Source organism: Vibrio sp. A2-1, assembly GCF_021728355.1.
GTDB classification, from domain to species: domain Bacteria; phylum Pseudomonadota; class Gammaproteobacteria; order Enterobacterales; family Vibrionaceae; genus Vibrio; species Vibrio splendidus_K.
Window position 1 is genome coordinate 85,162 of the sequence record NZ_JAKKCO010000008.1, and the last position, 57,671, is coordinate 142,832.

Annotated in this window: 49 protein-coding genes and 3 tRNA genes (1 of these 52 running past the window's edge); 33 read left to right on the top strand and 19 right to left on the bottom strand. The window is 44.8% G+C overall.

The window, feature by feature from the left end; all coding sequences use genetic code 11:
• The first annotated feature begins 160 nt into the window (after positions 1-160).
• The 12 genes from L3V33_RS19710 (at position 161) to luxS (ending at position 11,512) form a co-directional block, all read left to right on the top strand.
• A tRNA-Arg gene (locus L3V33_RS19710) sits at positions 161-237 on the top strand.
• A 101-nt stretch (positions 238-338) separates the two neighbouring features.
• Positions 339-415, top strand: a tRNA-Arg gene (locus L3V33_RS19715).
• Between the two features lie 101 nt (positions 416-516).
• Positions 517-593: transfer RNA gene (locus tag L3V33_RS19720), tRNA-Arg, on the top strand.
• Between the two features lie 375 nt (positions 594-968).
• Positions 969-1,226: an oxaloacetate decarboxylase subunit gamma gene (locus tag L3V33_RS19725; protein WP_010435831.1), complete on the top strand. Its 258-nt coding sequence runs from the start codon at positions 969-971 to the stop codon at positions 1,224-1,226.
• A 31-nt stretch (positions 1,227-1,257) separates the two neighbouring features.
• Positions 1,258-3,039, top strand: coding sequence for a sodium-extruding oxaloacetate decarboxylase subunit alpha (gene oadA / locus L3V33_RS19730; RefSeq protein ID WP_237291063.1), 1,782 nt, complete (start codon positions 1,258-1,260; stop codon positions 3,037-3,039).
• Between the two features lie 9 nt (positions 3,040-3,048).
• Positions 3,049-4,179, top strand: coding sequence for a sodium ion-translocating decarboxylase subunit beta (locus L3V33_RS19735; protein WP_237291064.1), 1,131 nt, complete (start codon positions 3,049-3,051; stop codon positions 4,177-4,179).
• A gap of 171 nt (positions 4,180-4,350) precedes the next feature.
• On the top strand, positions 4,351-5,304 hold the full coding sequence (locus L3V33_RS19740; RefSeq protein ID WP_237291065.1) for an NADP-dependent oxidoreductase: 954 nt from the start codon (positions 4,351-4,353) through the stop codon (positions 5,302-5,304).
• A gap of 6 nt (positions 5,305-5,310) precedes the next feature.
• A complete protein-coding gene (locus L3V33_RS19745) occupies positions 5,311-5,772 on the top strand; it encodes a YqaA family protein (RefSeq protein ID WP_004735497.1) in 462 nt (153 codons plus the stop codon).
• Between the two features lie 9 nt (positions 5,773-5,781).
• Positions 5,782-8,640, top strand: coding sequence for a pitrilysin family protein (locus tag L3V33_RS19750; RefSeq protein ID WP_237291066.1), 2,859 nt, complete (start codon positions 5,782-5,784; stop codon positions 8,638-8,640).
• A gap of 99 nt (positions 8,641-8,739) precedes the next feature.
• Positions 8,740-10,308 carry a glutamate--cysteine ligase gene (gene gshA, locus L3V33_RS19755; protein ID WP_237291067.1) on the top strand — a complete coding sequence of 523 codons (1,569 nt, stop codon included), beginning with the start codon at positions 8,740-8,742 and terminating at the stop codon, positions 10,306-10,308.
• A gap of 10 nt (positions 10,309-10,318) precedes the next feature.
• On the top strand, positions 10,319-10,969 hold the full coding sequence (locus L3V33_RS19760) for a hypothetical protein (RefSeq protein ID WP_237291068.1): 651 nt from the start codon (positions 10,319-10,321) through the stop codon (positions 10,967-10,969).
• Between the two features lie 24 nt (positions 10,970-10,993).
• On the top strand, positions 10,994-11,512 hold the full coding sequence (luxS, locus tag L3V33_RS19765; protein WP_017079953.1) for an S-ribosylhomocysteine lyase: 519 nt from the start codon (positions 10,994-10,996) through the stop codon (positions 11,510-11,512).
• Between the two features lie 203 nt (positions 11,513-11,715).
• Here the strand turns inward: luxS and L3V33_RS19770 are convergent, their stop codons facing one another.
• On the bottom strand, positions 11,716-12,987 hold the full coding sequence (locus tag L3V33_RS19770) for a CNNM domain-containing protein (RefSeq protein ID WP_004735502.1): 1,272 nt from the start codon (positions 12,985-12,987) through the stop codon (positions 11,716-11,718).
• A 127-nt stretch (positions 12,988-13,114) separates the two neighbouring features.
• The gene (locus tag L3V33_RS19775; protein ID WP_017079954.1) at positions 13,115-13,909 is read right to left on the bottom strand and encodes an inner membrane protein YpjD; all 795 of its coding nucleotides are present in this window, start codon (positions 13,907-13,909) and stop codon (positions 13,115-13,117) included.
• Positions 13,910-14,109: 200 nt separating this feature from the next.
• Between L3V33_RS19775 and ffh the strand changes: the two genes are divergently transcribed.
• From ffh to rplS, 5 genes are all read left to right on the top strand, one after another.
• Complete coding sequence (gene ffh / locus L3V33_RS19780) at positions 14,110-15,504, top strand: signal recognition particle protein (protein ID WP_004735506.1); 1,395 nt, start codon at positions 14,110-14,112, stop codon at positions 15,502-15,504.
• Positions 15,505-15,716: 212 nt separating this feature from the next.
• On the top strand, positions 15,717-15,965 hold the full coding sequence (gene rpsP / locus L3V33_RS19785) for a 30S ribosomal protein S16 (RefSeq protein WP_004735508.1): 249 nt from the start codon (positions 15,717-15,719) through the stop codon (positions 15,963-15,965).
• 24 nt (positions 15,966-15,989) lie between these two features.
• A complete protein-coding gene (gene rimM / locus L3V33_RS19790) occupies positions 15,990-16,544 on the top strand; it encodes a ribosome maturation factor RimM (protein ID WP_237291069.1) in 555 nt (184 codons plus the stop codon).
• Between the two features lie 26 nt (positions 16,545-16,570).
• Entirely contained in the window at positions 16,571-17,311 is a 741-nt protein-coding gene (gene trmD, locus L3V33_RS19795) for a tRNA (guanosine(37)-N1)-methyltransferase TrmD (RefSeq protein ID WP_086048771.1), read from the top strand.
• Between the two features lie 59 nt (positions 17,312-17,370).
• A complete protein-coding gene (rplS, locus tag L3V33_RS19800; protein ID WP_004735514.1) occupies positions 17,371-17,724 on the top strand; it encodes a 50S ribosomal protein L19 in 354 nt (117 codons plus the stop codon).
• A gap of 283 nt (positions 17,725-18,007) precedes the next feature.
• Here the strand turns inward: rplS and yacG are convergent, their stop codons facing one another.
• The 8 genes from yacG to nadC all read right to left on the bottom strand — a co-directional run bounded on the left by yacG (position 18,008) and on the right by nadC (position 25,124).
• Positions 18,008-18,205 (bottom strand): DNA gyrase inhibitor YacG, encoded by a 198-nt coding sequence (gene yacG / locus L3V33_RS19805; protein WP_004735515.1) that lies wholly within the window; start codon positions 18,203-18,205, stop codon positions 18,008-18,010.
• 81 nt (positions 18,206-18,286) lie between these two features.
• Positions 18,287-19,027, bottom strand: coding sequence for a cell division protein ZapD (gene zapD / locus L3V33_RS19810; protein ID WP_017087400.1), 741 nt, complete (start codon positions 19,025-19,027; stop codon positions 18,287-18,289).
• A gap of 26 nt (positions 19,028-19,053) precedes the next feature.
• Complete coding sequence (coaE, locus tag L3V33_RS19815) at positions 19,054-19,668, bottom strand: dephospho-CoA kinase (protein ID WP_171315089.1); 615 nt, start codon at positions 19,666-19,668, stop codon at positions 19,054-19,056.
• 2 nt (positions 19,669-19,670) lie between these two features.
• Positions 19,671-20,540 carry an A24 family peptidase gene (locus L3V33_RS19820; protein ID WP_004735439.1) on the bottom strand — a complete coding sequence of 290 codons (870 nt, stop codon included), beginning with the start codon at positions 20,538-20,540 and terminating at the stop codon, positions 19,671-19,673.
• Between the two features lie 67 nt (positions 20,541-20,607).
• The gene (locus tag L3V33_RS19825) at positions 20,608-21,837 is read right to left on the bottom strand and encodes a type II secretion system F family protein (protein ID WP_237291070.1); all 1,230 of its coding nucleotides are present in this window, start codon (positions 21,835-21,837) and stop codon (positions 20,608-20,610) included.
• Between the two features lie 14 nt (positions 21,838-21,851).
• Positions 21,852-23,537, bottom strand: a complete 1,686-nt coding sequence (gene pilB, locus L3V33_RS19830) for a type IV-A pilus assembly ATPase PilB (RefSeq protein ID WP_171330431.1) — start codon at positions 23,535-23,537, stop codon at positions 21,852-21,854.
• A complete protein-coding gene (locus L3V33_RS19835) occupies positions 23,538-23,978 on the bottom strand; it encodes a prepilin-type N-terminal cleavage/methylation domain-containing protein (RefSeq protein WP_171330433.1) in 441 nt (146 codons plus the stop codon).
• A 255-nt stretch (positions 23,979-24,233) separates the two neighbouring features.
• Positions 24,234-25,124, bottom strand: a complete 891-nt coding sequence (gene nadC / locus L3V33_RS19840; RefSeq protein WP_017079961.1) for a carboxylating nicotinate-nucleotide diphosphorylase — start codon at positions 25,122-25,124, stop codon at positions 24,234-24,236.
• 83 nt (positions 25,125-25,207) lie between these two features.
• Here nadC and ampD point away from each other — a divergent pair, with 83 nt between their 5' ends.
• The 5 genes from ampD to lpdA all read left to right on the top strand — a co-directional run bounded on the left by ampD (position 25,208) and on the right by lpdA (position 33,340).
• Positions 25,208-25,807 carry a 1,6-anhydro-N-acetylmuramyl-L-alanine amidase AmpD gene (gene ampD, locus L3V33_RS19845; protein ID WP_237291071.1) on the top strand — a complete coding sequence of 200 codons (600 nt, stop codon included), beginning with the start codon at positions 25,208-25,210 and terminating at the stop codon, positions 25,805-25,807.
• 480 nt (positions 25,808-26,287) lie between these two features.
• A complete protein-coding gene (gene pdhR, locus L3V33_RS19850) occupies positions 26,288-27,049 on the top strand; it encodes a pyruvate dehydrogenase complex transcriptional repressor PdhR (protein ID WP_004735446.1) in 762 nt (253 codons plus the stop codon).
• Between the two features lie 62 nt (positions 27,050-27,111).
• Positions 27,112-29,775 carry a pyruvate dehydrogenase (acetyl-transferring), homodimeric type gene (gene aceE / locus L3V33_RS19855; RefSeq protein ID WP_076678245.1) on the top strand — a complete coding sequence of 888 codons (2,664 nt, stop codon included), beginning with the start codon at positions 27,112-27,114 and terminating at the stop codon, positions 29,773-29,775.
• Between the two features lie 26 nt (positions 29,776-29,801).
• Positions 29,802-31,670 carry a pyruvate dehydrogenase complex dihydrolipoyllysine-residue acetyltransferase gene (aceF, locus tag L3V33_RS19860; protein ID WP_237291072.1) on the top strand — a complete coding sequence of 623 codons (1,869 nt, stop codon included), beginning with the start codon at positions 29,802-29,804 and terminating at the stop codon, positions 31,668-31,670.
• Between the two features lie 242 nt (positions 31,671-31,912).
• Positions 31,913-33,340: a dihydrolipoyl dehydrogenase gene (gene lpdA / locus L3V33_RS19865; protein WP_004735450.1), complete on the top strand. Its 1,428-nt coding sequence runs from the start codon at positions 31,913-31,915 to the stop codon at positions 33,338-33,340.
• A gap of 193 nt (positions 33,341-33,533) precedes the next feature.
• Here lpdA and L3V33_RS19870 read toward each other — a convergent pair whose 3' ends face one another.
• Positions 33,534-34,139: a LuxR/HapR/OpaR family quorum-sensing transcriptional regulator gene (locus L3V33_RS19870; protein WP_017079965.1), complete on the bottom strand. Its 606-nt coding sequence runs from the start codon at positions 34,137-34,139 to the stop codon at positions 33,534-33,536.
• Between the two features lie 337 nt (positions 34,140-34,476).
• On the opposite strand from L3V33_RS19870, the gene hpt reads away from it, so the two are divergent.
• Positions 34,477-35,007 carry a hypoxanthine phosphoribosyltransferase gene (hpt, locus tag L3V33_RS19875; RefSeq protein WP_004735452.1) on the top strand — a complete coding sequence of 177 codons (531 nt, stop codon included), beginning with the start codon at positions 34,477-34,479 and terminating at the stop codon, positions 35,005-35,007.
• A gap of 94 nt (positions 35,008-35,101) precedes the next feature.
• Here the strand turns inward: hpt and can are convergent, their stop codons facing one another.
• The gene (can, locus tag L3V33_RS19880) at positions 35,102-35,761 is read right to left on the bottom strand and encodes a carbonate dehydratase (RefSeq protein WP_004735453.1); all 660 of its coding nucleotides are present in this window, start codon (positions 35,759-35,761) and stop codon (positions 35,102-35,104) included.
• Positions 35,762-36,048: 287 nt separating this feature from the next.
• Here can and L3V33_RS19885 point away from each other — a divergent pair, with 287 nt between their 5' ends.
• The 3 genes from L3V33_RS19885 to L3V33_RS19895 all read left to right on the top strand — a co-directional run bounded on the left by L3V33_RS19885 (position 36,049) and on the right by L3V33_RS19895 (position 39,690).
• On the top strand, positions 36,049-37,680 hold the full coding sequence (locus L3V33_RS19885; RefSeq protein WP_029222729.1) for a SulP family inorganic anion transporter: 1,632 nt from the start codon (positions 36,049-36,051) through the stop codon (positions 37,678-37,680).
• A 320-nt stretch (positions 37,681-38,000) separates the two neighbouring features.
• Positions 38,001-38,918, top strand: coding sequence for an ABC transporter ATP-binding protein (locus L3V33_RS19890; protein WP_054547493.1), 918 nt, complete (start codon positions 38,001-38,003; stop codon positions 38,916-38,918).
• Position 38,919: 1 nt separating this feature from the next.
• Positions 38,920-39,690, top strand: coding sequence for an ABC transporter permease (locus tag L3V33_RS19895; protein ID WP_237291073.1), 771 nt, complete (start codon positions 38,920-38,922; stop codon positions 39,688-39,690).
• Positions 39,691-39,797: 107 nt separating this feature from the next.
• Here L3V33_RS19895 and panC read toward each other — a convergent pair whose 3' ends face one another.
• The 7 genes from panC to sfsA form a co-directional block, all read right to left on the bottom strand.
• A complete protein-coding gene (panC, locus tag L3V33_RS19900; protein ID WP_054547494.1) occupies positions 39,798-40,688 on the bottom strand; it encodes a pantoate--beta-alanine ligase in 891 nt (296 codons plus the stop codon).
• Positions 40,689-40,696: 8 nt separating this feature from the next.
• A complete protein-coding gene (panB, locus tag L3V33_RS19905; protein WP_054547495.1) occupies positions 40,697-41,491 on the bottom strand; it encodes a 3-methyl-2-oxobutanoate hydroxymethyltransferase in 795 nt (264 codons plus the stop codon).
• 22 nt (positions 41,492-41,513) lie between these two features.
• Positions 41,514-41,999 (bottom strand): 2-amino-4-hydroxy-6-hydroxymethyldihydropteridine diphosphokinase, encoded by a 486-nt coding sequence (folK, locus tag L3V33_RS19910; protein WP_054547496.1) that lies wholly within the window; start codon positions 41,997-41,999, stop codon positions 41,514-41,516.
• On the bottom strand, positions 41,996-43,351 hold the full coding sequence (gene pcnB / locus L3V33_RS19915) for a polynucleotide adenylyltransferase PcnB (protein ID WP_237291074.1): 1,356 nt from the start codon (positions 43,349-43,351) through the stop codon (positions 41,996-41,998). The genes folK and pcnB overlap by 4 nt, the downstream gene beginning before the upstream one ends.
• 183 nt (positions 43,352-43,534) lie before the next feature.
• Complete coding sequence (gene gluQRS / locus L3V33_RS19920; RefSeq protein WP_237291075.1) at positions 43,535-44,410, bottom strand: tRNA glutamyl-Q(34) synthetase GluQRS; 876 nt, start codon at positions 44,408-44,410, stop codon at positions 43,535-43,537.
• 198 nt (positions 44,411-44,608) lie between these two features.
• A complete protein-coding gene (dksA, locus tag L3V33_RS19925) occupies positions 44,609-45,055 on the bottom strand; it encodes an RNA polymerase-binding protein DksA (RefSeq protein WP_017073117.1) in 447 nt (148 codons plus the stop codon).
• Between the two features lie 135 nt (positions 45,056-45,190).
• On the bottom strand, positions 45,191-45,952 hold the full coding sequence (gene sfsA, locus L3V33_RS19930; RefSeq protein WP_237291076.1) for a DNA/RNA nuclease SfsA: 762 nt from the start codon (positions 45,950-45,952) through the stop codon (positions 45,191-45,193).
• 34 nt (positions 45,953-45,986) lie between these two features.
• Here sfsA and hrpB point away from each other — a divergent pair, with 34 nt between their 5' ends.
• The 7 genes from hrpB to L3V33_RS19965 all read left to right on the top strand — a co-directional run.
• Complete coding sequence (hrpB, locus tag L3V33_RS19935) at positions 45,987-48,491, top strand: ATP-dependent helicase HrpB (protein ID WP_267136887.1); 2,505 nt, start codon at positions 45,987-45,989, stop codon at positions 48,489-48,491.
• Positions 48,488-50,887 carry a penicillin-binding protein 1B gene (mrcB, locus tag L3V33_RS19940; protein WP_237291077.1) on the top strand — a complete coding sequence of 800 codons (2,400 nt, stop codon included), beginning with the start codon at positions 48,488-48,490 and terminating at the stop codon, positions 50,885-50,887. The genes hrpB and mrcB overlap by 4 nt, the downstream gene beginning before the upstream one ends.
• 38 nt (positions 50,888-50,925) lie before the next feature.
• On the top strand, positions 50,926-53,259 hold the full coding sequence (locus L3V33_RS19945) for a patatin-like phospholipase family protein (protein WP_114633992.1): 2,334 nt from the start codon (positions 50,926-50,928) through the stop codon (positions 53,257-53,259).
• Between the two features lie 272 nt (positions 53,260-53,531).
• Entirely contained in the window at positions 53,532-56,120 is a 2,589-nt protein-coding gene (gene acnB / locus L3V33_RS19950; RefSeq protein WP_114633991.1) for a bifunctional aconitate hydratase 2/2-methylisocitrate dehydratase, read from the top strand.
• 284 nt (positions 56,121-56,404) lie between these two features.
• Positions 56,405-56,773 (top strand): YacL family protein, encoded by a 369-nt coding sequence (locus tag L3V33_RS19955; protein WP_017088701.1) that lies wholly within the window; start codon positions 56,405-56,407, stop codon positions 56,771-56,773.
• Positions 56,774-57,032: 259 nt separating this feature from the next.
• Complete coding sequence (glnK, locus tag L3V33_RS19960) at positions 57,033-57,371, top strand: P-II family nitrogen regulator (RefSeq protein WP_004738200.1); 339 nt, start codon at positions 57,033-57,035, stop codon at positions 57,369-57,371.
• A 27-nt stretch (positions 57,372-57,398) separates the two neighbouring features.
• Positions 57,399-57,671 carry the 5' portion of an ammonium transporter gene (locus L3V33_RS19965; RefSeq protein ID WP_017088370.1) on the top strand. 957 nt of this gene lie beyond the right edge of the window, so the window shows 273 of its 1,230 coding nt (coding positions 1-273); it begins with the start codon at positions 57,399-57,401; its stop codon lies off the right edge, out of view.

Consider the following 57,671-nt stretch of genomic DNA (forward strand, 5'->3'; position numbering starts at 1 on the left):
CGCCCTTAGCTCAGCTGGATAGAGTACCTGGCTACGAACCAGGCGGTCGGAGGTTCGAATCCTCCAGGGCGCACCACTATTTAGGGTTTTCATTAATCCTGATGTTGAACGTTTAGTTTTGCTTTATTGCCTTAATTGAAAGCTTAATATCGAAACCGTTGCGCCCTTAGCTCAGCTGGATAGAGTACCTGGCTACGAACCAGGCGGTCGGAGGTTCGAATCCTCCAGGGCGCACCACTATTTAGGGTTTTCATTAATCCTGATGTTGAACGTTTAGTTTTGCTTTATAGTCTTAACTGCTTTATTGCCTTAACTAACAGCTTAATATCGAAATCGTTGCGCCCTTAGCTCAGCTGGATAGAGTACCTGGCTACGAACCAGGCGGTCGGAGGTTCGAATCCTCCAGGGCGCACCACTATTTAGGATTTTCACTAATCCTGATGTTGAACGTTTAGTTTTGCTTTATAGTCTTAACTGCTTTATTGCCTTAACTAACAATTTAATATCGAAACCGTTGCGCCCTTAGCTCAGCTGGATAGAGTACCTGGCTACGAACCAGGCGGTCGGAGGTTCGAATCCTCCAGGGCGCACCACCTTATTAAAGAAAGCCTCGTTTATACGAGGCTTTTTTTATGTCTGCTGCAAATTTGTTGCGATAATGTTAAATTTTGTCGTTATTTAACTTGTTGTATTTAAAGTAATTCTTGATTGCTTCTTTGTTATTCCACCTTTCTCATATCATTTCTAAGAAAAGCCCCGTTTAAGTCACAGTTTAAATATCTATAAATGACGTATTTGACAGATTTATGTGATCTGATAGGCGAATAATTAACCTTATGTGTGCGTTATCCGTAACAGAACCTTAAACAAAATTGACAAACTTTTACCAATCGAGATAATCCATGGGTCGGGATCACTATTCGCTGAAATCCTGCACGTATGTCAGGATGACGAAGAAAGGAAGCAACATGACTAATATTGGAAGCCTGCTAGGAGATGCGGCGACTCTAATGATAACGGGGATGTCCGTTGTCTTTATTTTCCTAACTATTCTAGTTTACCTCGTTCGGTTGATGTCAAAACTGGTACCAGAAGAAGTACCAGAGCCGATCGCAGCACCTAAAAAAATTAAAAAATCACAATCAAACCCTTCAGCTGTTAGTCCACAGGTAGTGGCAGCAATTTCGGCCGCGGTTCATCAATACCGTGCGTCTACTGCTAAGTAGCATTTAAAGGATTAAAAAGGAGTTTATGAGCATGTCTAAACCACTAGCTATCACAGATGTGGTACTTCGTGACGCGCACCAGTCACTATTTGCTACTCGTATGCGTATCGAAGATATGCTGCCAATTGCGGCAGAACTGGATAAAGTCGGTTACTGGTCTTTAGAGACTTGGGGCGGCGCAACGTTTGATTCGTGTATTCGTTTTCTAGGAGAAGATCCGTGGGAGCGTTTGCGTGAGCTGAAAAAAGCGATGCCAAACACACCAATGCAGATGCTACTGCGTGGTCAAAATTTATTGGGTTACCGTCACTACGCGGATGATGTAGTAGAGAAATTTGTTGAACGTGCCCATAAGAACGGCATGGACGTATTCCGTATTTTTGATGCGATGAATGACGTACGTAACTTTGAAACAGCAGTGAAAGCAACGATTGATGTTGGTGGTCACGCTCAAGGTACGTTGTCTTACACAACCAGTCCGGTTCACAACTCAGATACTTGGGTTGATTTGGCTAAACGCCTAGAGGATCTAGGTTGTCACTCACTATGTATCAAAGATATGTCAGGTTTATTAAAGCCGTATGAAGCGGAAGAGCTGATTACACGTATCAAAGCATCGTGTGACGTTCCTCTAGCGTTGCATAGCCACGCGACAACCGGTCTATCGACAGCAACAGCGGTTAAAGCCGTTGAAGCGGGTATCGATATTCTAGACACCGCTATTTCTTCAATGAGCTGTACTTACGGTCACACGCCAACCGAAACGGTTGTTGCGATGTTAGAAGGTACAGAGCGTGATACCAATCTTAAGCTTGATCAGATCGAACCCATCGCGGCTTACTTCCGTGATGTACGTAAAAAGTACGCGAAATGGGAAGGTCAGCTAAAAGGTGTTGATTCACGTATCTTGATTGCTCAGGTTCCTGGCGGCATGTTAACCAACATGGAAGGTCAGCTTAAAGAGCAAGGCGCAGCCGATCGTATGGACGAAGTGCTCGAAGAGATCCCTCGTGTACGCAAAGAGCTGGGTTACATTCCTTTGGTAACACCTACTTCTCAGATTGTTGGTACTCAAGCGGTTATCAACGTTCTAACGGGTGAGCGCTACAAGAGCATCACTAAAGAGACTGCTGGTCTACTGAAAGGTGAATATGGTCAAGCGCCTGCTGAGGTTGATGCTGAACTGCAAGCGAAAGTGTTAGATGGTGCAGAGCCAATCACGTGTCGTCCTGCTGATTTACTTAAGTCTGAAATGGATACGTTAACGACAGACCTTTTAGAAAAAGCGAAATCAGATGGCATTTCACTCGCTGAAGATACCGTTGATGATGTACTGACATACGCACTTTTCCCACAAGTCGGCCTTAAGTTCCTTAAGAACCGTCGTAACCCTGAAGCATTTGAACCTGCACCAACTGCAGAAACGGCAGCTCCTATTGCGGCACCACAGCCTGTTGCAGGCAGCATTGAAAGCTACAGCGTGAAGGTTGATGGTCAAGTTTATGATGTTGAAGTTGGCCCTCAAGGTGAACTGACATCGGTATCTCCATCAGCGAAACCAGCACAAGCGTCTCAAGTAGCACCAGCTGCGGCTTCTGATGCAGAAGCAGTTCCAGCTCCATTAGCAGGCAACATCTTCAAAGTTATCGTTCAGCCAGGTGTTGAAGTGGCTGAAGGCGATGTGCTACTGATCTTGGAAGCGATGAAGATGGAAACGGAAGTTCGTGCTGCTCGTGGTGGTATCGTTCAGGAATTGAATGTTAAAGAAGGCGATGCAGTTACTGTAGGCGCTCCACTACTAAGCTTAGCGTAAGGGAGTACCATGGAAGGATTGATGACCTTATGGTCTGAAACAGGGATTGCTAACTTTGAGTTCGGCCAGATTTGTATGATGCTGGTCGGTTGCTTATTGTTGTTTTTGGCAATTCGTAAAGGGTTTGAACCGTTACTTTTATTACCGATTGGTTTTGGTGCTGTATTAGCAAATATTCCAAATGCTGGGTTTACTGATCCCGGTGGTTTGCTTTACTACGTTTACTACATTGGTATTGAAACGGGTATTTTCCCACTGCTGATCTTTATGGGTGTTGGTGCAATGACGGACTTCGGTGCGTTGATTGCTAACCCTAAAACGTTATGGCTAGGGGCTGCGGCTCAGTTTGGTATCTTCGCAACGCTATTTGGTGCGATCTTGCTGAACTATGTTCCAGGAATGGAATTCTCAATGGCAGATGCTTCGTCAATTGCGATTATTGGTGGTGCCGATGGCCCAACCGCGATCTTCTTGGCGAGTAAGTTATCTCCTGACCTACTAGGTGCCATTGCAGTTGCAGCTTATAGCTACATGGCTTTAGTTCCTATTATTCAGCCACCTATCATGAAAGCGCTAACGACGCCGGAAGAACGCAAGATTAAGATGGCGCAGTTACGTCACGTTAGTAAAGCCGAGAAGATCCTTTTCCCGCTTGCTGTACTACTGATGACGATTCTGTTCCTACCTTCAGCAACACCTCTAGTAGGTATGTTCTGCTTGGGTAACTTAATGCGTGAAGCGGGTGTGGTTGATCGCCTTTCAAAAACAGCTCAAAACGAACTGATTAACGTCGTAACTATTTTCCTTGGTCTAGGTGTTGGCTCTAAGCTTCAAGCGGACACGTTCTTGAACTTAGAGACGCTGGGTATTTTAGGTTTAGGTGCGGTGGCGTTCAGTATTGGTACGGCGGGTGGCGTGTTAATGGCGAAGTTGCTTAATCGCTTCTCTAAAGAAGACATCAACCCATTGATTGGCGCGGCCGGTGTATCAGCGGTTCCGATGGCGGCTCGTGTTGTAAACAAGGTTGGTCTTGAGGCAAACCCTCAAAACTTCTTGTTGATGCATGCGATGGGCCCGAACGTGGCAGGTGTACTTGGTAGTGCGGTTGCGGCGGGTATTCTATTAGCTCTAGTGGGTTAGTAGGTTCCTAGGTCACGTATCGTTACGTTAATTGGTCGTCAATTTACGAATGAGCGGTTAACTTAGCCTTATTAAATGGTTTATAGTCAAAGGGATGCTTTCGCATCCCTTTCTTTTTATCAATTAGGGTGCTTGCTCATTAGGGCTTTTATCAATCAAGGAAATGTGGAAATGGAAAATAAACAGATAGCGATTACTCAATTCGGCGGTGTCGAAAACCTCAGTATTCAAACCCGTGCTATTCCTGAGCCTAAGGCTGGAGAAGTCGTGGTTAAAGTTTCCTTTTCGGGCATTAATCCGATTGATGTTAAAACCCGTGCAGGTCTAGGTTGGGCTGCAGCCCAGAATAAAGATAACCTGCCTTGGGTTCCAGGTTATGACATTTCAGGGCAAATTGTCACCCTAGGCGAACAGGCAGAGCGTTTTACTGTTGGTGATAACGTTGCCGGCTTTATTGGTTTCCCACTGCAAGGTGGTGGTTACAGCCAATATGTGTGTGTCCCAGAAGCGGCATTAAGCATGGTTCCTGATTCGGTGACTCTAGAAGCGGCCGCAGCATTGCCATTAGCCAGTCAAACAGCAGCCCAAGCGCTCAACAAAGCTGAAGTGAAAGAGGGCGATCGCGTACTTATCTTAGCGGGTGCCGGCGGCGTTGGTCATCTAGCGGTTCAAATCGCCGTGGCAGCGAAAGCCGAGGTTTACACAACTTGTAGTGAAGCGAATCTTGATTACTTAGCAACGTTAGGCGCTCATGCGATTAACTATAAATTTGCGCCAGCATCGGAAAGAGTCTCTGATGTCGATGTGCTGATTGATTTGGTTGGTGGCGATACCGCTCTCGATGCGTTGAAGTGCCTAAAAGATGACGCAAGAGTGGTGACAGTCCCAACTTTATCTGCTGAATTGATCTGCGAAAAAGCAACATTATTAGGCTTTACTGCATCAGGCATGCTGGTTGAACCAAACCCAGAGCAAATGGACACTATGTTGTACATGGTCAGTGTCGGATTGCTCAAAACAGAAATTCAAGGTATCTACCAGTTAGACGAAGCGCAGTCAGCTCATTTACAGGTTGAAACCGGACATACCAGAGGCAAGGTACTACTTAAAATGCAAGAAGGTTGATATGCAGTGCTAGAGTTTTTTAATTCTCTGTTTGAAAACATAGCGCTGTGGTTCTCTGACTCGGCGCTGTGGGTACTCTTTATTAGTGGCTTCTTGAGTGCCACGTTGCTGCCCGGCGGTTCAGAAGCAAGTCTGGTTGCGGCATTGAGCTTAGATCAGTTCTCAACATCATCGATCATTTTGCTGGCGACACTTGGTAATACCTTAGGTGGCCTGACCAACTATTGGATTGGTTTGTGGTTGCCTAATCGAACTCAATCTGAAAAGCATGGTCATAAGGCTATGGCTTGGCTGAGCCGTTATGGTTACTGGACATTGTTATTCAGTTGGTTACCCATCATTGGTGATCCTTTATGTCTGGCTGCGGGTTGGCTGAGAATGAAATTTATCCCTAGCGTTATTTTGATAGCGATTGGCAAAGCCGCTCGCTACAGCTTACTTGCTGCTATCTACTTCGGTTTTTTCTAAGGAGAACCTATGAAAAAGGTTTTACTTGGTACATTTTCTCTTATCGCCATTGCTGGCTGTTCTTACAATGTACCTAGCTCAACACCCTTCTTTTCCTCGTTACCGGAAGGCGTCACTCTGTTAGAAGAGGTTAAGCCTTCTAAAGATAAAGTCGTGATTCCTTATGCGAAGTATCAGCTTGAAAACGGCTTGACCGTTATTCTTTCTCCTGATGATTCTGATCCACTTGTTCATGTTGATGTGACCTATCATGTGGGTTCTGCTCGTGAACAGATTGGTAAATCAGGCTTTGCTCACTTCTTTGAACACATGATGTTCCAAGGCTCTGAGAACGTCGGTGATCAACAGCACTTCAAGATCATCACCGAAGCGGGTGGTTCGTTAAATGGCACCACCAACCGTGACCGCACTAACTACTTTGAAACCGTTCCTTCTAACCAACTTGAAAAAATGTTGTGGTTAGAATCAGACAGAATGGGTTTCTTGTTAGATGCGGTTTCTCAGAAGAAATTTGAAGTTCAAAGAGGTACGGTTAAGAACGAGCGAGCGCAAAGCTACGAAAACCGTCCTTATGGCTTAATGTGGGAACGCATGGGTGAAGCGCTTTACCCTGAAGGTCACCCGTACTCGTGGCAACCAATTGGTTATGTGGAAGACTTAGACCGTGTTGATGTGAATGATCTTAAGGCATTTTTCTTACGTTGGTATGGCCCAAACAATGCCGTGTTAACGATCGGTGGTGATATCGACGTTGATGACACGCTAGAGTGGGTTAACAAGTACTTTGGCCCTATCCCTCAAGGACCTGAAGTTAAGGCGGCAGAGAAGCAACCTGCAGTGCTGACTGAAGACAAGTACATCACCTTAAAAGATAATATTCGTCAGCCGATGGTGCTAGTTGGATGGCCAACAACGTATCGTGGTGAAGAGACGCAGGCTTCATTGAATGCACTGTCCAACGTGTTAGGTTCTGGCACCAACAGTTACCTGTATCAAAACCTCGTAAAAACGCAAAAAGCGGTGAGTGCAGGATCTTTCCATGATTGTGCTGAGCTTGCATGTACCATGTATGTGTATGCGATGGGTAATTCAGGTGAAAAAGGTGATTTGACGATTCTAAACAAAGAGCTGATGGATACCTTAGATCAATTCTCGAAAGAGGGCGTTGAACAAGCGCGTTTAGACCAGATCACTGGTATGGCAGAAGCGGATGCAGTTTTTGCACTGCAAAGTGTTAAAGGCAAGGTTTCGCAGCTCGCGTCTAACCAAACCTTCTATGGTCAGCCGGATCGCATTGAGTCACAACTCGATCAAATTCGAGCGGTTACTCCAGAAAGCGTAAGCAAGGCATACCAAGATTTCATCGAAGGCAAGCACAAGGTTACGTTGAGTGTGGTTCCTAAGAAAAAACTCGATTTAGCGGTTCGTGAGGCCACCTTTACCACACCTGTACGTACCCTTCCTGAATACAGCAAGGTGACGGAAGACCAACTGGATTTCAGAAAGGCGCCAAACACATTTGATCGCAGCGTGATGCCAGAAGTGAACTTTGGTGTTGAAGCGACCATGCCTGAGTTGTATCGCATGCACTTTGCGAACGGCACTGACTTGATTGGTACCGTGACCAGTGAAACGCCGACAGTACAGCTACAAATTCAACTGCCTGCAGGCGAACGCTATGTTCGTAAAGGGCAAGAAGGCTTAGCGAACCTAACGGCTTCGATGATGGAAGAGGGGTCGACTAAACGAACGGTTGAAGAACTACAGGCGACCTTAGATAAGCTTGGCAGTAGCGTTAGCATTGGCGCAGGTAGTTATACCACGGATATCTCGGTTTCAACGCTAGAGAAAAACCTGCCTCAAACCTTAGCGATCGTACAAGAGGTTTTGTTTGAGCCTAAGTTTGATGAGCAAGACTTCGAACGCGTGAAGAAGCAGATGCTTGAAGGTGTTGTTTATCAGCATCAACAACCAAGCTGGATGGCTTCTCAAGCCACACGTGAAGTTTTGTTTGGCAACAGCATCTTTGGTCGAGCGAGTGATGGTACTAAGGCCTCTTTAGAATCGTTAACCTTAGACGATGTAAAACTGTTTTACAGTCAGCACTATACTCCTGAGGGGGCTAATATTGTTATTGTAGGCGACATCTCGAAGAAAGAGGTCAGCAAGCAGCTTCAATTCTTCGAACAATGGCAAGGCGATGCGGCACCACTAACGCGTCCGCAGATCATCAAAGAGCTTTCAGGGCAACGTTTGTACCTAGTGGATAAGCCAGGAGCACCACAGAGCATCGTTCGTTTAGTGCGTAAAGGTTTACCTTTCGACGCGACTGGTGAGTTGTATTTGAGCCAGTTGGCTAACTTTAATTTAGCGGGTAACTTCAATAGCCGTATCAACCAGAATTTACGTGAAGATAAAGCCTACACTTACGGTGCGAGCGGTTACTTCGCCAGCACGCGTGAAACTGGTGCGGTAGTGTTTAGTGCTCAAGTGAGAGCTAATGCGACGGTTCCATCGATTCAAGAGTTTATCTCTGAGCTGAATGAATTTAGTCAGAGTGGATTAACTGACGAAGAGGTGAAATTTATGCGCCTTGCCGTCGGTCAACAAGATGCACTTAAATACGAAACGCCAAGTCAAAAGGCTGGATTGTTGAGTAATATTGTTGCATTGAGCCTTGATGAAGATTACCTACAACAGCGTAATCAGATAGTTGAAACGGTTTCAAAAGAGACCTTAAACGAGCTATCGAAGAAATGGTTTGACCCGAATGATTATCAAATAATTGTTGTTGGTGATGCGACTTCGCTTCGTCCTCAACTAGAAAAGTTAGATATTCCAATAGAAGAGCTTGAAATCATTCGTTAGAGTACACATTAAAGGGGGAGGGAAAAGACTCTATTTTTCTCCTCCAACCTAATTTATGATAGTTCTAATCAGAACGATATAAGATAAGTGAACTGAATTTTGACTGATTTTGCTGCGCGACTAAAGCAAGTTGCAACCAACCCTAAGACCTTCTCTCAATTTGGTCGTGGTGTTGAAAGGGAAACGTTACGCTACACGGAAGATGGGCATCTTGCTACTGGGCCGCACCCTAAGGCTTTGGGATCTGCGTTGATGAACGGATGGGTAACGACCGATTTTTCCGAGTCGCTACTGGAGTTTATTACGCCTGTTTCTAACGACGTCCCGACTCTTTTGAATCAGTTGTCTGATATCCATCACTTCACACAAACCAAGTTAGATGGCGAAAAGATGTGGCCGCTTTCTATGCCTTGTTACGTAGGCAGTGAAGATTACATTCAGCTAGCGCAATACGGCACCTCTAACAACGGCAAAATGAAGACGCTATATCGTGAAGGCCTAAAGCGCCGTTACGGTAGCCTGATGCAGATTATTTCTGGTGTTCACTTCAACTTCTCTTTCCCAGAAAGTTTTTGGGATAGCCTGTTTGGAGAGCAAACAGAAGAAGCGCGCTGTGAAGCTAAGTCAGATGCGTACTTTGGTTTGATTCGTAATTATTACCGTTTTGGTTGGTTAATCCCATATTTCTTCGGTGCTTCACCTGCACTATGTCCATCTTTCATCAAAGGAAGAGAGACAAAGTTACCTTTTGAGAAGGTTGGAGAGACACTGTATCTGCCAAAAGCAACGGCACTTCGCCTGAGTGATCTTGGCTACACCAATAGTGCTCAAAGCGTATTAAAGATTGGCTTCAACAGCCTAGACCAGTACCTTGAAGGTTTGAACCAAGCGATTCGCACGCCATCAGAAGAGTTTGCTGAGATTGGTACTAAGGTTGATGGCGAATACCGTCAGCTTAATACTAACGTTCTTCAAATCGAGAACGAACTTTATGCGCCAATTCGCCCTAAGCGCGTGGCGAAAAGTGGTGAAAAACCATCGGAAGCACTGGCTCGTGCTGGTGTTGAGTACATCGAGGTTCGTTCTTTGGACGTAAACCCATTCAGCTCAATTGGTATCAATGAGCAACAAGTTCGCTTCCTCGATCTATTCTTAACTTGGAGTGTTCTATCTGACTCTGCTGAGATGGATAACTGCGAACTTGAATGCTGGCGCGATAACTGGAACAAGGTGATCTTAGAAGGTCGTCAGGTTGGTTTAGAACTCAAGATTGGTTGTGATGGCGAGAGACTGTCTCTGCAAGATTGGGCTAAACGCGTATTCAAAGATCTTCGTGTTATCGCTGAGTTGATGGATGCTGAGCAAGGTGGTCGTGCATACCAAGAAACGTGCGATACGCTTGAAACTTGGATCGATAACCCAGAGCTGACCATTTCTGGCCAGTTGCTAGAAGAGACCAAAAAATTAGGTGGCTTGGGTAAAGTGGGTTGTGCGTTAGGAAAAACGTACGCTCAGCAACACAAAGCACACCAATATAAAGTTTACTCAGCTGAGTTGATGGAAGCGGAAGTTCAACGCTCTGTTATTGCTCAGCAACAAAGTGAAGAAGCAAGCACTCAAGATTTTGACAGCTTCTTAACGGATTACTTTTCGTATTTAAAAGCATAGCGAGACTTTGGTGGAAAGGAAGCAAGCCTTATTCGGCCAGCCTAAACGCGTAAGTGGAAAATGGTTGCCAGTAGTGACTGTTGGTGTTGTCTCTAGCCTATTGGTTGGATGTGCAACGCCACCGCCAAAGCAGCAAGATAACTTGTGTAGCATCTTCAGAGAACACCCGTCGTGGTATGAAGATGCTCTCGATATGCAAGAAGAGTGGGGCACGCCGATCAACGTAGCGATGGCTTTTGTGAAACAAGAGAGTAGCTATCGTCATGATGCACGCCCACCTAAAGATTACATTCTTGGCTTTATTCCGTGGGGACGCGTGAGCAGTGCCTACGGATATGCACAAGCTCAAGACCCTGCTTGGGAAGACTTCCAAAAGGCGACCAATAACGGTGGTTCAAGAACCAACTTTGATGATGCATTGATGTTCATCGGTTGGTACACCAGCGAGACGCGTCGTCAGTTAGGGGTTTCACTTTGGGACCCATATAACCAGTACTTGGCTTATCATGAAGGCCGTGGTGGTTATAAGCGCAAGTCATACAACAGCAAACCATCGTTGATTAAGGTGGCACGCAAAGTCGAACAGCAAGCAAAAGATTATGGATGGCAGCTTAAACAGTGTCGTAAAGAACTAGAAGACAATAGAAGTTGGTTTTTCTAAAGCCAACCGTCACGGAGAATAGCAATGCCTTTATTAGATAGTTTCACTGTTGATCACACGCGCATGAACGCACCTGCAGTTCGTGTAGCTAAAACAATGCAAACCCCAAAAGGGGATACCATCACTGTGTTTGACCTGCGTTTTACTGCGCCAAACAAAGACATTCTATCTGAGAAAGGTATCCATACTCTCGAGCACCTTTACGCAGGATTTATGCGTAATCAATTGAACGGTTCAGATGTAGAGATCATCGATATTTCACCTATGGGCTGTCGCACTGGTTTCTACATGAGCCTAATTGGTACGCCTTCAGAGCAGCAAGTGGCAGACGGTTGGTTGGCTGCAATGCAAGATGTGCTGAAAGTTGAGAATCAAAATAAGATCCCTGAGCTGAACGAGTATCAATGTGGTACTGCGGCAATGCACTCTTTGGATGAAGCGAAAGATATCGCCAACGCGATTATTGCTGCTGGTATCTCTGTAAACAAAAATGATGAACTGGCATTGCCTGAGTCTATGCTGCAAGAGCTTAAAATCGACTAATCACTTTTCTTCACTCTAGATGCTTTTCACTTTAGAAGCGCTTCACTCTAGATACATTTCACTCTAGAGACAGAGCGAGTTAGATACTAAAAGGCCCGGTTCAATGAACCGGGCCTTTTTCGTCAACGTATTTTAGAGCTAAGCAGTTGTCGCATGTGAGCTTGTGACTACTCATTTAGTTATCCCAGTCCAGCAAACCACTTTTATCCGTTAACGATCTGTGGGAACACGCGAACGAGCTTGATACGGTTCTCTTCGAGTTCAACAATTTCCATTGGATGACTCGCAACCTGAACACTCAGGTGACTCTCAGGAATGTCTTCAAGGTGTTCCAGTATTAAACCATTAAGTGTTCTTGGGCCATTTGTAGGTAGTGTCCACTGCAAGCCTTTGTTTATGTCACGGATATTGGCGCTGCCTTCAATCAAGAAGCTGCCATCGCTTTGCGGTGTGATCTCTTCAGATAAGCTTGGTGCAATTGAGGTCGTAAACTCACCAACGATTTCTTCTAGAATATCTTCAAGGGTAACCAAGCCGTTGATATCGCCATACTCATCCACAATCAAACCGATGCGTTGTTTATTGCGCTGAAACTTAAGTAGTTGAATATTGAGTGGTGTCGCTTCAGGAATAAAGTAGATCTCATCCGCAGCACGCAGCAGTGTCTCTTTATTGAATTCGTTCTTTTCAAGCATCAAGCGGTAAGCTTCTCGTAACCTAAGCATACCAACCACTTCATCTATCTGGTCACGATATAACACAATACGACCATGAGGCGAGTGAGTTAATTGGCGAACGATAGATTTCCAGTCATCATTGATGTCGATGCCAGTGATTTCATTTCGAGGCACCATGATGTCGTTCACGGTCACGTGTTCTAAATCTAAAATAGACACCAACATATCTTGGTGGCGCTGAGGTATCAGGCTTCCCGCTTCATTTACCACGGTTCTCAGCTCTTCAGAGCTTAAGTGGTCGGTCGCATCGTGGCGGGCTTTGACGCCTAAGATACGAATAAAACCGTTGGTAATGAAGTTCACCAATATCACCAATGGTGACAGTACCTTCATCAGTATCATCAAAAGGATACTACTGGCGTAAGAGACACGTTCTGGAAACAGAGAAGCGATGGTTTTTGGGGTTACTTCGGCAAACACGAGGATCACGAGAGTCAGGACACCGGTAGCAATCGCTACGCCGATATCCCCGTAGATGCGCATACCAAGAATAGTCGCGATCGCAGATGCAAGAATGTTGACGAGATTGTTGCCGATGAGAATAAGGCCGATCAATCTGTCTGGGCGGTTCAGAAGTTTTTCTACGCGTTTGGCACCTTTATGACCCGTATTGGCCAAATGCTTTAAACGGTAGCGGTTCAAGGACATCATGCCCGTTTCGGAACCAGAGAAATAACCAGAAATTACAATGAGACACGCGAGTAGCGCAAATAAGATACCCGTTGATATGTCGTCCAAAACTATTCTTTTCCTATTTGTGTATCTTGATTAATTTATGACCGAACATGGTCGAGATGTCAATTGAATCTAACGGACTCAATATTTTAAAGGCAAGGTGTGTGAGACCTTGCCTTCATATTACAGACTAATTCAGGATGATTTCCTGAACGAAGCGGCTACCGAAGTAGGCTAGTGTGAGCATGCTGGCACCGGCAAGTGCGAACCAAGTGACTTTTTGTCCACGCCAACCTTTCTGATAGTGACCCCATAGAAGGATGGAGTAGATAACCCAAGCAATAAAAGACAATACAGCCTTGTGTGCTTTTCCTTGAGCAAACATATCTTGTACGAAGATAAGGCCTGTCAATAAAGTACCTGTTAATAAGCCATTACCGATCAGAATGATCTTGAAAAGCTGTCTTTCCACCATCATTAAAGGAGGTAGGTTCGGGTTTATCACTAACGCTTTTTTCTTTTTAAGTTTGTGATCTAGCCACGCAAGTTGCAGGGCGTATAGCGCACCGATAGTCAACGTCGCGTATGAGAACAAAGCCAAAGAGATGTGCAGTAGCAGCTTTGGATCATTCTCTAGATGTTTAATGAACGTGCTTGAAAGAAAAGTGGCCGCCATTAGATTTAGAGCAGCGAAGCTATAAACAACCGGCAAGATGAACCACAAACGGGTTTTGAGCATCGCACCGCTCATGACCAAAGAGATGATTAAACTGATCAATGAAGCAACGTTCAAGATACTGAGGTTTTGGCCACTGGCATTAAAAATTAAATCGCCAAGCAACCAAGCATGGAAAGCTAAAGCAAGTAATGCGCTGATAAACACCGTTTTTACGCGGATTCCTGTTTGGTGCACGAGACCTGGAATGATCGTGGAAATCGCCATTGTATAAAGAAAGGCTGCTGCGATCGCAATAAGACTGTCCATGGTATCCATTTAAATGATTACTAATTGGCGAATTATACCTCGCATCGCTCTTTGGGGCTATGGTGAACCTCATTCAATTCCAAGTGAATAATGTCTCACATCACAAGCGTGGATGATTAACGCTCTACAACGGGTATGACTCTAATCCGCGCTAATGTATACTCACAGTAATAGTCGCAGTTTTGAGCGAAGAGAAAACTATGTTTGATAATTTAACGGATCGTCTATCCAAAACGCTGAAGAACATCAGCGGTAAAGGTCGTCTGACCGAAGACAATATAAAAGAGACGCTGCGTGAAGTACGTATGGCGCTACTTGAAGCCGACGTTGCACTGCCCGTTGTCCGCGATTTTGTTAAGCGCGTAAAAGAAGGCGCTGTGGGTGTTGAGGTTTCTAAATCTCTAACACCTGGTCAAGAATTCATTAAGATCGTTCAAGCTGAACTTGAAGCGGTGATGGGTGAGTCTAACGAGGCTCTTGACCTAGCAGCACAGCCGCCAGCCGTTATTTTAATGGCAGGTCTACAAGGTGCGGGTAAAACCACATCGGTAGGTAAGCTATCTAAGCTCCTGACTGAGCGTGACAAGAAGAAAGTTTTGGTTGTGTCTGCCGACGTTTACCGTCCAGCGGCGATCAAACAGCTTGAAACGTTAGCAAGCGATGTTGGCGTCGACTTCTTCCCATCTTCAGCTGATCAAAAGCCTCTTGATATTGCAAACGCTGCAATCGACCATGCGAAGAAGAAATTCTACGACGTGCTAATTGTCGATACTGCTGGTCGTTTGGCTATCGATGAAGAGATGATGGGCGAGATCAAAGAGCTTCATACTGCAATTAAACCAGTAGAGACTCTGTTCGTTGTTGATGCAATGACTGGTCAAGATGCTGCGAACACTGCAAAAGCTTTTGGTGATACGCTACCACTAACCGGTGTTATCTTGACGAAAGTTGATGGTGATGCTCGAGGTGGTGCTGCACTGTCTGTTCGTCATATCACTGGCAAGCCGATTAAATTCTTAGGTGTTGGTGAAAAGACTGACGCACTAGAACCATTCCACCCAGATCGTGTTGCTTCTCGTATCTTAGGTATGGGCGACGTACTGTCTCTTATTGAAGATCTACAGAAAAACGTTGATACCGAGAAAGCAGAGAAACTGGCTAAGAAGTTCAAAGAGAAGAAAGGCTTTGACCTTGAAGACTTCCGTGAGCAGCTTGGTCAGATGAAAAACATGGGCGGCATGATGGGCATGATGGATAAGCTTCCAGGTATGTCTCAGCTACCAGACAACGTTAAAGATAAAGTTGATGACAAGATGTTCAAGCAAATGGAAGCGATCATCAACTCTATGACAATGAAAGAACGCCAGCGTCCAGATCTAATCAAAGGCTCACGCAAAAAGCGTATTGCTGCAGGTTCTGGTACGCAGGTACAAGATGTAAACCGTATGCTTAAACAGTTCACTCAAATGCAGAAGATGATGAAGAAAATGCAGAAAGGTGGAATGAAAGGCATGATGCGCAACATGCAAGGCATGATGGGCGGCGGTGGAGGTATGGGCGGAATGGGTGGTGGTTTTAACCCGTTTGGTCGATAATCTACAAATGTAAGCTTTAGCTACGTTACTTTTCATAGTGTTAGCCGTGTCACAGAAAGTGTCCGGTTGCTATGTTGGTGAAAAAATAGCTAAAGCCCTTGCATTGCACCGGAATAAGAGTAAAATTCCGGGGCTTTAATTTGGCACGAGACCCCAAGCTATTTACTTATACTTGGGGTTAATTATTTTATTAAGAAAGCAAAGAGGACGACATGGTAACCATTCGTTTGGCACGTCACGGTGCAAAGAAGCGCCCATTTTATCAAATCGTAGTTGCGGATAGCCGTAACTCTGTAACTGGCCGTTTCATCGAGAAAGTAGGTTTCTTTAACCCTACTGCTCAAGGTCAAGAAGAAGGTCTACGTCTAGACCTAGATCGTGTTAACCACTGGGTTGGTCAAGGCGCATCTCTATCTGATCGTGTAGCTAAGCTAGTTAAAGACGCTCAAAAAGCGGCTTAATTCTTTTTTAAAGAGAAATAGCTTATGTCGATGAAGGGTAAAGAAACGATGAGCGAGCAAAATAATAGAATTGTCATGGGTAAACTTGGGTCTACCTATGGTATTCGTGGCTGGCTTAAAGTGTTCTCCTACACAGACAATGCTGAAAGCATATTTGATTACAGCCCTTGGTATTTAAACCAAAAGGGTAAGTGGGTTGAGTACAAAGTTGAGAGCTGGAAACGTCATGGCCAAGGTTATGTATGTAAGCTAGCGGGATTAGATGTTCGTGAAGACGCGCAACTGATGACTAACTTTGAAATTGCTATTGACCCTGCTTCGTTACCTGAATTGTCAGAAGATGAATTCTACTGGCGCGAATTGTTCGGTATGCAAGTTTTTACCACTAAAGGTTACGACCTTGGTGAGGTCTCTGACCTATTAGAAACTGGCTCGAACGATGTTCTAGTAATTAAAGCAAACCTTAAAGATGCTTTTGGCCAAAAGGAACGGTTAGTACCGTACCTTGAAGAGCAAGTGATCAAGAAAGTTGATCGCGAAGCTCGCCGGATCGAAGTTGACTGGGATCCTGGATTCTAACTCCAAATTACAGAGCGAGAGAACACATGTGGGTTGGCATTATTAGCCTGTTTCCTGAAATGTTCCGTTCTGTTACTGATTTTGGAGTAACAGGTCAAGCGGTTAAAAAAGGTCTTTTATCTATTGAGACATGGAATCCTCGCGATTTCACTCATGATAAACATCGCACTGTTGATGATAGACCTTACGGTGGTGGTCCTGGCATGTTAATGATGGTTCAGCCTTTGCGCGATGCTATCCAAACTGCCAAGCAAGCAGCACCGGGAAAGGCGAAAGTAATCTATCTTTCACCTCAAGGTCGTAAACTCGACCAGAAAGGTGTTGAAGAGTTGGCAACAAATGAGAACTTGCTTCTTATTTGTGGTCGCTATGAAGGGGTAGATGAGCGCATTATTCAATCTGAAGTCGACGAAGAATGGTCGATTGGCGATTTTGTGATGACGGGTGGCGAACTGCCAGCCATGACGTTGATTGATTCAGTTTCTCGGTTTGTTCCGGGTGTACTTGGAGATTTCGCTTCAGCAGAAGAAGATTCTTTTGCAAATGGTTTGCTAGATTGTCCCCATTATACGCGCCCTGAGGTGCTAGACGATAAAGATGTGCCATCGGTACTCAAGTCTGGAAACCATAAGGACATTCGTCGCTGGCGATTAAAACAATCGTTGGGCCGAACTTGGCTAAGAAGACCAGAGCTCCTGGAAAACCTAGCTCTGACTGACGAACAGGAACAATTACTGGCTGAATTCATTAAAGAGCAACGCTCTTAACGAAAAGCAAGCAGTAACCTATTAAATTTAGTATCAGTTTATTCTAGGAATTTATACAAATGAGCAACATCATCAAGGCTCTTGAAGAAGAGCAACTAAAATCAGACCTTCCTAAATTCGCACCAGGTGACACTGTTGTAGTTCAGGTTAAGGTAAAAGAAGGTGACCGTGAGCGTCTACAGGCTTTCGAAGGCGTTGTAATCGCTATTCGTAACCGTGGTCTACACTCTGCATTCACAGTTCGTAAGATTTCGAACGGTGAAGGCGTAGAGCGTGCGTTCCAAACTCACTCTCCAATGGTTGATAGCATCGAAGTTAAACGCCGTGGTGCAGTACGTCGTGCCAAGTTGTACTACCTACGTGAGCGTTCTGGTAAGTCAGCTCGTATTAAAGAGAAGCTTACTAAGAAGTAATTCTTTTTGCATTCTATCGATAAAAGCGGAGCCATTTGGCTCCGCTTTTTTGTGTCTGCTATTTAGATCTGAGTAGGTAAGAGAGCCTCAATTCGCTCGTTCCTCGCTCTTGGGGATGACGGACTAAAACAAAACTCACATTGAACCGTCATTCCCTAGACTGACGAAGGAAGGAGTAGGGAATCTCTATTAGTACCATGCTATATGCAATAAAAAAGGATTGACGTAAACGCCAACCCTTCAAAATTTACTCGCTACTCGCTACTCGCTACTCGCTACTCGCTTAGTGAGGATCTTCCGACCAACCATCGCTATCTGACATGTCTGGTGCGCCAGCGATGCTGTTCTCTTCGTCTGCCCATTCACCGAAATCAATCATCTGACATTGCTTACTGCAAAACGGGCGGTGTGGGCTTTGTTCGCCCCATTCAACGTCGGCATTACATTGAGGGCATTTAACGATGGTGATTTTTTTCGACATAGTGATTCTTAATTAGAGGGTATTGTAAGAAAGAGTTTAGGCTCGAGTGAGGGCTCAAGCCAAACTATAAAAGGAAATTAATTAGCTGCAGACAGCCAATTCAAACTCGATGTCTTGAGTACAGGCTTGTCCTGTTTCAAAGCTCATGAACTTAACGGCAAAACGGTTTTTATGCCCGGAGATCATTGGGTAGGCACCGTATTGCATTGGAATAGAAAGGCGAAGGATATTCGCTTCATCAGCATCGCTCTGGAAGAAGCCAGCGCGAGCAATTTGCTCTTTAAAGTGACCGGTCTCTCTAGTGAGCTTTAACCATAGTGTTAGCGCTTCATACAAAGGCTGTAGGCTATCCATCCAAGCTTTGGCATCTCGCATTCTCTTATCAAGAGGAAGATGCAGCCAATAATGCAGTGCGGGTAAATCAAAGCAGCATGAGCCACCTGGTAAATTAAAGCGTTGACGTATGGCACTCAAGAAGCGGTCTTCTTTAAGTGACTGCCCAAAACGCTCCGCCTGCATCAGTTCACGATAGATGTTACTAATATCGTTGAGTAGTGAAGTCAGCATCTCTTGATCGACACCTTCAACATCTAACCAACTTTTGTAGGTTACACGCTGCTTCTCAATATCTTTTGCGAGTTCACTCTTGAGTTGGATCTGTTCGAAGATTTCAATCAGATCAAAGATGGAACGGAAAAAGAGTTGATACTGTTGAGCATCGGAAAATGTAGAAGACAAGTGCAGCTGCCTCAAGAGTGATTCAACTCTTAAGTAGATGCGTGTTTTCTCATTTAGAGGATGTTCAAATTTGTGGGTGATCATCGAGCAAACCTTCATTCAACATTATTCTATTCTGACCCATCTACAGTACTGATTGCCAGATACTTTTGATGTAAATCTGTGATTTGAGGCAAAAGTTCTTGGTTTTTAGTATGGTTTTTAATCACGTCATCTGCAACTGCTAAGCGTTGTTCTCTTGAAGCCTGTGATTTTAAAATTGCTGTAACCTGTTCCCTAGAAACATTATCACGACTCATCGTACGCTCTATTTGCACTTCTATTGGCACATCAACGATTAATACGCGATCGGCCATGCTTTGCATTTGGTTTTCAACCAATAGCGGTGCGACTAATAAACCATAAGGGGATGTAACTTTAGACAGGTCACTGTCAATTTTGTTACGGATCATGGGATGAAGCAGGTCATTGAGCCATTGTTTCTCTGTGGGATCCGAGAAGATTAGCTCACGCAGCTTACTTCGGTTAAGTGATCCATCTTCAAGCAAGATCGTCTCACCAAAATGGTCGGTAATCTGCTTTAAGCCGTCACTGCCTACTGCGACGACTTCGCGTGCAACGATATCAGCATCGACAATATCAATATTAAAATGTTCATTGAAGAGGTTAGCAACCGTGGTTTTTCCACTGGCGATACCACCGCTTAATCCGATAATGATTGCCATGGTTAAATTCCTAGTACAGAAGTGAAATACCAGCCCATGATGTCGTTGCCCCACATCAAACTCACCCAACCCGCAATCGCAAGGTAAGGTCCAAATGGAAAGGCTTTATCTATACCTTGTTGTTTCAAGCGAAGTTGAATCAATCCGAAAACTAAGCCGACCAGTGAGGATAGAAGAATGATCATTGGGAGATGTTGCCAACCAAGCCAAGCGCCAAGCGCAGCCAGAAGTTTGAAGTCGCCGTAACCCATGCCTTCTTTGCCTGTTAACAGCTTGAACAGCCAATAGACCGACCAAAGTGCTAGGTAGCCTGCCATTGCGCCAATCACGGAATCTTGAAGCGATACAGGGCTGATATTAAACAGAGCTAACGCGATACCAGACCAAACTAAAGGCAAGGTAATTTGGTCAGGCAACAGCATAGTATCGAGATCGATAAAGGTTGCGGTAATCAATGCAAACGTGAAAAAAATCAAAGCAATGGCGTAGTAACTGAAACCAAAGTGGCTCGCGACTACGGTACAAAGTATCGCCGTAAGCAACTCGACCAATGGATAGCGAGCGCTAATTGGGTTAGCACAGCTATGGCACTTGCCTTTTAAGAACAGCCAACTTAATACTGGAATATTGTCGATGATTCTTAATTGGGTTTTACATTTCGGGCAGGTAGAACGAGGGATACTGAGATTGAACTTTCCCTCTGGCGCTGGAATTTTATATTGAGAGAAATACTCCGAGCACTCTTGTTGCCACTCTCGTTCCATCATTATCGGTAAACGGTGGATGACTACGTTGAGGAAGCTGCCGATAAGAAGGCTAAAAATGAAAGCTAATACGGGGAATAGCCAAGGATAGTAGTGAAATACTTCCATAGTGTCCTTTACCACTTAATCAAGGTGAGCAGAGGTTGGCTGCTCATGGGTGTTTAGTTGCTTTTAACTATCCTAACACACTCATAAGATTAAAGATCGGTAAGTACATCGCGACAACAAGTCCGCCAACTACGGTGCCTAAAAATACGATGATCAGTGGCTCTAGAATCTTACCTAGGTTATCGACGGTGTTGTCTACTTCGAACTCGTAAATGGAAGCGACTTTATTGAGCATATCATCAAGATTTCCGGACTCTTCACCAATCATCACCATCTGCAAAACCATCTCCGGGAAGGCATTGGTATTGCGCATTGCAATGTACATCGGCATGCCAGCAGCAGTCTCACGGTGAACCTCGATGATTGCCGATTCATAATGTAGATTACCCGCCGTTTTAGCCGTTGTTTTAAGGCTGGTTAAGATAGGAATCCCAGAACTAAAACTGGTTGATAGCGTTCGGCTGAACTTTGCAATTGATGCCTTAGTGATGACAGCACCCAAGATAGGGAAGCGTAAACCAAGACGACTGGTTGAAAGTCGAATCGAGTAAGATCGCTGACGCAGTTGCTGAAAAGACAGAATTAATAAAACAATACCGATCGCAGTATAGAAACTGTAGGCCTGCATCCAGTGGGAAAGATAAAGCACTTGCTGAGTGAACCAAGGTAAGTCTGCTCCGAAACCAGAAAACATCGATTCAAATTCCGGGATGACCATGGTTAGCATTAAGTAGGAAACGGTAAGGGCGACCGCTACAACCATTGCTGGGTAGATGAGAGCCTTTATAACCTTGGATTTTAGTTGCTCACTCTTTTCTCGATAGGTCGCCAAGCGTTCAAATACTTGTGCAAGGTTGCCGGAGAGTTCGCCTGTCGCGACCAAGTCGGTATAGAGATCATCAAAGTGGCGGCTTGCGGTTCGCATCGCTTTTGAGATTGGCGTGCCGGCTTCTACACCTTTGCAGATGTGCGATAAAATCGATTTCATTTCTGCTTTGCGGTGATTGTCTGACACTAACTTGATGGCTTGAACGATGGGCACACCAGTAGCCAACATGGTAGCCAGTTGGCGAGTCAAAATAGTGATATCTTTGGCTTTGACTCGATGGGTTAAACGAGTGATTGCTGAGATGCTTTTCTTTTTGATTTTCTTAATCTGAATATGCTGCTCTTTGAGCTTCTCTCGCACTTCTAATTCGGTGAGCGCTAAGCTCTGCCCTGATACTTTCTTGCCAGAACTATTGATTCCCTTCCAATGGTAGTTTTTTAGTTGTGATTGTTTGCTTTTACTACTCATTTTCGCTCCGTGAATTATAGGTATAGAACACGTTGTAGCTCTTGATAGCTGGTGGTGCCTTCAAGCAGTTTATCTAGTCCTGACTCTTGTAAAGTTCTCATGCCTTCCCGGCGCGCTAAGTTTTCAATGGCTAACGCGTTCGGTTTGTCAATCAGGCTGCTTTTTAGCTGCTCGCTAAACGGCATGACTTCATAAATACCGACTCGCCCTGAGTATCCCTGATTACACTCATTACACCCTTGTGAGTTGGCTTTGTAGATGATTTGGCTATTGGGAATAGAGTGGCGTAGAAATATATCAGGTGAGTCATCAGCGGCTTTACAGTGGTCGCACAATCGTCTTGCTAGTCGTTGGGCGATAATCAGGCTTAATGATGAAGCGAGGTTAAAAGGTTCTATCCCCATATGAGAGAGGCGAGTCACGGTTTCTGCTGCAGAATTGGTGTGCAGTGTCGAAAGCACTAAGTGGCCTGTTTGCGAGGCTTTGATCGCGATCTCTGCGGTTTCCAAATCACGGATCTCTCCGACCATCACCACATCAGGATCTTGTCGTAAAAATGATCGCAACGCTTCAGCGAAACCAAAGCCGATCTTAGGTGTCACTTGTACCTGATTGATGCCACACAGGTTAATTTCAACAGGATCTTCGGCTGTTGAGATGTTGCGTTCTGTAGTGTTAAGAACGCGAAGGCCAGTATAGAGAGAAACCGTTTTACCGCTGCCGGTTGGTCCGGTCATTAAGATCATCCCTTGTGGGCGTTTCAATGCATTAAGGTAGAGTGTTTTTTGATCCTCGCTGTAACCGAGCTTATCGATATCGAGATTGGCAGCGCTGCTATCTAAGAGACGCAGTACGATCTTTTCTCCCCATAATGTTGGCAGCGTCGATACACGCATATCAATCGCCAGTTCGTCGTTTAAACGTAATTTAATACGACCATCTTGAGGTAAGCGACGCTCGGCGATATCGAGTTTGGCGAGAATCTTCAAGCGCGCCGATAGACGACGACTTAAATGAGAGGCGGGCTGTTGAATTTCGACAAGGATCCCATCGCAACGTAGACGTACGCGGTAGTTTTCTTCATAAGGTTCGAAGTGGATATCCGATGCGCCTTTACGTGCTGCATCGACTAAAATCTGATTGATAAAGCGACTGACAGGGGAGTCATCTTGGCTGAGGTCTTCAATGGACGTTATCTCGTCGTCAGATATCTCAACAAGGTTGGCTAGCTCATCTTGGGTGATCTCTTTACGTTTCGAATCTTGCCCGGAAATAGAACGGCCATACAGCTTTCGTATTGCACCTTCTAGTTCAGAGTAGTTAGCGACAACCAATTCGATCTGCAACCCTGTAGCGAATCGAAAGTCGTCTTCAGCTTGTAAGTCGGTCGGATCAGCCGAGGCGAGCGTAAGAGTAGAACTAGAGACTGAAATCGGTATCGCACGATACTTAGTAATCAGTTCACGAAGTCCTAATTGTTCACACAGGGATTCGTAGTCAGTATTGGCTAATCGTACTAACGGTAAGCCGAAGATGGTTTTAATGTTGTTTGCTAAGGAATCGCCGCTGAAGAAATCCAGAACGAGTAAAGCTTCAGGTGTAGAAACACCTGAATCTTGTATATGTTCCGCAACAGCTTGTTCTTGAGTCAGGCTAAGCAAGTCAGCCTGACGAAGAACGGTTGGAAGGTTGGTGAGCATTTAATAGGTCGCAGTACAGCTGTTCGGTCTTGATTCTGAAGGGACATTTTTGGATGCACATACCCAACCTGAATCATTATTCTTTTTAAACTGAACGCTAGCAGTGCTACCTTTTAATGAGCCTTCACTAAAACCAAATGTAGCGGTCCCGCCACTGACTGCTGTAGCTAATGTTATAGAACCCAGAGCATTCATTGCTGCTGTTCCGCCAACTTTAGTAATATCTGTTGGAAATGTATTCCCATTTTCTTGTTGGTACATATCAATATTTGTAAGTAAACCTCTTACAGTAGCAGTAGCAGATGCGACTTCTGTTTTTTGGACATAGTTTTTATAAGCAGGTATTGCCACTGCAGATAAAACACCAATAATCGCCACTACAATCATTAATTCAATCAGCGTAAAACCTTTCTGATTTGTTCTTTTATTTTTGTTATTCATTGTTCTATTCCATTATTTAGTTTGTTTCAGCGCAAGCACTGGTTGATGGAAAGAATAGAAGTCGAGATGGGGAAGTGGAATGGTGTTCAGGTTTGGCCGCGAGTGGTTTCGTGTTTATTAGTGTGGTGTTTCATATGGCGCGCAAAATTATGCGACCAACTTAAATAAGTGATTGAAATATTGATAATTTAGGTAATAAAAAAGGCACTGTTATCAACAATGCCTTTGACGGAAATATATTTACTATTCAGTTGATTACGCTTTAAATCTCATGGATAGGTCCATCGCTTTTAGATGCTTAGTCAGTGCACCAACAGAGATGTAATCAACACCGGTTTCTGCGAACTCTGCGATAGTGTCTAATGTTACATTGCCTGAGTTCTCTAATGCTGCGCGGCCAGCATTGATTTTCACGGCTTCACGCATCATGTCTGTGGTGAAGTTGTCTAGCATGATGATGTCTGCGCCAGCGCTGATCGCTTGCTCTAGCTCTGCTAGGCTTTCTGTTTCTACTTCCACAGGTTTACCTGGGTTCAGCTCTTTTGCCGTCGAGATAGCTTTCTCAATGCCACCACAGGCGATGATGTGGTTTTCTTTGATTAGGTAAGCATCGAAAACGCCGATACGGTGGTTAAAACCGCCACCACAAGCGACAGCGTATTTTAGTGCGCTGCGAAGGCCCGGAATTGTTTTGCGAGTGTCTAACAGGCGGCATTCTGTGTGCTTAACTTTGTCTGCGTAGATCGCTGTTGTTGTCGCACAGCCAGATAGCGTTTGAATGAAGTTCATTGCATTACGCTCACCGGTTAATAGCGCACGTGCTGGGCCAGTTAAGCTACAAAGCGTTTGGTTTGGTTCAACCTTGTCGCCATCTTCTACGTTCCACTCGATAGTTACCTCACCGCCCAATTGCTTAAACACTTCATCAGCCCAAGCTTTACCACAGAACACACCGTGCTCACGGGTAATGATGGTAGCGCTGTTGATTGCGTCTGCTGGGATTAGACTTGCCGTAATATCAGCCGCTGGATCTAACGTTCCGCCTAGATCTTCTTTGATGGTCTCAGCCACTGAGCGAGTGATCTCGAGAGGCAGTTGCTCTTTTAAGTAGTCAAGGCGTTGGTGGCTGTTATGTGTGTTTTTCATCGCAAATCTAATCTTGAAAGGGAGTGGGAATGGAATGATACTCTTGCTTAACTTCAAATTAAAGAGGCTAGCGTGACTGCTCTATGGGTAAGGTCACATCTTATTGTGCTAGCAGAAAAGAAAGTGAGACCAAGATGACGATCAGCTTCAACGGATGGTATGACAACGCTCGGCATGTTCCTTCCCCGTATTTTGATGTTAGACCTAGCGTCTGCGATATCTCTCTGCTGGTGGTTCACAACATTAGTTTACCTCCGGGGCAATTTGGTGGACCTTACATCGAACAGTTTTTTACGGGCAAACTTGACCCAGAAGAACACCCGTTTTTTCAAGTGATTCACCAAATGGGTGTGTCTGCACACTGCTTGATTCGTCGTGATGGTGAGGTTGTGCAGTTTGTTTCGTTCCTTGATAGAGCTTGGCACGCTGGCCAGTCCAGCTTTGCCGGCCGTGAAAGGTGTAATGATTACTCGATTGGTATTGAACTGGAAGGCAGTGACTTTGTGGCTTACACCGAGCAGCAGTATCAAGCGCTTACCCAATTAACGGAAACACTGGTATCGAGCTTCCCTCAAATTACCACTGAACGAATCACAGGCCACCAATATATTGCGCCTCTGCGCAAAACCGATCCTGGCTTGGTTTTCGACTGGCAGAAATTTAAAGAAAAGCTCAAGGGCTAAGCCTCAACTTTAGATAGCCTTACTGCTGTTAGGCGTTCAATAGTCAACGCCTGGCATAATGACTTGTGAATTTTTGTTGTTGCTATGTAAAGAAAGTGGTGGAGAGGAGAGCATCAATAAATCGAGAGTGTGACGAGCTTATCAAACGCTAATTTATTAAAACTTATGAACAGAATTTCCATCCTAAATGTGCGCTTGGTTTGATTTTTAAACAAGTGGCACTAATCTTTCTGAAACAATTCATTTTTATCCTGAAACTTTCTAGCACGAAACCTCCCCAAAAGTATTACCCCTGTAAATGGTAAGACCAATTTAGTTGCTGTTTTAAATTTCATTTGTTAAATCATGGTTAATTCATGCTGTGTTCTATGATGCAGGTCAATTTTGCACTGGACAGTGGCGTTTTAATTATGTTAATTTCTGCCCAACTTAAAATTGGTATTACCAATTGTCAGCGAAGAAAAAGAAGAACAACAAACTATGGCTTATCAAAGGATTCGTCAGCCAAAACTCTCGGACGTTATCGAACAAGAGTTAGAAAGGTTGATAGTGGAAGGAACACTGGCTCCAGGGCAGCAGTTGCCGCCTGAGCGCGAACTAGCGAAACAGTTCGATGTGTCTCGTCCTTCAATCCGAGAAGCGATACAACGTTTAGAAGCAAAACGCTTGCTTACTCGCCGTCAAGGTGGAGGTACGTTTGTTAGCGAAAATATCTGGAAAAGCTTTTCAGATCCTTTGCTTAATTTGTTGTCGTCCCATTCTGAAACCCAACTAGACTTGTTGGAATCGCGTCATGCGATGGAAGGGATTTCGGCTTACTTTGCGGCATTACGTGGCACTGATGAAGACTTTGCTCGAATTCAAGCATGCCAAGAAAAAATTCACGGCGCGCAAGATAAGGGTGATATTGAAGCCGAATCTGCAGCAGTGATGGCTTTTCTTATTGCTTTAACAGAGGCAGCGCACAATGTGGTGTTATTACACATTGTTCGTAGTTTGGCTCCGTTACTCGAACAAAATGTCTTAGAAAATTTAAAGCTGTTGCATCGTCGTAAAGACGTTGTGGAGAAAGTGAGTATACATCGAGCTAACATTGTAGATGCGATCGTTTCAGGGCAGCCAGAACAGGCGCGTGAAATGTCACATTCTCATTTAGCTTACATCGAAGAAACATTGATGGATTTGACCAAAGAAGAATCGCGCCGCGAACGTTCTTTACGTCGAATTCAACAGGGTAAATAGCCGTAATACTTCGGCTATTTACGTGTTTAGTAGAATCCAACTAACAAAAAGGATAGATCGCCATGTCTGACATGAAGCATGACGTTGATGCTCTGGAAACTCAAGATTGGTTAGAAGCTCTTGAGTCAGTAGTACGTGAAGAAGGTGTAGAACGTGCACAGTTTTTACTAGAACAAGTTCTAGATAAAGCGCGTTTAGATGGTGTTGATATGGCTACAGGCATCAACACGAACTACATCAACACAATTCCAGCAGCACAAGAGCCAGCTTACCCTGGTGACGTAACTCTTGAGCGTCGTATTCGTTCGATTATTCGCTGGAACGCAATCATGATCGTATTGCGTGCTTCTAAGAAAGACCTAGACCTTGGTGGTCACATGGCTTCTTACCAGTCAGCTGCAGCGTTCTACGAAGTATGTTTCAACCACTTCTTCCGTGCTCCAAATGAGACGGACGGTGGCGATCTAGTTTATTACCAAGGTCACATCTCTCCAGGTATCTACTCTCGTGCATTCGTTGAAGGTCGTCTAACTGAAGAACAGCTAGATAACTTCCGTCAAGAAGTTGATGGTAAAGGTATTCCTTCTTACCCGCACCCGAAACTGATGCCTGAGTTCTGGCAGTTCCCAACAGTATCTATGGGTCTTGGTCCTATCTCTGCGATCTACCAAGCGCGCTTCCTTAAGTACCTTGACGGCCGTGGCCTGAAAGAAACTTCAGCGCAACGCGTATACGCGTTCCTAGGTGACGGTGAGATGGATGAGCCAGAATCACGTGGTGCGATCTCTTTCGCTGCGCGTGAGAAGCTAGACAACCTATGTTTCCTAATCAACTGTAACCTACAGCGTCTAGACGGCCCTGTAATGGGTAACGGCAGCATCATTCAAGAACTTGAAGGCCTATTCAAAGGCGCAGGTTGGAACGTTGTTAAAGTTATCTGGGGTAGCAACTGGGATTCTCTACTGGCTAAAGACACGACTGGTAAGCTTCTTCAATTAATGAACGAAACTATCGATGGTGACTACCAGACATTCAAATCTAAAGATGGCGCATACGTACGTGAGCACTTCTTTGGTAAGTACCCAGAAACAGCTGCACTAGTTGCAGACATGACTGATGACGAAATCTTCGCTCTTAAGCGTGGTGGTCACGATTCTTCTAAACTGTTTGCTGCATTCAACAATGCAAAAGAGACAAACGGTAAGCCAACGGTAATCCTAGCTAAAACTGTTAAAGGTTACGGCATGGGTGATGCAGCTGAAGGTAAGAACATTGCACACGGCGTTAAGAAAATGGACATGACTCATGTTCAACACCTACGTGATCGCCTAGGCCTAGAAGACATTCTTTCTGATGAGAAAATCACAGAACTTCCTTACCTGAAGTTAGAAGAAGGTACGCCTGAATACGAATACATGCACGCTCGTCGTAATGCTCTACACGGTTACACGCCTGCACGTCTTCCTAAGTTTACTCAAGAATTCAAGGTTCCTGAGCTAGACGCATTCGCACCTCTACTAGGTGAACAGAAGCGTGATATCTCTACAACTATGGCTTATGTACGTACGCTAAACATCCTTCTTAAAGATAAGAACATTGGTAAGAACATCGTTCCTATCATCTGTGATGAAGCTCGTACATTCGGTATGGAAGGTCTATTCCGTCAGGTTGGTATCTACAACCCACACGGTCAAGAATACACACCTGAAGATAAAGGCATCGTTTCTTACTACAAAGAAGCAACGTCTGGTCAAGTTCTTCAAGAAGGTATCAACGAACTAGGTTCTATGGCTTCATGGGTTGCTGCTGCAACTTCATACAGCACAAACGATCTACCGATGATCCCGTTCTACATCTACTACTCAATGTTCGGTTTCCAACGTATAGGCGACATGGCTTGGTTAGCAGGCGACCAACAAGCTCGTGGCTTCCTACTAGGTGCTACTGCAGGTCGTACAACACTGAATGGTGAAGGTCTACAGCACGAAGATGGTCATTCGCACATTCAAGCGAACACGATCCCTAACTGTATCTCTTACGACCCAACGTTTGCTTACGAGCTAGCGGTTATCATGCAAGACGGTATCCGTCGCATGTACGGTGAGAACCAAGAGAACGTTTACTACTACCTAACAGTAATGAACGAGAACTACGCAATGCCAGCAATGCCAGAAGGCGCTGAAGAAGGCATTCGTAAGGGTATCTACAAGCTTGAATCTCACGCTGGTGCTAAGGGCAAAGTTCAACTAATGAGCTCTGGTACTATCATGAACGAAGCGCGTAAAGCTGCTGAAATTCTAAGCGAAGAGTACGGCGTAGCATCTGATGTATTCTCAGTAACGTCGTTCAACGAACTGACTCGTGACGGCCAAGCGGTAGAGCGTGACAACATGCTTCACCCAGAAGCTGAAGAGAAAGTACCGTACATCACGACTGTTCTTGGTAAAGAACCTGCAATCGCAGTGACTGACTACATGAAGAACTACGCTGAGCAAGTACGTGCGTACATGCCAACTGAGTCTTACAAAGTACTTGGTACAGATGGTTTCGGCCGCTCTGACAGCCGTGCAAACCTACGTCGTCACTTCGAAGTTAACGCTGGCTACATCGTAGTTGCAGCTCTAACTGAACTGGCTAAACGTGGTGATATCGAGAAGTCAGTTGTTGCTGAAGCAATTGCTAAGTTCGATATTGACACTGAAAAAACTAACCCGCAATACGCATAAGACTGGCATTAAGGTAGGTAAATACAATGACAATCGAAATTAATGTACCAGACATCGGTGCTGACGAGGTTGAAGTAACTGAGATTCTTGTAAACGTTGGCGACAAGGTTGAAGAAGAACAGTCACTGATCACTGTTGAAGGCGACAAAGCTTCAATGGAAGTTCCTGCGTCTCAAGCGGGTATCGTTAAAGAAATCAAGATTTCAGAAGGTGATTCTGTTTCTACTGGTTCTCTTATCATGATCTTCGAAGCGGAAGGTGCTGCAGCAGCACCGGCTGCTCCAGCAGTTGAAGCGGCGGCACCTGTTGCAGCTGCTCCTGCAGCGGCGGCTGAGCTTAAAGAAGTTCACGTTCCTGATATCGGCGGTGATGAAGTTGAAGTAACTGAAATCATGGTAGCTATCGGCGACGCAGTAGAAGAAGAGCAATCTCTTCTTACTGTTGAAGGTGACAAGGCTTCAATGGAAGTTCCTGCACCATTCGCTGGTATCGTTAAAGAAATCAAGATCGCTTCTGGTGATTCAGTATCTACTGGTTCTCTAGTGATGGTATTTGAAGTGGCAGGCTCTGGCGCTCCAGTTGCAGCAGCTCCTGCTCCAGCGGCGGCACCAGTTGCAGCTGCTCCAGCAGCATCTGCTGAGAAAGAAGTGAACGTTCCAGATATCGGCGGTGACGAAGTAGAAGTTACTGAAATCATGGTAGCGGTTGGCGATACAGTAGAAGAAGAGCAATCTCTAATTACTGTTGAAGGCGACAAAGCTTCAATGGAAGTGCCTGCACCATTCGCTGGTACAGTAAAAGAGATCAAGATTGCAGCTGGCGACAAAGTGTCAACAGGCTCTTCAATCATGACTTTCGTTGTTGAAGGCGCAGCTCCAGTAGCTGTTGCGGCTTCAGCTCCAGCACAAGCAGCAGCTCCGGCAGCTCCAGCTCCAGCAGCTGGCGACTTCCAAGAGAACGGTGACTACGCGCACGCATCTCCAGTTGTTCGTCGTCTTGCTCGCGAATTTGGCGTTAACCTTTCTAAGGTTAAAGGTACTGGTCGTAAGAGCCGTATCCTTAAAGAAGACGTTCAGTCTTACGTTAAAGATGCACTTAAGCGTCTTGAGTCTGGTGCTGCAGCATCTGGCAAAGGCGGCGACGGTTCTGCTCTTGGTCTACTACCGTGGCCAAAAGTTGACTTCAGCAAGTTCGGCGAAACTGAAGTTCAGAAGCTTTCTAAGATTAAGAAGATCTCTGGCGCTAACCTGCACCGTAACTGGGTAATGATCCCGCACGTTACACAGTGGGACAACGCAGACATCACTGAGCTAGAAGCATTCCGTAAAGAACAGAACGCAATCGAAGCGAAGAAAGACACTGGCATGAAGATCACTCCACTTGTGTTCATCATGAAAGCTGTTGCTAAAGCGCTAGAAGCATTCCCTGCATTCAACTCGTCTCTTTCTGACGATGGCGAAAGCATCATTCTTAAGAAGTACGTAAACGTGGGTATCGCAGTTGATACACCAAACGGCCTAGTTGTTCCTGTTTTCAAAGACGTGAACAAGAAAGGTATTTACGAGCTATCTGAAGAACTAATGGTTGTTTCTAAGAAAGCACGTTCTGGTAAGCTAACAGCGGCAGACATGCAAGGCGGTTGTTTCACAATCTCTAGCCTTGGTGGTATTGGCGGTACTGCATTTACACCAATCGTAAATGCGCCAGAAGTAGGTATCCTAGGTGTATCTAAGTCTGAGATTAAGCCAGTTTGGAATGGTAAAGAGTTCCAACCACGTCTACAGCTTCCACTGTCTCTATCATACGATCACCGCGTGATCGATGGTGCTGAAGGTGCACGCTTCATTACTTTCCTAAACAGCGCACTATCTGACATTCGTCGTCTAGTACTGTAATTGAGAAAGTAATTATTAAGGTGACTTTCGGGTCACCTTAATTCTTTATATAAAGACTATTTTTAGAGAACAGTTTCCGGCATTTCTCATAAACTGCGGGGGAATTGTTGTCTAGCTCACAGGCTAACTTAAAGCTACTTTCACACTGTTAACATCTCTGTAAAATGTTTCCTGTTTGAAAGCCCAATAATTTTAAGAACATCTACTCAGCCTGTTAGGGATAATGACTACAAGAGGTCACAATGAGCAAAGAAATTAAAGCCCAAGTTGTTGTACTTGGTTCAGGTCCTGCTGGCTACTCAGCGGCATTCCGTTGTGCGGATTTAGGTCTAGAAACAGTACTAGTTGAACGTTACAGCACTCTTGGTGGTGTATGTCTAAACGTTGGTTGTATTCCATCAAAAGCACTTCTTCACGTATCTAAAGTAATTGAAGAAGCAAAAGCGATGGCAGAGCACGGCGTTGTATTCGGCGAGCCACAAACGGACATCAACAAAGTTCGTATCTGGAAAGACAAAGTAGTTGATCAACTGACTGGCGGTCTTGGCGGTATGGCTAAGATGCGTAATGTTACTGTTGTTAACGGTTTCGGTAAGTTTACTGGTCCTAACAGCATCGAAGTTGTTGGCGAAGAAACGACAACAATTAACTTTGATAATGCAATCATTGCAGCGGGTTCTCGCCCAATCAAACTTCCGTTCATCCCACATGAAGACCCACGTATTTGGGATTCTACGGATGCACTAGAACTAAACGAAGTACCAGAAAAACTGCTTATCATGGGCGGCGGTATCATCGGTCTTGAGATGGGTACGGTTTATCACTCTCTAGGTTCTAAAGTTGAAGTTGTTGAGATGTTCGATCAAGTTATCCCTGCTGCGGATAAAGACATCGTTAAAGTCTTCACTAAACGCATCAAGAACAAGTTCAAGCTAATGCTTGAAACTAAAGTGACTGCTGTTGAAGCGAAAGAAGACGGTATCTACGTTTCAATGGAAGGCAAAAAAGCACCAGCTGAAGCTGAGCGCTACGATGCTGTTCTTGTTGCTATCGGTCGTGTTCCAAACGGTGCACTTATCGACGCTGAAAAAGCGGGTATCGAAGTTGATGAGCGTGGTTTCATCAATGTTGATAAGCAAATGCGTACTAACGTTCCTCACATCCACGCGATCGGTGACGTTGTTGGTCAACCAATGCTTGCTCACAAAGGTGTGCATGAAGGTCACGTAGCTGCTGAAGTTATCTCTGGTAAGAAGCACTACTTCGATCCTAAAGTAATCCCATCAATTGCGTACACTGAGCCAGAAGTTGCTTGGGTAGGTAAGACTGAGAAAGAAGCGAAAGCGGAAGGCCTGAACTACGAAGTTGCTACTTTCCCTTGGGCTGCTTCTGGTCGTGCAATCGCTTCAGACTGTGCTGACGGTATGACTAAGATGATCTTCGATAAAGATACTCATCGCGTAATCGGTGGTGCTGTTGTTGGTACTAACGGTGGTGAACTTCTTGGCGAAATCGGCCTAGCAATCGAAATGGGTTGTGATGCAGAAGATATCGCACTGACTATCCACGCTCACCCAACTCTACACGAGTCTGTTGGTCTAGCTGCGGAAGTATTCGAAGGTTCAATCACTGACCTTCCAAACAAAAAAGCAGTAAAAAAGAAGAAGTAATTCTTTCTTAACGACTCGCTAATGTTTTTAAAAGCCGCTGATTCGTCAGCGGTTTTTTTATATCTGAAGTAAGGAATAGGAACGTTTCACTCCGAGATGCGAGTACGCTGCGCTTCGGGATGCGAAGAGCCATTCCATTCTACAAAAAAAGGGTTGACCGATTAGGCCAACCCTTAAATCATTTATCTCGAATCTACTTATAAATGCACAGCATGTTCAAGTAACTATCCGTTAAGCTTGAAAGCTCTTCTGGCGTTTCTACACGTTTCGCTTGAATGAACAGTGAGTAGCAAATGCCGTGGAATAGGTTCGCTAGATGTTTAGGGTCGTGATCGTCGCAAACTTCGCCGCGTTCGATCGCTTTACTAAACATGTTTTGTACTAACATTTGGTTAGTGCGGTTGGTGGTTACGAATAGAGGCCATACTTCATCACGAGTCGAAGCGCTCCATTCAAACCATACGTTCAACCAATGGCTATCGTGAGCCACTAACGTCACCATTTCAGTCGCAATATTATGTAGGTTTTGTTTTGCGTGAATATCCAGATCGATATTGTCTGAAAGGAAGTTAGAGAATTGGCGTACAACATGATTAAGCACTTCATCAACCAGATCTTCACGGGTAGGGAAGTAATTAAATACCGTTGCTACAGACACCTGAGCGATGTCTGCAATATCAGCGTGTCCACCACGACCAATACCGCGGCGAGAGAATACCTCAAGAGCGATTTCCATCAATTGAAGTTTTCTTTTTAAAGGTGAAAGCCTAGTTCTAGGTCTCTTAGATATTGAGTCCATTTTATTTTCCTTGCCAACGAAATTTTTATATTAATGATTTTATTATTATTTAAGCCAAGATGAGTGTAATGGTGCATATGCGAATGGTCAATCCTTTGAGCTTGTTTTATAGGCAGTTACATCAAACTAGATCCATAAAGCGTGATCAGGATTGATGTGAAAGGAAGCGAGTATTGGATAGGGCATCAGCGCACATTTAATTGAGAATCTCACAGTAAATTAGAACCATAAGGTGGTGTGGGTATTTGAGCAGTGCTAGACTTACCCACAAAATTGAGCGACACAACTGACGAAACTGTCAACATTCGTCGCAATCACCAAATAAAATGAGAGCAGTATGAAGCATACAGTTGAAGTCATGATCTCTGAGCAAGAAGTTCAGGATCGAGTGAACGTATTAGGCAAGCAGATCACGGAGCACTACAAAGGCAGTGAAGATCTCGTTTTAGTTGGCTTATTACGTGGATCTTTTGTCTTTATGGCGGATCTTGCTCGTGCTATCGATTTAACTCACCAAGTTGATTTCATGACCGCGTCTAGCTACGGCAACGGCATGGAAAGCTCACGTGACGTTCGTATTTTGAAAGACCTTGATGATGATATCCAAGGTAAAGATGTTCTGCTTGTAGAAGACATTATCGATACAGGTAACACACTGACTAAAGTGAAAGAGATTTTGAGCCTACGTGGCCCTAAATCTATCGAAATCTGTACGTTATTAGACAAGCCTTCTCGCCGCGAAGTGATTGTCGATACAAAGTGGATTGGTTTTGAGATTCCTGATGAGTTCGTTGTTGGTGTTGGTATCGACTACGCACAAAAATATCGTCACCTACCGTACATCGGTAAAGTAGTACCTCAAGAGTAATCACTGCTCTGTGAAGAAAAACAAAAAAGGCTCGCACAATGCGAGCCTTTCTTATATGTATTCTTTCTTATATCAACGGGTTAGACGTTAAAGGTTAACCAAGAGTGGGAGACGATAGGATTTTTTCAAGCGCTTCTAAGTGGCTATTTTCTAACGTGTCATTACTTGAACAACGAACGCCAAGGTCTTGTAGCTTGCCGTTACCAATACCATAAACTACGCCGTGGATTTCAATATCTTGTCCACGTTCCCATGCGGTTTGCATGATGGTTGAGTTACCAAGGTTATAGACTTGCTCAGCAACGTTAATTTCGCACAACTTGTCACCCCATTGTTCACGGGGTAGAGATTCAATTTGCTTACGGTACTTAAGGTAGTTATCGCGAATGTGGAGTAGCCAGTTGTTGATAAGGCCAAGTTTAGGGTTATCAATCGCTGCATTAACACCACCACAGCCATAGTGACCGCATACAATAATGTGTTTAACTTTGAGCACGTCAACGGCGTATTGCACAACGGATAAGCAGTTGAGATCAGTATGAACCACTTGGTTTGCTACATTTCGATGAACAAACAGTTCGCCAGAATACAAACCAGTGAGACGCTCGGCCGGTACTCGGCTATCAGAGCAGCCAATCCATAGAAAGCCAGGGCTTTGCCCTTCTTCAAGCGTTGTAAAATACTCAGGTCTTTGAGAGCGAATTTCTTCAGACCATTTAGAGTTGTTTTCAAAAAGCTGTTTAATCTCTGGCATTTTGCGTCTTACATCCCTTCATTAAGAATTGTAACTATACACAATGTTACAAATTCAATCCCGTAAAAACTGCGTCAACACGTACTCATCTGACGTGTTCTAGTCGTTAAGATCATTAACTTAGCACAGAAACTACCATCTGGTTATAAGTCATGAATAATGTGATTGAATTAACACTTTCTGTCTGATTAACTCATTTGTTAAAGTGATAAGGTTTGTCATTTTCATCATCAGGAAGGTGTGTTTTGTTTGGAAGTCGTTTTGCGGATATCAGTCTCAAAGGAGACATGTTTGGCGGTGTCACCACTGCCATCATCTCATTGCCTTTAGCGTTGGCATTTGGTGTTGCGTCTGGTGCGGGCGCGGAAGCTGGCCTTTGGGGCGCTATCATGGTCGGTCTATTTGCGGCGTTGTTTGGCGGTTCGAGCAGTCTGATATCAGAACCTACCGGACCAATGACGGTGATCATGACGGCTGTGATGACGAGCATGGTGGCTAAGTACCCTGAAACCGGAATGGCAATGACCTTTACCGTGGTCATGATGGCGGGTGCTTTTCAGATATTACTTGGCACCTTAAAGCTCGGAAAATACGTTACTTTGATGCCATATAGCGTGATTTCTGGGTTTATGTCGGGTATCGGCGTTATTCTGATTATCTTGCAGCTATCACCATTGTTAGGACATGCGGCTCCATCTGGCGGGGTGATGGGCACGCTTTCCGCATTGCCTGATACGTTAGCCCATCTGAAAATAAGCGAACTGTTTTTAGGGGCATTAACACTCGGTATTTTGTTTGGTTTTCCGGCTAAATATCGTAAGTATGTGCCCGCTCAACTGGTTGCTTTGGTTGCTGTCACCCTTTTATCCGTCATTATTTTTGATACCGACTCTATCCGCCGTATCGGTGAGATCCCCGCGGGTTTGCCCTCTCTCGTTATTCCGACAATCAGTTCTGAACAATTTACGACCATGGTTATCGACGCCTTGGTGCTGGGTACGTTGGGTTGCATTGATACGCTTCTGACTGCGGTTATCGGAGATTCACTGACTCGTAAAGAACATGATTCAGATAAAGAACTTCGTGGCCAAGGCATCGCGAATATGATCTCTGGTCTGTTTGGTGCGCTACCTGGTGCGGGCGCAACCATGGGTACCGTAACCAATATTCAGGTGGGTGCTCGTTCTCCACTTTCTGGTGTTATTCGAGCCTTAGTTTTGGCATTGGTGGTATTGGTTGCTGGTGGCTTAACCGAACCGATCCCTATGGCGGTATTGGCTGGCATTGCGATGTATGTTGGTTTCAATATTCTTGACTGGAGCTTTATCCAGCGAGCACACAAGGTGAGTTATGCCGGCATGGGTGTAATGTACGGCGTGATGCTGTTGACTGTATTCGTGGACTTGATTATTGCTGTTGGTCTTGGTGTCTTTATATCTAACATCCTGATTATTGAAAGATTGAGCCGAGAGCAAGCCAGACAAGTTAAGGCGATCAGTGATGGTGATGATGAAGATGATATCCCATTGACCGATAGCGAACGTCAGCTACTGGATAGTGCCAATGGTAAAGTGCTGTTCTTTTACCTTTCTGGGCCGATGATCTTCAGTGTTTCAAAGGCGATTTCACGTCAGCACTCTAGTATCTCTGATTACGAAGCGATGATTCTAGATCTGACAGATGTGCCTATGATTGATGTGACGGTTGGGCTTGCACTAGAAAATGCGATTAAAGATGCGTTGGATGCGCAATGTGAAGTGTACTTGTTGTGTCCGAATGAGAATACTCGTCAGCAGCTAGAGAAATTCCACGTGCTTGATCTTGTGCCGGAATCGAACACTTACCGATTCAGGTATGAAGCTCTGACAGCTGCAACAAGCTATGTTGATAGAGATGAACATCAATTTGAGTCAGTCTAATTTTCAGTAATAATCTGACATGAATCAGTTATAGATGCCAAATCTAGTATTGGTATTAATGCCGTTAAGTTATTAACTTAACGGCATTTTTATGTTTACTGAACTCTGAACTGGTCTTTACGTAGCTAATATTCTTGTTCGCTTTCGAAAGAAACCCTCACTCGGCATTTGTATTAATCGTTAATCAACGATAGACTTGTTTGCAAAATGGCCGAGTAAACAAGTTTGGGTTAGTTTTCTGCTAGCTCGTTTTAAGCATTACTCTCTTCCTCAAGCTCGGTCATCAACATCTTATCTATAGCAAATGGCAGTCTATCTCTATGTATGCATTAGAAATTGAGCAATTAAGAAAAACTTATGCAGGGGGCTTTGAGGCTCTTAAAGGCGTTAGTTTACAAGTAGAAAAAGGCGATTTTTACGCTCTGCTTGGTCCAAATGGCGCAGGTAAATCAACCACCATTGGTGTTATCTCTTCACTGGTTAACAAAACTTCAGGCAAGGTTAAAGTGTTCGGCTACGACATTGATACCGATCTGGAGTTGGCGAAACAGAACTTAGGTCTAGTGCCGCAAGAGTTTAACTTTAACCCGTTCGAAACCGTTGAGCAGATCGTGCTGCAACAAGCGGGTTATTACGGTGTGCCAAAAGCATTGGCGAAAGAGCGAGCGAAAAAATACTTATCTCAGCTCGATTTGTGGGAAAAGCGTAGCGAACGTGCACGTAACTTGTCTGGTGGTATGAAGCGTCGTTTGATGATCGCACGTGCACTGATGCATGAGCCTCATTTGTTGATTCTTGATGAGCCAACGGCGGGCGTTGATATTGAATTGCGCCGTTCAATGTGGGGGTTCCTGAAAGAGATCAATGAGAAGCAGGGTATTACCATTATCTTGACTACACACTACCTAGAAGAAGCGGAAATGTTGTGTCGTAACATTGGTATTATCAACCGTGGTGAGCTGATCGAGAATACAACAATGAAGTCGCTGCTGGGTAAGTTGAGTGCAGAGACCTTTATTCTTGATCTTGAAGAGGGCGTGACTGAACCTAAACTTGAAGGTGTGAATAGCCAAGTGATGGTTAATGGTTCGCTAGAAATCGAAATCGACAAGAACCTAGGTTTGAATACCATCTTTGCTCAATTGAGTGAACAGCAGGTAAAAGTCCTTTCTATGCGTAACAAAGCAAACCGTTTAGAAGAGCTATTTGTGAGTATTGTCCGTGAGGGGAGTAAATAATATGTACAGCCTATATTGGACCGCTTTCTGTAGCTTGTTGACCAAAGAGATCAATCGCTTTACTCGTATCTGGGTGCAAACGCTTGTCCCGCCAGCGATTACCATGACGCTGTATTTCATCATATTTGGCAACCTTATCGGTGCGCGTATTGGTGAAATGAACGGCTTTAGCTACATGGAATACATTGTTCCCGGCCTGATCATGATGTCGGTGATCACTAACTCATACTCCAACGTTGCTTCGTCGTTTTTTAGTGCCAAATTCCAGAAGAACATTGAAGAGTTGCTTGTCGCGCCAGTTCCTAACTACGTGATTATTGCTGGTTTCGTAATGGGCGGTGTGGTGCGTGGCTTGTTAGTGGGTACCATAGTCACATTCGTATCGCTTTTCTTTGTCGAACTGCAAGTTGACCATTGGGGCGTGATTATTGCGACAGTATTTCTAACGTCGGTTGTGTTCGCTCTGGGTGGCTTAATCAACGCTGTATTTGCACGCACGTTTGACGATATCTCTATTATCCCGACCTTTATCTTAACGCCGCTGACGTACCTTGGTGGTGTGTTTTACTCGATTAGTTTATTGCCTGAATTTTGGCAAGGTGTGTCGAAACTGAACCCAATTGTGTACATGGTTAATGCGTTCAGATATGGCTTCTTGGGAGTGTCTGATGTGGGTATTGTAACGTCGTTTGGTGTATTGGGTGTGTTTATCGTAGCGCTGTATGGCGTTGCACACTACCTAGTGACTAAGGGGATTGGCTTACGCAGCTAACCTTTGGTTAATCTAAGTAACAGGTAAAGAAAAAGGTCGATATAACATCGACCTTTTTTTATGTTTTTCGTTTGGTGTTCTTGTTTTGCGTTAAAAGCAGAAGCCGACTATTCAGCCGTTTCTTCTTTTAATTCTTCTTTTGTTTCCGTAACCAAATCGAGAACTTGGTTATCGATAAGACGCGTCTTACCTAGGAAAGCTGACATCAGAATCACAGCTTGAGTCGTTTCTGATGTGATCGCTTGCAGCGTTTTCGCATCACAGATAAAGATCTCATCTGGTTGTAAGTCAGCTGCGCGTAGCTGGTCTGTCGCATCTTCAATAACAGATGCGTAGTCATCACGACCGCCACGAATTGCGCTGCTGACCCAACGCATAGTACGCGCTAGAACAGGAGCTCGTTGACGCTCGTCAATCGTTAGGTTGCTATTGCGAGAGCTCATTGCCAAGCCATCCATTTCACGAACGGTCGCTACGCCGACAACTTCAATGTCTAACGCTAAATCTGTTGTCATCTGGCGAATAACAGCAAGTTGCTGAAAGTCTTTCTCACCGAAGCATGCAAAGTTTGGCTGAACGATATTAAACAATTTAGTGACAATCGTTGATACGCCGCGGAAGTGACCTGGACGAGACGCGCCTTCAAGCATGTGAGATATGCCTGGAACTTCAACAAACGTCTGTTTATCTAATCCATCTGGGTACATGACTTCTGGTGTCGGTGTAAACACGAGCTCAACACCTTCGGCTGTTAACTTACTTAAATCAGCTTCTAACGTACGAGGGTAGTTGTTCAAGTCATCGGTACGATCAAACTGCATCGGGTTAACAAAGATGCTTACCACAACAATGTCCGCCAGTTCACGAGCTTTCTTGACCAGAGTCAGGTGACCTTCATGCAGGTTTCCCATTGTCGGGACAAAAGCAACCGTACGTCCATCACGCTTAAATTGTTTAATCTGCTCACGAAGAGCCGCTATTTCAGCAAAAGTTTGCATAGTTACTCCTAAGCGATTGTATGAGCATCATCAGGGAAACGTGCGCTCTCTACTTCTTCTTTGTATAGAGCGACGGCTTTACGCATATCACCTGTTTCAGCTAGGAAATTCTTAGAGAATTTCGGCATGTAGTTCGCAGAAATACCGAACATGTCATGCATAACCAGGATCTGACCATCGGTAACATTACCTGCGCCGATACCGATAACGGGTACGTCACAAGCTTCTGTAATTCGTTTTGCCAATGAAGCGGGTACACATTCAAGGAGAACGATTTGAGCACCTGCGTTTTGTAGTGCTAGAGCGTCAGCAACCATTTTGTCGGCTTGCTCGTCGTCACGACCTTGTACTTTGTAACCACCAAAAATGTTCACAGACTGAGGCGTTAAGCCTAAGTGTGCACATACTGGTACTGCACGCTCTGTTAGCATCTTCACAGTATCAACCAACCAGCTTCCGCCTTCGATTTTTACCATGTTCGCACCAGCACGCATCAATGTTGCTGCACTCTCACAGGCTTGCTCTGGCGTTGCGTAGCTCATGAAAGGCATGTCAGCCATAAGAAGACAGTTTGGGCTCCCTGCACGCACTGAGCGAGTATGGTAAGCAATGTCTTCAACGGTTACTGGTAATGTGTCGTTATGGCCTTGTAGAACCATACCCAGTGAGTCACCGACAAGTAGAACTGGCATTTCTTGGCTTTCGAATAACTGAGCAAAGCTCGCATCATAAGCTGTCGACGTCGCGAATTTACGGCCTTCACTTTTGCATTTGATCAGGTCGTTAATGGTTACTTTTTTCATTGGTTTTCCTTAATGCGCTTGGCTATTGTTGCCAAACATTGAGCCCGTTCTTATCAACTATTTTGAGTAGTTCTGTCAGCTCAGTCCCATCAGGGAGTTGTAAACTTGGTGCGATTTCAGCAAGCGGGTAAAGTACAAACTCTCGTTCTTTCATTCCGTAATGAGGAACGATTAAGCGCTCTGAATCGATCACCTCATTGCCGTATAACACAATGTCGAGATCCAAGGTTCTTGGCCCCCAACGCTCGTCTTTACGGACACGCCCTTGCTCTAGCTCGATCTTTTGAGTGCAATCAAGTAGTTCAATTGGCGTTAATTCGGTTTGGATTGCTACTACCGCGTTGATGTAGTCAGGTTGGTTTTGCGGCCCCATTGGAGTGCTACTATATAGCTGAGAGGTCGCAACAAACGTTGATCGCGGTAGGCTTTTTAGCGTTTCGATAGCCAAGTTTGCTTGGCTAACTGGGTCGGCAAGGTTGCTGCCGACCGCAATATAAGCCGTTATCATTCGGACTGCTTACTCTTTTTATTTCGGTAAGTCTTACGGCGACGATGGCCAGATTTTGATGGTGCTGCAACGTCGTTAGCCATCGCTTGACGCATGTTGCGGCCTGCGGTCTGATAACGCTCCCACCATTTTGCTAGTTCTTTGGTTTCGCCACCCTCAATCTCGCCACGCATTTCTAGGAAGTCGTAACCAGCACGGAACTCATTCAGTTCCATAAGACGAACGGCACGTTTACCGTTACGACGAGGCAGTCGCAATTGCAGTTGCCAAACTTCACGAACGGTCGCCGTGTGACGACGAGGAATAGCAATAGACTTAACTTGCTGGTCAAGAATGATGTTGCTCGCTTCCATGATCGCATCGTAATGCGCCATACCCTGTTCAGCGACAAGCTTGTCTGCGAGCTTGTTCATTGGGTACCAAAGAATCGCTGCAAACATAAATGCAGGGTTTACTCGCTTGCCATCTTCTATGCGAAGGTCGGTTGAGTCGAGTACTAAGTCAAGCATCTGCTCTGTATGAGAGTCGTAACCTTCAGTGAAGTGCTCTGCAATTGCAGGGAACATCTGTTGGAACAGGTTGTATTCACGCATTAGGTGATAGGTTTCTAAACCGTGACCTGATTGAAGTAATTTCAGAGACTCTTCGTAAAGGCGCGCTGCTGGGATATCTTTTAGCAGGTGTGCCAGCTCTTCGATAGGGTCTGCTGTGTCTTCTTCAATATCGAAATCCAGTTTAGCGGCGAAACGCATTGCGCGAAGCATACGTACCGGGTCTTCACGGTAGCGAGTTTCTGGATCGCCAATTAAGCGGATCAGCTTGTCTTCTAAATCTTCCACACCACCCGCGTAATCGTGAATGCTGTAGTCTGCAATGTTGTAGTACATCGCATTAATAGTGAAGTCACGACGCTCTGCATCTTCATCAACATTGCCGTACACGTTATCGCGTAGCAACATGCCTTCATCAGATTGCGCAGAAACGTTTTTCGATGGCTCTTGGTGGTGGCCACGGAAAGTTGCCACTTCAATGATGTCACGACCAAACATGATATGTGCTAAGCGGAAACGGCGACCGATAAGGCGACAGTTTCTGAAGAGGTTTTTGATTTGTTCTGGTGTTGCGTTGGTCGCAATATCAAAATCTTTTGGCTGTGAGCCTAATAAGATATCGCGAACACCACCACCGACTAGAAATGCGTCAAAACCCGCACCATTCAGGCGATATAGCACTTTTAGTGCGTTGTCGCTGATCTGCTTGCGTGAAATATTGTGCTCTTGACGAGTATATATATTCAGAGCTAATTCGTGGAATCCGCGTTGTTCGCTTGGGGTATTGTCGTTTGTATTCATTAGTTTAGAACAAAGTAGGTATCGCCAACTTTGTTTTTCTCTTAGTCCAAAGTGGTAGTGCAGAGTATAATTGCGGCTAATGATAGCTTAGCGCGAGCCATTTGAGAACATCGTCTGTTTAACCACTGCTGTTGGTTATGACATTTTTATGTGTCGTTTTTGCTATTTGCCGTTAGTTTTGAGTTAATCGCTGTGCTCTTTTTGTAAACTATCAGGTAACTGGCTGACGTTCCATTGCTGAGTTCCCCATAACAAAATCTCATCCATTGAAGCCTCACAGAGGGCATGCGGGATACCAAAACCTAAGAATCGCATAGCGTCGAGCAGCGTTGGTTTTGGGTTGTCGAGATCGATCGCGGTGGCATGGTTCTGTTTTGACAGTTTATTCCCCAAGCCATCGGTTGCCAATGGTAAGTGCAAGTAACTCACGGTTTTTTGCTTGAGTGTCTTATACAAACTGATTTGTCGACCTGTAGGCTCTATCAGGTCGGCGCCTCTTACGACTTCTGTTACCCCTTGATCGATGTCATCAAGGACAACCGCCAAGTTATAGGCAAACAATCCATCTCTGCGTTTGATAATAAAATCTTCTTCAGCCAATGCTTTAGGGATTTGAATCGTGCCGTGACGAACATCGTCAAAAGACTCGACTGGAAAGTCCATGCACAAGCGCACGGCTTGTTCACCTGAATTAATCAAACCTGCGTCTCGGCAGTGACCATTATAAAACCCACCCAGAGACTTTATCTGCTTGCGTGTGCATTGGCAGTAATAGGCTTGCTTGTCAGCGACCCATTGATCAATTTGAGCTTGGTAAAGGTCATGGCGTTGGCTTTGATAGATGACTTCGCCATCCCAAAATAGGTGGTAAGCCTCAAGCGTCTTAAGAATGAGGTCTGCAGCGCCGGCCATTTCTCTTGGTGGGTCGAGGTCTTCCATGCGAACTAACCATTGTCCTTGGTTCGATTTCGCTTGAAAGTAGCTACCAAGAGCAGCAACTAGTGATCCAAAATGAAGAGGACCTGACGGTGATGGTGCAAAGCGCCCGATATAATTCATAAGTGAAAAACCTAATCTTGATGGTACCGCAGTAGCCGATTCTTAAGACGTTTATCTATTACTTTGGTTCGTTTAGTCATCGTATTAATACGTACAAACAAGCCAAAGCTGTTGATTTGCTATCAAAATCTTGAAATATTCAGCTTGGATAACAAACAAAAAAGGGAGCCAAAGCTCCCTTTTTTACATCCGCAAGAATTAACCTTGCATCTGTTTCTCTTTGATCTCTGCAAGTGTTTTACAGTCAATACAAAGGTCAGCAGTTGGACGAGCTTCAAGACGACGAATGCCAATCTCGACACCGCAAGAGTCACAGAAGCCGAAATCGTCTTCTTCGATCTTGTCTAGTGTCTTCTCAATTTTCTTGATAAGACGGCGCTCACGGTCACGGTTACGTAACTCTAGGCTGAATTCTTCTTCTTGAGAAGCACGGTCAACTGGGTCTGGGAAATTTGCTGCTTCGTCCTGCATGTGGTGCACAGTACGATCAACTTCTTCCCTGAGCTGGTTGCGCCAAGCTGCTAAAATTTTTGTAAAATGTTCCGTTTGCTCAGGTGACATGTATTCTTCACCTGGCTTTGCTTGGTACGGTTCAACACCTGCGATGGCTAGGATGCCTAGCGCTTTTTTCTTAGATTCTGGCATACAGCATCTCCTATTTACACCTAGTCAACTGCAAAGCAGCTAATTTTAAGGCGGGTATCTATAGCAGAAAGAACGAATGGTGGCAAATACTCTTGTTCAAACTTGCAATCAATGTGAATAGTTCAGCATTTTTGCTTAGCTATTGATAAATTCAACAGCTTGTTTTAGTTGTATTTGAGTACTGCTTAGCTCTGCTTTATAGCAAAGCACTTCAACACCAGCGTCTTGTGCTTGTTTAAGTAATAACGAATATTTGGCGTCTATATGGTGTGCCGCAGACACTTTTTCAATACCTGAATGCAAAACAGTGAATAAAAGTACGGCTCTATTTCCAGATTCGACCATTTCTGTGAGTTCACGCAGATGTTTCTGGCCTCTGGTGGTGACCGCATCAGGGAAAAAGCCTTGCCCTTTGGTTGACGCTTGTTGTTTAGTTGATATTTGTTGCTTAGTGGACGTTTGTTGTTCATCGAGCAAAGTGACGCTTTTTACTTCGATATAGCAAGGTGGCTTTTCGTTATTTTCAAGCAGAATATCAATTCGACTATTCTCACTGCCATATTTCACTTCGGTTCGCAACGCGTTATAGCCTAAGAGTTCAACTATAGTATTATTTTCAATTGCTTCCACTGCCAACTGGTTTGCTCGCGCAGTATTTACACAAATACGGTGACCTTTGTCTGTTTCTGAGATCTCCCAGCTGTTTGGGTATTTTCTTTTTGCATTATCGGATGTTGAGTACCACACCGTATTGCCAGGAGTCGCACATCCCGTCATCGCTCCAGTGTTAGCGCAATGAATAGTACGTTCGCTGCCGTCTGGAAGTTGGATGTCAGTGAGAAAACGTTTATAGCGTTTAATAAGAGTCGCTGGCTCTAATGGAGGATTGAAGTGCATATTACTTATTTAGACAGGTAGGTTTTTATGTACAATGTTGCCAACATTACACCACAAGGTTCTCCCATTGCCACAACTGCCCATAGAAGCTGTGATGCCAGATCTGCTCGCTGGCGTAGAAACACACACTCAACTTATTCTAAAGGCTGCTCCCGGTGCGGGTAAGTCAACATTCTTCCCATTACAGTTAGTTAAGACCAACGCCGTTCAAGGCAAAATCATTATGCTTGAACCGAGGCGTTTGGCGGCAAGGAATATCGCAACTTACTTAGCCTGCCAATTGGGAGAAAAAGTGGGAGAGAGCATAGGTTTTAGAGTTCGTGGTGAATCTAAAACCAGCAGTGCGACTCGCTTGGAAATCGTAACCGAAGGGATTATGACGAGAATGATCCAAACCGACCCTGAATTGACTGGGGTTGATATGGTGATCTTTGATGAGTTTCATGAGCGCAGTATCCATGCAGATACTGCGCTGGCCTTTAGCTTAGAGATCCAAGAAGCACTGCGTGATGATCTAAAAGTTGTGGTGATGTCGGCAACCTTAGATCAACACGCGCTGCAATCTTTGTTGCCTGATGCCAAGTATGTTGAATCACAAGGGCGAACTTTCCCGGTTGACTTCCGTTATCAGCCATTAGGCTCGAATGAATATTTAGCCCCTAAGATGGCCAACGTGATTCGTTCTCTGATGGAGAAACAGTCAGGCTCACTTTTGGCTTTCTTGCCGGGTGTCTCGGCGATAAAACAAGTGGAATCTCAACTAGAACAACTCGCCAGCGATATCGATGTTTGTCCTTTGTACGGTCAGCTCAGCTTTCCTCAACAACAAAAAGCGATCGCGCCATCAGAGAAAGGGCGTCGAAAAGTGGTGTTAGCGACCAATATTGCTGAGACTTCTTTGACCATTGAAGGTATTCGACTGGTGGTCGATTCCGGGCTTGAACGTGTGGCGAAGTTCGATCTGAAAACCGGAATTACCAAGCTTGAGCAAGTGAAAATCTCGCAGTCTTCTGCTGAGCAGCGAGCAGGCCGTGCGGGACGAATTGAAGAGGGCTTGTGCGTTCGTTTGTACAGCGAAACGCAACTAATGCAGCAACCCGCTGCACCAGAGCCTGAGATTCTTCATTCTGATTTGTCTTCGTTGGTGTCTGAATTGACACAATGGGGAGCCGCAAGTGCTGATGAATTGCAATGGTTAGACACTCCACCGAAAGCTTCAACAGAACAAGCCAAGCAACTCTTACAAAACCTGGAACTGTTAGACGGTAATGGTCAATTTACGGCACTAGGAAAACAGGCTCAACGCTTAGGACTAGGACTTGAACCTCGCATCGCCAGTATGTTGGTTAAAGCGCAGCAAAGCAGCCAAGAGCTACTGAATGTCGCGATTGTTGCTGCCGCTTTACTTGAAGAGCCTGAGCGCAATGTGACGGATATTCAGCATTCATTGCATCGCCTTAAGCAAAGAAAACACTCGAAAAACAGTGTTGTAATGCAACGCGCAAAAAGCCTCGCAAGTAAACTCAATCATCACTTAGATTTGTCACAACTTGACGAATCATTGCTACCATTAGTGCTTTGTTTTGCCTTCCCAGACCGAATTGCACAAGTGAGAAGCGCAACCAGCAGTGCTTTCCTTCTTGCGAATGGCCACGGGGCAGAGGTTCGTGACGATGATCCATTGGCGAACAATGACTATATCGTAGTGATTGATTTGATGCGTAGCACAGGGCGAGCCAGCCAGATTTTCTTAGCCACTGCCGTTGATATTTCGCAGCTAGAAGCTGAATTCCCAAAACTGTTTGTGCGTTCAGATTACGCCGATTGGGATGAGAAACGTGGCCGCTTAGTGGCAGAGCAGCGAGTGTCTTTGGGTAAGTTGATTATCAGCACCAAAGCTTTACCAGAGCCTGATGCGAATCAGGCGAGCAAAGCGCTACTCAATTATATCGCTCGATGCGGACTGGATCGCTTACATTGGACCCCTTCGGCTAAACAGTTTGTTGAGCGTGTACGCTGTGCAGAGCTTTGGATGCCTGAGCATGATTGGCCTGCGATGGATGACGCGAGTTTGATTGGACATCTTGATGAGTGGTTATCACCATATCTGAATGGCATTAAGTCTGCCAAAGGGCTGTCGAATGTATCGATTGAACAAGCACTGTCGGCATACCTTGGTTGGCCGTTGAATCAAGAAATTGATCAATGGCTGCCTTCTGACTATCTGATGCCGACGGGCAGTAAAAAAGCAATTCGCTACCAGTATCAGTCTGAGCCAGTAATCTCAGTACGAATGCAGGAAGTCTTTGGTGAACGAGACTCGCCATTAATTGCGCAAGGGCGTAAAAAAGTGGTGCTTGAGCTACTTTCTCCAGCACAACGACCACTACAAATTACTCAGGATTTAGCTGGCTTTTGGGCTGGCGCGTACAAAGAAGTACAAAAAGAAATGAAAGGCCGTTACCCAAAACATCCTTGGCCAGATGACCCTGCTAATCATGTAGCAACCACTAAAACTAAACGACAGTTGAATCGATGATGACCAAAATGTTAACGCCAAAAAAAGCACCACCTAAAAAAGCGCCAGCAAAGAAGTCACCAGCGACCAAAGCCAAGCCTAGAAAGCCAAGAGCAGCAGCGAAAAAGACTAAACCTAAAGCTAAGCCGTCTGGTCAGAGAGGTTGGTTGAAGATCCTGTGGGGCATTTCTTGGAAAGCGGGCCTAGCGCTCGCCGCATTGCTATTGTTCGTCGGTATTTATCTTGATTCTGTGGTCAAGCAACGTTTTGAAGGTCAGCTGTTTGATTTGCCAACCGTGGTTTATGCGCGAGTGCTGGACCTGTCTCCGGGAACTCAGGTGAGTTTGGTGCAGGTTACGAATGAGCTGGATGTACTCAATTATCGTAAGGTGAACGCTCCTCGTCACCCTGGCGAATACTCTTCTTCCTCAACCAAGATTGAAATGATTCGTCGCCCGTTCGAGTTTGTCGATGGACCGGAAGCGGATCGTCATGTGATGCTGCATTTCAACGGTAACGAGTTAACTCGTATTCAGTCGCTAGAGAAGACAGGCGACATGGGGTATCTGCGTGTTGAACCGAAAATGCTTGGCATGCTTGAAAAAAGTAGCGATGAGCAGCGTCTGTTCTTAAAACGTAATCAGTTCCCAGAGGTGATGGTTGATGCATTGCTGGCAACCGAAGACCGAAATTTCTATCAGCACGATGGGGTATCGCCACTGGCAATCGCTCGTGCGATGGTGGTCAATGTAAAAGCAGGGCGAACCGTACAAGGTGGTAGTACGTTGACGCAACAGTTGGCAAAAAACCTGTTCTTATCTAGTGAGCGCACATTATGGCGTAAGGTTCGCGAAGCCTATATTGCACTTATCTTGGATCATCGTTACAGCAAAGACCGCATCTTAGAAGCCTACTTAAACGAGGTTTATCTTGGGCAAAATGGTGGGCAAGCGATTCATGGCTTTGGGTTAGCATCTCGCTTGTATTTCGGGCAACCGATTCAAGAACTCCGAATCGACCAACTAGCACTGCTGGTCGGTATGGTCAAAGGACCTTCGTATTACAACCCGGTTCGTTACCCTGAGCGAGCTAAGACTCGACGAGATTTGGTTCTACGTTTGCTGATGCAACAAGACATATTGACGCCGAAACAGTACGAAGAAGCCGCAAGCCGAGACTTGGATATTCAAGATAACCCACGCATTGCGAGCCGTCAGCCCGCTTACTTCCAGCAAGTCAATATTGAGCTTAAGAGATATGTCGGTGATCGATTTGAAGCACAGAAAGGTATTCGAGTATTTACCTCTCTGGATCCTGTTTCTCAAGACAAGCTAGAGACATCGATTGCTCGTAAGGTGCCTGATTTATCTAAAACTGCAGGTAACAAGCTAGAGGCTGCTGCTATTGCAGTGGATAGAAATACTGGTGAAATTCGTGCGATGGTCGGTGGTAAACGCACTGGCTACGATGGTTTCAATCGAGCCTTGAATGCGAGTCGTCCTATTGGTTCTTTGGTTAAACCAGCAATCTACTTAACCGCATTAGAGCAACCCCAGAAGTACACATTGGCGACAACCTTGATGGATACTCCACTAAGCTTGAAAGGCAGTAAGGGCAGCGTATGGAGCCCAAGAAACTTCGATCGCAAGTTTCGCGGAGAGGTGCCTTTGTATGTGGCGCTTTCTAAGTCTTACAACGTACCAACGGTTCGCTTGGGCATGCAGTTAGGTATTGATAGCGTGTCGGATACGATTGGAAAACTGGGTGTCGATAAAAACGAAATTCGCCCAGTGCCATCGATGTTTTTGGGTTCATTCTCATTGACCCCATTTCAGGTAGCGCAGATGTACCAAACGATTACCAACTCTGGCCGTATAGCACCTTTGTCTGCGCTTCGTTCAGTTGTTGATAACGATGGTGAGGTTTTATATCAGTCGATCCCTCGTGTATCACAAAGCGTTGACCAGCAAGCAGCTTGGTTGACAACTTATGCCATGAAACGTGGTGTGTCGGAAGGTACTGGACGTTTCCTACAAGGTCAGTTTGCATGGGCAGGATTAGCCGGTAAAACGGGTACCAGTAATGACAGCCGAGACAGTTGGTTCGTGGGTGTTGATGGTCGTGAAGTCACTACCATCTGGCTAGGACGCGATGATAATAAGCCGACTAAACTTACGGGCTCTAGTGGTGCGCTACGTGTTTATGCCGATTATCTGAAACATCGAACTCCAGAGCAGTTACTGTTGCCTTGGCCGAATGGCATTACGACGGCAAGTTTTACTCGAACTTCTGAAGGGGCTTTAGAGTTTGACTGTGACGGTACAGTTAAACTGCCGGTTTGGGATGAGAATGGAAACATTAAAAAGGGTTGTGAAAGTCAACCAAAACAGTGGCTAAAAAAGCTTTTTCAGTGGTAAAGTCGTAAAAGAAAAGAATGACAAGGATAGTTTAAAGAATGATTTCTCGTTGGATAGTGAGCGGCTTAGGTATTGTCGGTACTGTGATCAGTTTTCAGCTACTTGCATCTACTGTGACACCGGTGGAACAATCTCAGCAAGCTGGACAAGCTCATAAAAGACCAACCGTTGCTGTCGTGCTTGCTGGTGGAGGAGCCAAAGGAGCGGCTCACATTGGTGTGCTTAAAGCCTTAGAAGAGATGCAAATTCCGGTTGATTACATTACCGGTACCAGTATGGGCGCTTACGTTGGTGGTCTTTATGCGACAGGGATGAGCGCAGATGAGATCGAGAGCTTTATTTATACGGTGGATTGGAATCGTGGCTATCGCGATCGCGTTAACCGTAGTGATCGGCGTGTGCGTGACAAAGAGTATGAAGACCGTTATCAACTGAATACCGACCTCGGTTTAGGTTGGGGTGAAATCAAAGCCAGAAAAGGTGTGGTTCAAGGCCAGAATATGTTGCGTATTCTGCGTGAGACCACTGGTAACTTATCTCCACTCGATTCTTTCGACAACCTCGCTATTCCATATCGCTCTGTTGCAACCGACATTATCGATCTTGAAGAAGTGGTCATCGACCATGGTCATCTTGTTGATGCGATGATGGCGAGTATGTCGGTACCCGGCGCGCTTCCTCCTTATGAGGTTGATGGACGAATGCTGGTTGATGGTGGTGTCACCAATAACATGCCAGTGGATGTTGCTCGAGCAATGGGAGCCGACATCGTTATTGCTGTTGATATCAGTACTAACTACAAAAGCAAAGAAGACTTTACTAACTTTTTAGCCGCAGCAGACCAACTCTCTAATTACCTTGTTCAACGCAGTACTCAAGAGCAGGCCGCTACGTTAACAGACGATGATTTTTTCCTACGTCCTGATGTTGGGCAAATGGAGACCACAGAGTTCGATAAAATGCCGACGGCTTATCATGCAGGATACGAAGCAACAAGGCAGTATACGGATCAGCTCTCTAAGTTGTCGCTCTCGAATGCGGACTACCAACACTATATTGATGATAAACAGAAAGCTCGAAAGCAGCTCAAGCATGGTGATAAAACGGTGGTGGATAAGGTCGTTATCAATAATAACACCCACTATTCAGATAAGTTGATTGCCAATCGTTTGAACCTCGATTCTGGCAAAATCCTTAAAACCAGTGAAATTGAATCTCAGGTTAAAGACCTCTATGCGCTCGACCGTTTTGAATTGGTCACCTATGAATTTGGAAATGTAGACGGTGAAGATCAACTGCAGGTAGATGTAAATGAAAAATCATGGGGTCCTAATTACCTCAACTTTCGATTTTATCTTGAAGATGACTTTGCAACCGAGAGCCAATATTCAATTGGTATGTCGGCTAATTTTACGGATATTAACTCGCATGGCGCAGAGTTAAGAACGAATGTAGAAATGGGCACTGATAAGCTCATTGAGGCTGAGTTATATTCTCCTTTTTTCTCAAGCCAGAAGTTATTTACATCGGCATCACTTGTTTATAGCAATCAGAAGAGAAACTTACCCGCCAATATTGACGATATCGAAGAGCCCACTCTTGACGTAACTAAAGACTACTTACCAATGACTTATCAAGAGTATATTGGTGAACTGGCATTAGGTTACCAGCCAACATTGTGGCAAGAATTTAAAGTGGGGGCTCGATACACCGATGGTGATGTTGAGGTAGCCTCGTTACCGTCTTTAGGTAGCGGTGGATATACACGTATTGGTGGGTTTATGAGTTATCGATTGGATACTTTAGATAACTTCAGTTTGCCAACCAAAGGGTATTTCGTTGATCTGGAGTATCTCGTTTCCCATGATGATTTCGATAATGACTCTTCTCTTGCTGATTCTGAATTTAACTCTGAAAGCGATACGGTTTATGAGATTTCAGCTAATGTCATGGCTGCGCAGAGTATTGAAAAGCATACTTTAGTCGCAAAGTTCGATTTTGGTATGGTAGAGAGTAAAAATTCCGTATTCCCTATTGATCCAAAGGAGCTTGGAGGCTTCTTAAATTTATCGGGAATACCAAGAAATAGTCTTATTGGGCAAAACTTGGCATATGGTAGTTTAATTTATCGCTATAAATGGTTTGAAAATGATTTTGGCTTGTTTAAGTCACCGTTCTACGTGGGTGCGTCCATTGAGCATGGTGGTGTATGGTCGAATAATGATTTGAACATTGACGAAGCGCCAATGTTCACCGCTGGTTCGGTCTTTGCCGGAGTCGACTCCCCATTAGGGCCGATTATTTTGGCTTATGGTAGAACCGAAGATAATTACGACTCGGTCTACTTAATTATTGGAACGTCTTACAAATAAACATGCGTGGGATAGCTCTTTTTCCGACTAAATAGGCAAAAATCGTAGGACTTTCGTCTTAACTTGCTATGTTGGTCAAAATGATAAGATTTTAATTTAACGTTAAATTTGCTATTCTACCGCCCACAGTTTGGCCTCTATGATGCCGCTCATCAATACAAATTGAATGACAAAAATGGCAATGGAGAGCCAAGTTTCCAAGGATGTTCACTTCTTTATTTTACTAATAATTATGAAGATAAGAAGTGAACCGCAATGAGAGGAAAAAAGTCGTGCTTGAAGCCTACCGTAAACACGTCGAAGAACGTGCTGCCGAGGGAGTTGTTCCAAGACCACTAGATGCTGAGCAAGTCGCTGGTCTAGTTGAACTTCTAAAGAACCCACCTCAAGGTGAAGAAGAATACCTTCTTGACCTACTAGAAAACCGAATTCCACCAGGTGTAGATGAAGCTGCTTACGTTAAAGCGGGCTTCCTAACGGCTATCACTAAAGGTGAAGTTGAATCTCCACTAGTAAGCAAAGCAAAAGCTGCACAACTACTTGGCACAATGCAAGGTGGTTACAACATCGAATCTCTAGTTTCTTTGCTGGATGATGCAGAGCTTGCTCCTATCGCTGTTAAAGCGCTTTCTCATACTCTACTGATGTTTGACGCATTCTACGACGTAGAAGAAAAAGCAAAAGCAGGTAATGCTTCAGCACAACAAGTGCTTCAATCTTGGGCTGATGCTGAGTGGTTTACAGCTAAAGACAAAGTAGCGGAAAAAATTACCGTTAAAGTATTTAAAGTCACTGGTGAAACGAACACCGATGACTTATCTCCAGCGCCAGATGCATGGTCACGTCCTGATATCCCAGTACACGCAAAAGCGATGCTGAAGATGGAACGTGATGGTATTACTCCTGATGAGCAGGGTAACGTTGGTCCAATTACTCAAATTGAAGAAATGCAAAAAGACGGTATTCCACTGGCTTACGTTGGTGATGTTGTTGGTACCGGCTCTTCACGTAAATCAGCGACAAACTCAGTGCTTTGGTTCATGGGTGAAGATATCCCATTCGTACCAAACAAGCGTACTGGCGGTGTTTGTCTTGGTGGTAAAATTGCTCCGATCTTCTACAACACAATGGAAGACTCAGGCGCACTACCAATTGAGCTGAACGTACAAGATATGAACATGGGTGATGTGATTGATATCTATCCTTATGAAGGTGTTGTTCGTAAAGACGGTGCAGATATCTCAAGCTTTGAGCTAGGCAAAGTACTTCTAGATGAAGTACGTGCTGGTGGTCGTATTCCACTGATCATTGGTCGTGGCTTAACGGGCCGTGCTCGTGATGCTCTAGGCCTAGCTGAAACCGATCTGTTTGCTAAACCAATCGATCCTTCTGCTTCTGATAAAGGCTACACGTTAGCTCAGAAGATGGTAGGTAAAGCGTGTGGTGTTGAAGGTGTGCGTGCGGGTCAGTACTGCGAACCTAAAATGACAACAGTAGGCTCTCAAGATACTACGGGTCCTATGACACGTGATGAGCTGAAAGATCTAGCTTGTCTTGGTTTCTCTGCGGATCTTGTGATGCAGTCTTTCTGTCACACATCTGCATACCCGAAACCAGTTGATGTAAACACTCACCATACACTGCCTGATTTCATCATGAACCGTGCGGGTGTTTCACTTCGTCCGGGCGATGGTGTTATCCACTCATGGCTAAACCGTATGCTTCTGCCTGATACTGTTGGTACAGGTGGTGACTCGCATACTCGTTTCCCTCTAGGTATTTCATTCCCTGCAGGTTCTGGCTTAGTAGCATTTGCTGCAGCAACAGGTGTTATGCCTCTTGATATGCCTGAATCAATCTTGGTTCGCTTTAAAGGTGAAATGCAGCCGGGTATCACGCTACGTGACCTTGTACATGCCATTCCTCTTTACGGTATCAAGCAAGGCCTACTGACTGTTGAAAAAGCCGGTAAGATCAATGAATTCTCTGGTCGTGTACTAGAAATTGAAGGTGTTGACCACCTGTCTGTTGAGCAAGCATTTGAACTTTCAGATGCATCTGCGGAGCGTTCTGCTGCTGGTTGTACTGTTAAGCTTTCTCAAGAGTCTATCGAAGAGTACCTGAACTCGAACGTCGTTATGCTTAAGTGGATGATTGCTGAAGGTTACGGTGATGTTCGTACTATTGAGCGTCGTATTACGGCAATGGAAGAGTGGCTAGCGAACCCTGAGTTGCTTGCTGCTGATTCAGATGCTGAATACGCTCATGTTATCGAGATTGACCTTGCTGACATCGATCAGCCAATCCTATGTGCACCAAACGATCCAGATGATGCTCGTCTTCTTTCTGACGTTCAAGGCACTGAGATTCAAGAAGTGTTCATCGGTTCTTGTATGACTAACATCGGTCACTTCCGTGCAGCAGGTAAGATGCTTGAAGAGTTTAATGGCTCTTTGAATACTCGCCTATGGGTTGCTCCGCCAACGAAGATGGATAAAGACCAACTGACAGAAGAAGGCTACTACGGCATCTTCGGTCGTGCTGGGGTACGTATCGAAACTCCTGGCTGTTCACTATGTATGGGTAACCAAGCTCGTGTTGCTGATGCTTCGACAGTTATGTCTACGTCAACGCGTAACTTCCCGAACCGTTTGGGTAATGGTGCGAACGTTTACCTAGCTTCTGCTGAGCTTTCTGCTGTTGGTGCGATTCTTGGTCGTATCCCAACTAAAGAAGAGTACTTAGCGTACGCTGAGAAGATTAATGCAACCGCTGCAGATACATACCGTTACCTGAATTTCCATAAAATGGGTCAGTACACGGAAAAAGCAGACACGGTTATCTTCCAAGAACCAGCTTAGTTCCTCGTTATATTTGTAGCTGCAGCGTTGTTGACTGAGTACGTTCACCCTAATCACATAGAGCTTCTATGCTCATAGGGATGAACGTACTTGTCGCCTAGCTGCAACTCCAACTATTTAGAGGAACCCAAATGATAGAGCGTCTACTTCGGTAGGCGTTTTTTTATGTCTGAATGTTAGTTTACGAGCGACTCGATCTCTTGATGACTTCGCTATATACTCTCGCCTCATTTTTGCTACTACCTATTTATTGAACCTTCTTTTTATTAGAACTTTGGAGCCTTATGGAATTCGAATTTACTAGAAACACTCTAATGGGTGAATACTATGTGAAATGCAGCATGGGCCATGAGATTGTTGGCCGCTGGCTTCAAGAAGAGATCGGGAAAGATAAGCAGAAACTGGATCATGTGATGGCGTTGATTGAACAATCTCGACAGGATCTGAGTAATGAAGTGACGCTGCTTGGCAAAGAGATCAGCCTTGCTATCAATGAAGATGACGTAACGATTCAGGAAAACGTGTTAGCGCATGAGCAAGAGATGGAAGAGGGCAGTGAATTCGACTTCTATAACTGTGAAAGCCAAGCAAGCTGTGGAATCGATGATTTCGAGCGACTTATCGAACGCTGGATGGACTTTTTAGGCTATTAAGGTCTAACTTTCTACTCGCTAGTTAGCCCCTATTCTTGAGTCATTTAGAGCTTTGAAGGCTTGGTTGCCCAAAACTGGAGCAACAATAGCGCAACGCATTAAGATAGTGAAAAGGCCGCACCATATTGGTGCGGCCTTTTTCGTTTTTATGACATTATCATCTACATGTTATTTAAAATCAATAACTTAACATTTTGGCACGCTACTTGGATTGTAATAAGAGAATTAACGGATTAAGTGAAGAATTTAAGGAACGAATATGAAATTAATAAATGCCATTGTTAAGCCATTCAAATTAGACGATGTACGCGAAGCGCTCTCTGATGTGGGTATTGAAGGTATGACAGTTTCTGAAGTGAAAGGTTTTGGTCGTCAGAAGGGACACACTGAATTGTATCGTGGTGCGGAGTACCAAGTGGATTTCCTACCAAAAGTGAAGCTAGAGATTGCTACCCAAGCTGAAAACGTTGACCGAGTTGTTGAAGCGATTAGCCAAGCAGCACATACCGGAAAAATCGGTGATGGCAAAATTTTTGTGTATGACCTAAGCCAAGCCGTACGTATTCGTACTGGTGAAATGGATGCTGAAGCACTTTAAAGAATTACAAGGACTGGAGACTTTAATATGGAACTTACGACAACAGTAATGGAACTACGTTACGCACTAGACACTTTTTTCTTCCTCATTTCAGGTGCGTTGGTCATGTGGATGGCAGCAGGCTTCGCAATGCTTGAAGCTGGCCTAGTTCGTTCAAAGAACACCACAGAAATTTTAACTAAGAACATCTGTTTATACGCTATTGCTTGTACGACTTTCTTAGTGGTTGGCTACAACATTATGTACGTAGATAACGGTGAAGGTGGTTGGTTACCTTCATTTGGTACTTTAATTGGCACT

Excerpts from the sequence above, each read along its gene's own strand:
- L3V33_RS19725 (WP_010435831.1), top strand. The coding sequence starts at position 969 with ATGACTAATATTGGAAGCCTGCTAGGAGATGCGGCGACTCTAATGATA.
- oadA (WP_237291063.1), top strand. The coding sequence starts at position 1,258 with ATGTCTAAACCACTAGCTATCACAGATGTGGTACTTCGTGACGCGCAC.
- L3V33_RS19735 (WP_237291064.1), top strand. The coding sequence starts at position 3,049 with ATGGAAGGATTGATGACCTTATGGTCTGAAACAGGGATTGCTAACTTT.
- L3V33_RS19740 (WP_237291065.1), top strand. The coding sequence starts at position 4,351 with ATGGAAAATAAACAGATAGCGATTACTCAATTCGGCGGTGTCGAAAAC.
- L3V33_RS19750 (WP_237291066.1), top strand. The coding sequence starts at position 5,782 with ATGAAAAAGGTTTTACTTGGTACATTTTCTCTTATCGCCATTGCTGGC.
- luxS (WP_017079953.1), top strand. The coding sequence starts at position 10,994 with ATGCCTTTATTAGATAGTTTCACTGTTGATCACACGCGCATGAACGCA.
- L3V33_RS19775 (WP_017079954.1), bottom strand. The coding sequence starts at position 13,909 with ATGGACAGTCTTATTGCGATCGCAGCAGCCTTTCTTTATACAATGGCG.
- ffh (WP_004735506.1), top strand. The coding sequence starts at position 14,110 with ATGTTTGATAATTTAACGGATCGTCTATCCAAAACGCTGAAGAACATC.
- rpsP (WP_004735508.1), top strand. The coding sequence starts at position 15,717 with ATGGTAACCATTCGTTTGGCACGTCACGGTGCAAAGAAGCGCCCATTT.
- rimM (WP_237291069.1), top strand. The coding sequence starts at position 15,990 with ATGTCGATGAAGGGTAAAGAAACGATGAGCGAGCAAAATAATAGAATT.
- trmD (WP_086048771.1), top strand. The coding sequence starts at position 16,571 with ATGTGGGTTGGCATTATTAGCCTGTTTCCTGAAATGTTCCGTTCTGTT.
- rplS (WP_004735514.1), top strand. The coding sequence starts at position 17,371 with ATGAGCAACATCATCAAGGCTCTTGAAGAAGAGCAACTAAAATCAGAC.
- yacG (WP_004735515.1), bottom strand. The coding sequence starts at position 18,205 with ATGTCGAAAAAAATCACCATCGTTAAATGCCCTCAATGTAATGCCGAC.
- zapD (WP_017087400.1), bottom strand. The coding sequence starts at position 19,027 with ATGATCACCCACAAATTTGAACATCCTCTAAATGAGAAAACACGCATC.
- coaE (WP_171315089.1), bottom strand. The coding sequence starts at position 19,668 with ATGGCAATCATTATCGGATTAAGCGGTGGTATCGCCAGTGGAAAAACC.
- L3V33_RS19820 (WP_004735439.1), bottom strand. The coding sequence starts at position 20,540 with ATGGAAGTATTTCACTACTATCCTTGGCTATTCCCCGTATTAGCTTTC.
- L3V33_RS19825 (WP_237291070.1), bottom strand. The coding sequence starts at position 21,837 with ATGAGTAGTAAAAGCAAACAATCACAACTAAAAAACTACCATTGGAAG.
- pilB (WP_171330431.1), bottom strand. The coding sequence starts at position 23,537 with ATGCTCACCAACCTTCCAACCGTTCTTCGTCAGGCTGACTTGCTTAGC.
- L3V33_RS19835 (WP_171330433.1), bottom strand. The coding sequence starts at position 23,978 with ATGAATAACAAAAATAAAAGAACAAATCAGAAAGGTTTTACGCTGATT.
- nadC (WP_017079961.1), bottom strand. The coding sequence starts at position 25,124 with ATGAAAAACACACATAACAGCCACCAACGCCTTGACTACTTAAAAGAG.
- ampD (WP_237291071.1), top strand. The coding sequence starts at position 25,208 with ATGGGTAAGGTCACATCTTATTGTGCTAGCAGAAAAGAAAGTGAGACC.
- pdhR (WP_004735446.1), top strand. The coding sequence starts at position 26,288 with ATGGCTTATCAAAGGATTCGTCAGCCAAAACTCTCGGACGTTATCGAA.
- aceE (WP_076678245.1), top strand. The coding sequence starts at position 27,112 with ATGTCTGACATGAAGCATGACGTTGATGCTCTGGAAACTCAAGATTGG.
- aceF (WP_237291072.1), top strand. The coding sequence starts at position 29,802 with ATGACAATCGAAATTAATGTACCAGACATCGGTGCTGACGAGGTTGAA.
- lpdA (WP_004735450.1), top strand. The coding sequence starts at position 31,913 with ATGAGCAAAGAAATTAAAGCCCAAGTTGTTGTACTTGGTTCAGGTCCT.
- L3V33_RS19870 (WP_017079965.1), bottom strand. The coding sequence starts at position 34,139 with ATGGACTCAATATCTAAGAGACCTAGAACTAGGCTTTCACCTTTAAAA.
- hpt (WP_004735452.1), top strand. The coding sequence starts at position 34,477 with ATGAAGCATACAGTTGAAGTCATGATCTCTGAGCAAGAAGTTCAGGAT.
- can (WP_004735453.1), bottom strand. The coding sequence starts at position 35,761 with ATGCCAGAGATTAAACAGCTTTTTGAAAACAACTCTAAATGGTCTGAA.
- L3V33_RS19885 (WP_029222729.1), top strand. The coding sequence starts at position 36,049 with ATGTTTGGCGGTGTCACCACTGCCATCATCTCATTGCCTTTAGCGTTG.
- L3V33_RS19890 (WP_054547493.1), top strand. The coding sequence starts at position 38,001 with ATGTATGCATTAGAAATTGAGCAATTAAGAAAAACTTATGCAGGGGGC.
- L3V33_RS19895 (WP_237291073.1), top strand. The coding sequence starts at position 38,920 with ATGTACAGCCTATATTGGACCGCTTTCTGTAGCTTGTTGACCAAAGAG.
- panC (WP_054547494.1), bottom strand. The coding sequence starts at position 40,688 with ATGCAAACTTTTGCTGAAATAGCGGCTCTTCGTGAGCAGATTAAACAA.
- panB (WP_054547495.1), bottom strand. The coding sequence starts at position 41,491 with ATGAAAAAAGTAACCATTAACGACCTGATCAAATGCAAAAGTGAAGGC.
- folK (WP_054547496.1), bottom strand. The coding sequence starts at position 41,999 with ATGATAACGGCTTATATTGCGGTCGGCAGCAACCTTGCCGACCCAGTT.
- pcnB (WP_237291074.1), bottom strand. The coding sequence starts at position 43,351 with ATGAATACAAACGACAATACCCCAAGCGAACAACGCGGATTCCACGAA.
- gluQRS (WP_237291075.1), bottom strand. The coding sequence starts at position 44,410 with ATGAATTATATCGGGCGCTTTGCACCATCACCGTCAGGTCCTCTTCAT.
- dksA (WP_017073117.1), bottom strand. The coding sequence starts at position 45,055 with ATGCCAGAATCTAAGAAAAAAGCGCTAGGCATCCTAGCCATCGCAGGT.
- sfsA (WP_237291076.1), bottom strand. The coding sequence starts at position 45,952 with ATGCACTTCAATCCTCCATTAGAGCCAGCGACTCTTATTAAACGCTAT.
- hrpB (WP_267136887.1), top strand. The coding sequence starts at position 45,987 with ATGTTGCCAACATTACACCACAAGGTTCTCCCATTGCCACAACTGCCC.
- mrcB (WP_237291077.1), top strand. The coding sequence starts at position 48,488 with ATGATGACCAAAATGTTAACGCCAAAAAAAGCACCACCTAAAAAAGCG.
- L3V33_RS19945 (WP_114633992.1), top strand. The coding sequence starts at position 50,926 with ATGATTTCTCGTTGGATAGTGAGCGGCTTAGGTATTGTCGGTACTGTG.
- L3V33_RS19955 (WP_017088701.1), top strand. The coding sequence starts at position 56,405 with ATGGAATTCGAATTTACTAGAAACACTCTAATGGGTGAATACTATGTG.
- glnK (WP_004738200.1), top strand. The coding sequence starts at position 57,033 with ATGAAATTAATAAATGCCATTGTTAAGCCATTCAAATTAGACGATGTA.